54 protein-coding genes and 2 pseudogenes are annotated in these 57,212 nt (G+C 66.6%); 38 read left to right on the plus strand and 18 right to left on the minus strand.

The annotated features are described in order from the left end of the window. Positions 1-140 precede the first annotated feature (140 nt). The 4 genes from AB0B25_RS03655 to pdxH all read right to left on the minus strand — a co-directional run bounded on the left by AB0B25_RS03655 (position 141) and on the right by pdxH (position 4,110). The gene (locus AB0B25_RS03655) at positions 141-500 is read right to left on the minus strand and encodes an FKBP-type peptidyl-prolyl cis-trans isomerase (RefSeq protein WP_357070852.1); all 360 of its coding nucleotides are present in this window, start codon (positions 498-500) and stop codon (positions 141-143) included. A 39-nt stretch (positions 501-539) separates the two neighbouring features. Beyond that, positions 540-1,853 (minus strand): citrate synthase, encoded by a 1,314-nt coding sequence (locus tag AB0B25_RS03660; protein ID WP_357174181.1) that lies wholly within the window; start codon positions 1,851-1,853, stop codon positions 540-542. A 179-nt stretch (positions 1,854-2,032) separates the two neighbouring features. Next, positions 2,033-3,313, minus strand: coding sequence for an MFS transporter (locus AB0B25_RS03665; protein ID WP_357174184.1), 1,281 nt, complete (start codon positions 3,311-3,313; stop codon positions 2,033-2,035). A gap of 68 nt (positions 3,314-3,381) precedes the next feature. Continuing rightward, entirely contained in the window at positions 3,382-4,110 is a 729-nt protein-coding gene (pdxH, locus tag AB0B25_RS03670) for a pyridoxamine 5'-phosphate oxidase (RefSeq protein WP_357174187.1), read from the minus strand. Between the two features lie 121 nt (positions 4,111-4,231). Between pdxH and AB0B25_RS03675 the strand changes: the two genes are divergently transcribed. Further along, positions 4,232-5,380 carry a citrate synthase 2 gene (locus tag AB0B25_RS03675; RefSeq protein ID WP_357174190.1) on the plus strand — a complete coding sequence of 383 codons (1,149 nt, stop codon included), beginning with the start codon at positions 4,232-4,234 and terminating at the stop codon, positions 5,378-5,380. A 407-nt stretch (positions 5,381-5,787) separates the two neighbouring features. On the opposite strand, the gene AB0B25_RS03680 is transcribed toward AB0B25_RS03675, so the two are convergent. Continuing rightward, positions 5,788-6,432 carry a hypothetical protein gene (locus AB0B25_RS03680; protein ID WP_357174192.1) on the minus strand — a complete coding sequence of 215 codons (645 nt, stop codon included), beginning with the start codon at positions 6,430-6,432 and terminating at the stop codon, positions 5,788-5,790. Between the two features lie 64 nt (positions 6,433-6,496). On the opposite strand from AB0B25_RS03680, the gene serC reads away from it, so the two are divergent. The 3 genes from serC (at position 6,497) to AB0B25_RS03695 (ending at position 9,975) form a co-directional block, all read left to right on the plus strand. After that, positions 6,497-7,621: a phosphoserine transaminase gene (gene serC, locus AB0B25_RS03685; RefSeq protein ID WP_357174195.1), complete on the plus strand. Its 1,125-nt coding sequence runs from the start codon at positions 6,497-6,499 to the stop codon at positions 7,619-7,621. A gap of 189 nt (positions 7,622-7,810) precedes the next feature. Then, positions 7,811-8,905 carry a septation protein SepH gene (sepH, locus tag AB0B25_RS03690; protein ID WP_357174198.1) on the plus strand — a complete coding sequence of 365 codons (1,095 nt, stop codon included), beginning with the start codon at positions 7,811-7,813 and terminating at the stop codon, positions 8,903-8,905. A gap of 317 nt (positions 8,906-9,222) precedes the next feature. Further along, positions 9,223-9,975 (plus strand): hypothetical protein, encoded by a 753-nt coding sequence (locus tag AB0B25_RS03695; RefSeq protein WP_357174201.1) that lies wholly within the window; start codon positions 9,223-9,225, stop codon positions 9,973-9,975. On the opposite strand, the gene AB0B25_RS03700 is transcribed toward AB0B25_RS03695, so the two are convergent. Next, on the minus strand, positions 9,972-10,271 hold the full coding sequence (locus AB0B25_RS03700; protein WP_357174204.1) for a DUF2537 domain-containing protein: 300 nt from the start codon (positions 10,269-10,271) through the stop codon (positions 9,972-9,974). The two genes, AB0B25_RS03695 and AB0B25_RS03700, sit on opposite strands and share 4 nt — an antisense overlap. Continuing rightward, positions 10,268-11,071, minus strand: coding sequence for an RNA methyltransferase (locus AB0B25_RS03705; RefSeq protein WP_357174207.1), 804 nt, complete (start codon positions 11,069-11,071; stop codon positions 10,268-10,270). Before AB0B25_RS03705 ends, AB0B25_RS03700 begins: the two co-directional genes overlap by 4 nt. A 123-nt stretch (positions 11,072-11,194) precedes the next feature. Between AB0B25_RS03705 and AB0B25_RS03710 the strand changes: the two genes are divergently transcribed. The 3 genes from AB0B25_RS03710 to AB0B25_RS03720 all read left to right on the plus strand — a co-directional run bounded on the left by AB0B25_RS03710 (position 11,195) and on the right by AB0B25_RS03720 (position 13,254). Then, on the plus strand, positions 11,195-12,397 hold the full coding sequence (locus AB0B25_RS03710; protein ID WP_357174210.1) for a GNAT family N-acetyltransferase: 1,203 nt from the start codon (positions 11,195-11,197) through the stop codon (positions 12,395-12,397). 75 nt (positions 12,398-12,472) lie between these two features. Then, positions 12,473-12,880, plus strand: coding sequence for a YccF domain-containing protein (locus AB0B25_RS03715; protein WP_357174213.1), 408 nt, complete (start codon positions 12,473-12,475; stop codon positions 12,878-12,880). 128 nt (positions 12,881-13,008) lie between these two features. Continuing rightward, positions 13,009-13,254 carry a hypothetical protein gene (locus AB0B25_RS03720; protein ID WP_357174215.1) on the plus strand — a complete coding sequence of 82 codons (246 nt, stop codon included), beginning with the start codon at positions 13,009-13,011 and terminating at the stop codon, positions 13,252-13,254. A 69-nt stretch (positions 13,255-13,323) separates the two neighbouring features. On the opposite strand, the gene AB0B25_RS03725 is transcribed toward AB0B25_RS03720, so the two are convergent. Beyond that, a complete protein-coding gene (locus AB0B25_RS03725; protein ID WP_357070810.1) occupies positions 13,324-13,761 on the minus strand; it encodes a MarR family transcriptional regulator in 438 nt (145 codons plus the stop codon). 63 nt (positions 13,762-13,824) lie between these two features. On the opposite strand from AB0B25_RS03725, the gene AB0B25_RS03730 reads away from it, so the two are divergent. Beyond that, positions 13,825-14,064, plus strand: a complete 240-nt coding sequence (locus AB0B25_RS03730) for a DUF2530 domain-containing protein (RefSeq protein ID WP_357174217.1) — start codon at positions 13,825-13,827, stop codon at positions 14,062-14,064. Positions 14,065-14,076: 12 nt separating this feature from the next. Here AB0B25_RS03730 and AB0B25_RS03735 read toward each other — a convergent pair whose 3' ends face one another. Together AB0B25_RS03735 and AB0B25_RS03740 are read right to left on the minus strand one after the other, a co-directional pair. After that, entirely contained in the window at positions 14,077-14,259 is a 183-nt protein-coding gene (locus tag AB0B25_RS03735; RefSeq protein WP_357174220.1) for a hypothetical protein, read from the minus strand. Next, positions 14,238-16,127 (minus strand): neutral/alkaline non-lysosomal ceramidase N-terminal domain-containing protein, encoded by a 1,890-nt coding sequence (locus AB0B25_RS03740; RefSeq protein WP_357174223.1) that lies wholly within the window; start codon positions 16,125-16,127, stop codon positions 14,238-14,240. The genes AB0B25_RS03735 and AB0B25_RS03740 overlap by 22 nt, the downstream gene beginning before the upstream one ends. Positions 16,128-16,252: 125 nt before the next feature. Here AB0B25_RS03740 and AB0B25_RS03745 point away from each other — a divergent pair, with 125 nt between their 5' ends. Continuing rightward, positions 16,253-16,870 (plus strand): TetR/AcrR family transcriptional regulator, encoded by a 618-nt coding sequence (locus AB0B25_RS03745; RefSeq protein WP_357174227.1) that lies wholly within the window; start codon positions 16,253-16,255, stop codon positions 16,868-16,870. A gap of 7 nt (positions 16,871-16,877) precedes the next feature. Here AB0B25_RS03745 and AB0B25_RS03750 read toward each other — a convergent pair whose 3' ends face one another. Together AB0B25_RS03750 and AB0B25_RS03755 are read right to left on the minus strand one after the other, a co-directional pair. Continuing rightward, on the minus strand, positions 16,878-19,820 hold the full coding sequence (locus AB0B25_RS03750; protein ID WP_357174945.1) for an ATP-binding protein: 2,943 nt from the start codon (positions 19,818-19,820) through the stop codon (positions 16,878-16,880). A gap of 548 nt (positions 19,821-20,368) precedes the next feature. After that, positions 20,369-21,118 (minus strand): annotated as a pseudogene (locus AB0B25_RS03755) (DUF3027 domain-containing protein); the annotation flags it as partial. Positions 21,119-21,126: 8 nt separating this feature from the next. Between AB0B25_RS03755 and AB0B25_RS03760 the strand changes: the two are divergent. From AB0B25_RS03760 to AB0B25_RS03795, 8 genes are all read left to right on the plus strand, one after another. Continuing rightward, on the plus strand, positions 21,127-21,927 hold the full coding sequence (locus AB0B25_RS03760) for a glutaminyl-peptide cyclotransferase (RefSeq protein ID WP_357174230.1): 801 nt from the start codon (positions 21,127-21,129) through the stop codon (positions 21,925-21,927). Between the two features lie 34 nt (positions 21,928-21,961). Further along, positions 21,962-23,881: an MFS transporter gene (locus tag AB0B25_RS03765; RefSeq protein WP_357174233.1), complete on the plus strand. Its 1,920-nt coding sequence runs from the start codon at positions 21,962-21,964 to the stop codon at positions 23,879-23,881. Further along, on the plus strand, positions 23,878-24,459 hold the full coding sequence (locus tag AB0B25_RS03770) for a DUF2771 domain-containing protein (protein ID WP_357174235.1): 582 nt from the start codon (positions 23,878-23,880) through the stop codon (positions 24,457-24,459). Before AB0B25_RS03765 ends, AB0B25_RS03770 begins: the two co-directional genes overlap by 4 nt. A gap of 885 nt (positions 24,460-25,344) precedes the next feature. After that, entirely contained in the window at positions 25,345-26,196 is an 852-nt protein-coding gene (locus AB0B25_RS03775) for a TIGR02569 family protein (protein ID WP_357174238.1), read from the plus strand. A gap of 172 nt (positions 26,197-26,368) precedes the next feature. Next, a complete protein-coding gene (locus tag AB0B25_RS03780; RefSeq protein WP_357174241.1) occupies positions 26,369-28,261 on the plus strand; it encodes an SCO2524 family protein in 1,893 nt (630 codons plus the stop codon). A 4-nt stretch (positions 28,262-28,265) separates the two neighbouring features. Then, a complete protein-coding gene (locus tag AB0B25_RS03785; RefSeq protein ID WP_357174244.1) occupies positions 28,266-29,177 on the plus strand; it encodes an SCO2523 family variant P-loop protein in 912 nt (303 codons plus the stop codon). 56 nt (positions 29,178-29,233) lie between these two features. Beyond that, positions 29,234-30,247: an SCO2522 family protein gene (locus tag AB0B25_RS03790; protein WP_357174247.1), complete on the plus strand. Its 1,014-nt coding sequence runs from the start codon at positions 29,234-29,236 to the stop codon at positions 30,245-30,247. A gap of 1 nt (position 30,248) precedes the next feature. Beyond that, the gene (locus AB0B25_RS03795; RefSeq protein WP_357174250.1) at positions 30,249-31,391 is read left to right on the plus strand and encodes an SCO2521 family protein; all 1,143 of its coding nucleotides are present in this window, start codon (positions 30,249-30,251) and stop codon (positions 31,389-31,391) included. A gap of 12 nt (positions 31,392-31,403) precedes the next feature. Here AB0B25_RS03795 and AB0B25_RS03800 read toward each other — a convergent pair whose 3' ends face one another. Together AB0B25_RS03800 and AB0B25_RS03805 are read right to left on the minus strand one after the other, a co-directional pair. Further along, positions 31,404-32,300 carry a hypothetical protein gene (locus AB0B25_RS03800; protein WP_357174253.1) on the minus strand — a complete coding sequence of 299 codons (897 nt, stop codon included), beginning with the start codon at positions 32,298-32,300 and terminating at the stop codon, positions 31,404-31,406. Positions 32,301-32,369: 69 nt separating this feature from the next. Further along, positions 32,370-32,909: a GNAT family N-acetyltransferase gene (locus tag AB0B25_RS03805; RefSeq protein WP_357174256.1), complete on the minus strand. Its 540-nt coding sequence runs from the start codon at positions 32,907-32,909 to the stop codon at positions 32,370-32,372. 736 nt (positions 32,910-33,645) lie between these two features. Here AB0B25_RS03805 and AB0B25_RS03810 point away from each other — a divergent pair. After that, positions 33,646-34,560, plus strand: coding sequence for an SDR family NAD(P)-dependent oxidoreductase (locus AB0B25_RS03810; protein ID WP_357174258.1), 915 nt, complete (start codon positions 33,646-33,648; stop codon positions 34,558-34,560). 100 nt (positions 34,561-34,660) lie between these two features. Here the strand turns inward: AB0B25_RS03810 and AB0B25_RS03815 are convergent, their stop codons facing one another. Then, on the minus strand, positions 34,661-35,056 hold the full coding sequence (locus tag AB0B25_RS03815) for a hypothetical protein (protein ID WP_357174261.1): 396 nt from the start codon (positions 35,054-35,056) through the stop codon (positions 34,661-34,663). 1,327 nt (positions 35,057-36,383) lie between these two features. Here AB0B25_RS03815 and AB0B25_RS03820 point away from each other — a divergent pair. From AB0B25_RS03820 to AB0B25_RS03875, 12 genes and pseudogenes are all read left to right on the plus strand, one after another. Continuing rightward, complete coding sequence (locus tag AB0B25_RS03820) at positions 36,384-36,908, plus strand: DUF3558 domain-containing protein (protein WP_357174948.1); 525 nt, start codon at positions 36,384-36,386, stop codon at positions 36,906-36,908. Between the two features lie 14 nt (positions 36,909-36,922). Next, positions 36,923-37,306 carry a hypothetical protein gene (locus tag AB0B25_RS03825; protein WP_357174263.1) on the plus strand — a complete coding sequence of 128 codons (384 nt, stop codon included), beginning with the start codon at positions 36,923-36,925 and terminating at the stop codon, positions 37,304-37,306. After that, positions 37,306-38,598, plus strand: a complete 1,293-nt coding sequence (locus tag AB0B25_RS03830; RefSeq protein WP_357174265.1) for a hypothetical protein — start codon at positions 37,306-37,308, stop codon at positions 38,596-38,598. Before AB0B25_RS03825 ends, AB0B25_RS03830 begins: the two co-directional genes overlap by 1 nt. 204 nt (positions 38,599-38,802) lie before the next feature. Beyond that, positions 38,803-39,066 carry a hypothetical protein gene (locus AB0B25_RS03835; RefSeq protein ID WP_357174269.1) on the plus strand — a complete coding sequence of 88 codons (264 nt, stop codon included), beginning with the start codon at positions 38,803-38,805 and terminating at the stop codon, positions 39,064-39,066. A gap of 51 nt (positions 39,067-39,117) precedes the next feature. Then, positions 39,118-39,462 carry a hypothetical protein gene (locus AB0B25_RS03840; protein ID WP_357174271.1) on the plus strand — a complete coding sequence of 115 codons (345 nt, stop codon included), beginning with the start codon at positions 39,118-39,120 and terminating at the stop codon, positions 39,460-39,462. Then, positions 39,462-39,785, plus strand: a complete 324-nt coding sequence (locus tag AB0B25_RS03845) for a hypothetical protein (RefSeq protein WP_357174273.1) — start codon at positions 39,462-39,464, stop codon at positions 39,783-39,785. The genes AB0B25_RS03840 and AB0B25_RS03845 overlap by 1 nt, the downstream gene beginning before the upstream one ends. Then, positions 39,785-40,564, plus strand: coding sequence for a hypothetical protein (locus AB0B25_RS03850; RefSeq protein ID WP_357174274.1), 780 nt, complete (start codon positions 39,785-39,787; stop codon positions 40,562-40,564). Before AB0B25_RS03845 ends, AB0B25_RS03850 begins: the two co-directional genes overlap by 1 nt. Positions 40,565-40,855: 291 nt before the next feature. Further along, a complete protein-coding gene (locus tag AB0B25_RS03855) occupies positions 40,856-41,257 on the plus strand; it encodes a hypothetical protein (protein WP_357174276.1) in 402 nt (133 codons plus the stop codon). Between the two features lie 89 nt (positions 41,258-41,346). Further along, positions 41,347-41,475 (plus strand): hypothetical protein, encoded by a 129-nt coding sequence (locus AB0B25_RS03860; RefSeq protein WP_357174279.1) that lies wholly within the window; start codon positions 41,347-41,349, stop codon positions 41,473-41,475. Then, positions 41,465-41,878, plus strand: a pseudogene (locus AB0B25_RS03865) (ESX secretion-associated protein EspG); the annotation flags it as partial. The gene AB0B25_RS03860 and the pseudogene AB0B25_RS03865, both read left to right, overlap by 11 nt. Before the next feature lie 53 nt (positions 41,879-41,931). After that, positions 41,932-42,237, plus strand: a complete 306-nt coding sequence (locus tag AB0B25_RS03870; protein ID WP_357175029.1) for a hypothetical protein — start codon at positions 41,932-41,934, stop codon at positions 42,235-42,237. A gap of 303 nt (positions 42,238-42,540) precedes the next feature. Beyond that, positions 42,541-42,948: a hypothetical protein gene (locus AB0B25_RS03875; protein WP_357174282.1), complete on the plus strand. Its 408-nt coding sequence runs from the start codon at positions 42,541-42,543 to the stop codon at positions 42,946-42,948. Between the two features lie 364 nt (positions 42,949-43,312). Here AB0B25_RS03875 and AB0B25_RS03880 read toward each other — a convergent pair whose 3' ends face one another. After that, positions 43,313-44,023, minus strand: coding sequence for an aspartate/glutamate racemase family protein (locus tag AB0B25_RS03880; RefSeq protein WP_357174285.1), 711 nt, complete (start codon positions 44,021-44,023; stop codon positions 43,313-43,315). Positions 44,024-44,272: 249 nt separating this feature from the next. Beyond that, positions 44,273-44,944 (minus strand): FCD domain-containing protein, encoded by a 672-nt coding sequence (locus AB0B25_RS03885; protein ID WP_357174288.1) that lies wholly within the window; start codon positions 44,942-44,944, stop codon positions 44,273-44,275. Positions 44,945-45,009: 65 nt separating this feature from the next. Here AB0B25_RS03885 and AB0B25_RS03890 point away from each other — a divergent pair, with 65 nt between their 5' ends. The 8 genes from AB0B25_RS03890 to AB0B25_RS03925 all read left to right on the plus strand — a co-directional run bounded on the left by AB0B25_RS03890 (position 45,010) and on the right by AB0B25_RS03925 (position 54,732). Continuing rightward, positions 45,010-46,263: an MFS transporter gene (locus tag AB0B25_RS03890; RefSeq protein ID WP_357174291.1), complete on the plus strand. Its 1,254-nt coding sequence runs from the start codon at positions 45,010-45,012 to the stop codon at positions 46,261-46,263. Between the two features lie 156 nt (positions 46,264-46,419). Beyond that, positions 46,420-47,934, plus strand: coding sequence for a nitrate/nitrite transporter (locus AB0B25_RS03895; protein ID WP_357174951.1), 1,515 nt, complete (start codon positions 46,420-46,422; stop codon positions 47,932-47,934). 29 nt (positions 47,935-47,963) lie between these two features. Continuing rightward, positions 47,964-50,489 carry a nitrite reductase large subunit NirB gene (nirB, locus tag AB0B25_RS03900; RefSeq protein WP_357174954.1) on the plus strand — a complete coding sequence of 842 codons (2,526 nt, stop codon included), beginning with the start codon at positions 47,964-47,966 and terminating at the stop codon, positions 50,487-50,489. A gap of 64 nt (positions 50,490-50,553) precedes the next feature. Beyond that, the gene (gene nirD, locus AB0B25_RS03905) at positions 50,554-50,952 is read left to right on the plus strand and encodes a nitrite reductase small subunit NirD (RefSeq protein WP_357174294.1); all 399 of its coding nucleotides are present in this window, start codon (positions 50,554-50,556) and stop codon (positions 50,950-50,952) included. 4 nt (positions 50,953-50,956) lie between these two features. Next, positions 50,957-52,198, plus strand: a complete 1,242-nt coding sequence (locus AB0B25_RS03910; RefSeq protein WP_357174297.1) for a uroporphyrinogen-III synthase — start codon at positions 50,957-50,959, stop codon at positions 52,196-52,198. Beyond that, on the plus strand, positions 52,195-52,941 hold the full coding sequence (locus tag AB0B25_RS03915; protein WP_357174299.1) for a CbiX/SirB N-terminal domain-containing protein: 747 nt from the start codon (positions 52,195-52,197) through the stop codon (positions 52,939-52,941). Before AB0B25_RS03910 ends, AB0B25_RS03915 begins: the two co-directional genes overlap by 4 nt. 434 nt (positions 52,942-53,375) lie before the next feature. Beyond that, complete coding sequence (locus AB0B25_RS03920; protein WP_357174302.1) at positions 53,376-54,353, plus strand: alpha/beta hydrolase family protein; 978 nt, start codon at positions 53,376-53,378, stop codon at positions 54,351-54,353. A gap of 37 nt (positions 54,354-54,390) precedes the next feature. After that, positions 54,391-54,732: a TfoX/Sxy family protein gene (locus AB0B25_RS03925; protein WP_357174304.1), complete on the plus strand. Its 342-nt coding sequence runs from the start codon at positions 54,391-54,393 to the stop codon at positions 54,730-54,732. A gap of 4 nt (positions 54,733-54,736) precedes the next feature. On the opposite strand, the gene AB0B25_RS03930 is transcribed toward AB0B25_RS03925, so the two are convergent. Continuing rightward, a complete protein-coding gene (locus tag AB0B25_RS03930; RefSeq protein WP_357174957.1) occupies positions 54,737-56,440 on the minus strand; it encodes a metallophosphoesterase in 1,704 nt (567 codons plus the stop codon). Positions 56,441-57,212: the final 772 nt, after the last annotated feature.

Genomic DNA, 57,212 nt, shown 5'->3' on the forward strand with positions numbered 1-57,212 from the left:
GCGACCCCTCCCACCCCCCGGGCGCGCCCGGGCGCGCCCCCGCCCCCCCGCTGCGCCCGCGACGAAGTCGCAAGCGGCGGTCGCTCGGACGCGAACCACACAGGGGCCGCGAACACGCAGCGCCGCAGGCGCTGCCAAAACTACTGAGCGTTCAGCAGATCGATCACGAAGACCAGTGTCTTGCCCGACAGTCGGTGTCCGGAGCCCGACGGGCCGTAGGCCAGTTCCGGTGGGATGGTCAGCTGGCGGCGTCCGCCGACCTTCATGCCGGGGATACCGTCCTGCCAGCCTTGGATCAGGCCGCGCAGCGGGAAGGTGATGGATTCACCACGGTTCCACGACGAGTCGAACTCTTCGCCGGATTCGAATTCGACGCCCACGTAGTGCACCTCGACGGTGCCACCGGGCACGGCTTCCGTGCCCTCGCCTTCGATGATGTCCTTGATCACCAGTTCGGTGGGCGCGGGCCCTTCCTGGAACTCGATTTCCGGTTTGGTCATTCGGCTATCCCCTTCGATAGATGGATGGATGGAAATTCGTCAACGGTTGGTGATCTCGTGGTAGTCGCGGGCGCCGTAGCCGGTGTAGATCTGCCGAGGACGGCCGATCTTCAATGGCTCGCTGTGCATCTCACGCCAGTGCGCGATCCAGCCGGGGAGCCGGCCCATCGCGAACAGGACGGTGAACATGCGGGTCGGGAAGCCCAGCGCCTTGTAGATGACGCCGGTGTAGAAGTCGACGTTGGGGTACAGCCGCCGCTCGACGAAGTAGTCGTCGGTGAGTGCGGCCTCTTCCAGGGCCTGGGCGATCTCGAACAGCTCGTCGGCGCCGCCGAGCTTGCTCAGGATGGCGTCGGCGTGCTTCTTGGCGATGGAGGCGCGCGGGTCGTAGTTGCGGTAGACGCGGTGCCCGAAGCCCATCAGCTTCACGCCGTCTTCCTTGTTCTTGACCTTGCGGATGAACTCCTTGACGTCGCTGCCGTTGGCCTTGATGCCGTCGAGCATCTCCAGCACGGCCTGATTCGCGCCGCCGTGCAGCGGACCCCACAGGGCGTTGATGCCGCCGGACACCGAGGTGAACAGGTTGGCGTCGGATGAGCCGACCAGGCGGACGGTCGAGGTGGAGCAGTTCTGCTCGTGGTCGGCGTGCAGGATGAGCAGCATGTCCAGCGCCGCGGCCATCTCCGGGTCGACCTCGTAGGGTTCGGCGGGGAAGCCGAAGGTCATCCGCAGGAAGTTCTCCACCAGGCTCAGCGAGTTGTCCGGGTAGAGGAAGGGCTGGCCGACCGACTTCTTGTACGAGTAGGCAGCGATGGTCGGCAGCTTGGCCAATAGTCGGATGGTGGATAGCTCGACCTGCTCGGGGTCGCGCGGGTCCAGCGAGTCCTGGTAGTAGGCCGACAGCGCGTTCACCGCGGAGGACAGCACCGGCATCGGGTGCGCGTTGCGCGGGAAGCCGTCGAAGAAGCGCTTGAGGTCTTCGTGCAGCAGAGTGTGCCTGCGGATCCGGTCGGTGAAATCCTCGAGCTCGGCCTGCGTAGGCAGCTCACCGTAGATCAGCAGGTAGCTGACCTCGATGAAGGTGGACGACGCCGCGAGCTGGTCGATCGGGTAGCCGCGGTAGCGCAGGATGCCCGCTTCACCGTCGATGTAGGTGATCGCCGATTTGGTCGGGGCGGTGTTCATGAAGCCCGGGTCGTATGTCACGTACCCGGTGCTGGCCAGCAGTTTTCCCAGCTCGATCCCGTCATTGCCCTCGGCGGCCCTGGTGACCGTCATCGGGAATTCCCCGCCAGGGTAGGAAAGGACCGGCTTGGCATCGTCGTCGATGTTGATGATGTTCTCAGCGGGCACGGAAGGATCCCTCTCAGGTTAGAACCATAGGCACCGGGCGCGGTGGCGCACGATGCCCTTGCCTCAACGCTAGCCGTACGCTCATACGGCCAAATACTGAGGGGTAGTCCCGCGGCAGCTCATAATCTCCTCCTGGCCTGGTGAGGTTCGCCGGCACGCCCGGTGTCGTCGTCCTTCGCTCACGCTGGTATTTCGGCATGGGCGCGGCCGCCACGGTAACGCGCGAAAGCGGGGAAGGCGAGGGCCGCGACCAGCACGCCGACCACCACCAGCCCGCCTCCCCCGGCCGCGGCTACAGCAGTACCCAGGCTCGCCGCCGCGAAACCGTGGGCAACATCACCGATCCGTGGTCCACCCGCCACGACCACGATGAACACACCTTGCAGCCGTCCGCGCATATCGTCGGTGGCGACCGTCTGCAGCATGGTGATCCGCAGCGCCGCGGAGACCATGTCGACCGCACCGCCGAAGGCCGAGCAGGCCAACGCGATCCACAATCCGAGGCCGAGGCCGAGCGCGTGTCCGGTGTACCCGACGGCCACGCCGAACCCGACCATGGCCAGTCCCCACAGTACGATGCAGACGAGCACCGCGCGCCCCGGACGACGGATGCGCGGAATCCAGCCGGAGAACACGCCGCCGAGCACCGCGCCCACCGACATCGAAGCGAACAGCAAGCCGAGCGCGACGCCGCCGGTGGCCGGGTCGCCGAAGGTCTCATGCGCGATCTGCGGGAACAACGCGCGCGGCATACCGAACACCATGGCGATCACATCCACCGCGAAGGAGGCGAGCAGCACCCGCTGAGTCGCCAGGTAGCCGAATCCGTCCAGCACCGTTCGGATTCCGGCCTTGCGCACCGACCCGGTGGGCGGCAGCGCGGGCAGCTGCCAGACCGCCCACAGCGTGGCGAGCAGGGCTATGGCGTCGATCAGGTAGAGCGTGGCCAGGCCGATCATCGGGATGAGCGCGCCGGCGAGCACCGGCCCCGCGATCGCGCCGAATTGCATCACCGTCATGCTCAGCGAATTCGCCGCGGCCAGTTGGCCTTCGGGCAGCAGGCGCGGGATGGTCGCGCTGCGTGTCGGCTGGTTCACCGCGAAGAACGCTTGCTGCACCGCGAACAGACCGAGCACCACCCACACGTTGTCCACCCCGACGGCCGCCTGGACCCAGAAGGCGAGCGCGGTCAGCCCCGTGCCGGAGTTGGTGACGAGCATCAAGGTGCGCCGGTCCATCACATCGGCGAGCGCGCCGCCCCACAGGCCGAATACGATCAGCGGCGCGAGACCGAACAGCCCGGCCAGCCCGACATAGCCGGAGCTACCGGTGATCTGGAAGATCTGCTGTGGCACGGCGACGATGGACAACTGTGCGCCGATCATGGTGACGATTCCGGAACTCCACAGGCGGCGGAAATCCGGATGGCGTAGCGGGGTGGTGTCGGCGAGCACTTTCACCGGCCGCAGCGTATCGAGTCGCCCGCTACGACTCGACGCGATATTTCTCACCTATGGCGCGGGTGCACTCACGGCTGCAACCGCCGGACCGTCATCGATCCTTCCGTGACGGTGACCTGGATCCGGTTGTGCAGTCTGCCGCGCCGCCCCTGCCAGAACTCGACCTCGTCAGGGCGAAGCAGGAAACCGCCCCAGTGCGGTGGTACCGGGATCTCGTCCACATCGGCGAACCGCGCGGTCGCCTCGGCCAGCGTGCGATCCAGCTCCGCTCGCGACCCGATCGGCTCGGATTGCTGCGAGGCCCACGCACCCAGTTGCGAATCCCGCGGCCGCGATCGCCAGTAGACCGCTGTCGTCTCGGCAGCGACTCGCTCGACCGCGCCGCGCACGTGCACCTGTCTGCCCAGCGCGGGCCAGACGAACGTGACCGCGGCGAACGGGACGGAGGCCAGCTGGACACCCTTGGCCGAGTCGTAGTTCGTGTAAAAAGTCACACCCTCCGGCGAGAGCCCTTTACACAGCACGGTCCGCGCGACCGGGCGTGGCGTGCCGCCGACCAGCGACACGGTGGCCAGCACCATGGCGTTGGGCTCGGGGATGCCGATCGCGGTGGCCTGTTCGATCCAGTGGCGCAGGAGCGGTTCCCAGCCACCGGCCAGCCAGTTCTCGTCCAGGTCCACGTCCTCGCCGCTGCCGTACGGCACTCCGCCGTAGTCCGCGCGCATGGCGGCGAGATCGCTGGTCGGCAGGAATTCCGCCGTTTCCGGTCCGCGGGGTGAATTGTCCAGGTCACGCATGGGCCAGACGTTACTCCGGGGTAGCAACGAGCTAAGGTTTGGTGATCGGCATGTACTCGTCAAATTCGATAACTTCCCACCGACGAGAACATGCGACCCGGAGTGCAAGGAGAGTCGCACCATGACTACCAGCCGTGCGGTTTCCGGTGGTCAGGCCACCGTACCCAGCGATTTCGTCAGTGGACTCGAGGGCGTAGTGGCGTTCACCACCGACATCGCCGAACCAGACAAGGACGGCGGCGCGCTGCGCTACCGCGGCGTGGACATCGAGGACCTGGTCGAAAGCCAGGTGACCTTCGGTGACGTGTGGGCGTTGCTGGTCGATGGATCCTTCGGCAGAGGCCTTCCCCCCGCGGAGCCGTTCCCGCTGCCGGTACACACCGGCGACGTGCGCGTCGACGTGCAGGCCGGTCTGGCCATGCTCGCCCCGATCTGGGGCTACCAGCCGCTGCTGGACATCGACGACGAGACCGCACGGGAGGACCTGGCCCGCGCCTCGGTGATGGCGCTGTCCTACGTGGCGCAGTCCGCGCGTGGCATCTACCAGCCCGCGGTGCCCCAGAAGAAGATCGACGAGTGCGCCACGGTCACCGAACGCTTCATGACTCGCTGGAAGGGTGACCCGGATCCGAAGCACACCGACGCCATCGACGCCTACTGGGTTTCCGCCGCCGAGCACGGCATGAACGCCTCGACCTTCACCGCCCGGGTGATCGCCTCGACCGGAGCAGACGTCGCGGCGGCCTTGTCCGGTGCGATCGGCGCCATGTCCGGCCCGCTGCACGGCGGCGCGCCCGCGCGCGTGCTCCCGATGATCGAAGAGGTCGAGAAGACCGGCAACGCACGGGCTCTGGTCAAGGGCATCCTCGACCGCAAGGAGAAGCTGATGGGCTTCGGCCACCGGGTCTACCGGGCCGAGGACCCGCGCGCCCGCGTGTTGCGTGCCACCGCCGAGCGCCTCGCCGCCCCGCGCTACGAAGTCGCCGTCGCGTTGGAACAGGCCGCGCTCGCCGAACTGCGCGAGCGCCGTCCGGACCGCGCCATCGAGACGAACGTCGAGTTCTGGGCCGCCGTGATCCTGGACTTCGCCGAGGTGCCCGCGCACATGATGCCCGCCATGTTCACCTGTGGCCGCACCGCGGGGTGGTGTGCGCACATCATGGAGCAGAAGCGGCTGGCCAAGCTGGTCCGCCCGGCCGCGATCTACACCGGGCCCGGTCCGCGCAAGCCTGAGGAGGTCGCGGGCTGGTCCGTGGTCGCGCACGCGTAGTCGACCGCCGCAAGGTCCGGCCGCGACCTACCGCCTACCGCATCGCAGGCACGGCAGCGTGCGGCCGACTATCTGCAGCTGACCACCTCGGTGGGCAGAACATCGCGATTCTTTCTTGCGGGTACCGCGCATGACGACGACATCGCGGTGTGCGGGCACGAATCCGCTCCGGCAGCACCACTGATTTCAGCGCGACCGCGTCGGCCGCCCCGGCGCAATCCGCGATCACTGCCGCAGAGTCGGCGCCATTTCGCTCGGGGGGACGAACGAAGCGCCTGCGATCTTCACTCAGGCAAACGCACCGCCCGCAATTTCGGACCGTGCGGATATTCGCGATTCAGCGGGCCGTCCGTACTACCTTTCACCTTCGTCGTGCCGGCTCACGCGCAAATTGTTCCGTGACGGAATTATTCGTCGTCGAGCGAGGCGACCCAGTCGATAGCGACGGATTCGCCGCGGTCGACGGTGAAGAAGGCCACCTCCAGATGCTGGCCGAGATCGACAAGACCGAGCGCGGCCAGCGGAACCGGCTGGACCAGCCGAACCCGCCACGGCTTCGGCTCGTCCCAGGCACGCAGTTCGAGGTCGAGACGCAGCACCGGGTCGTCCCGGCCGCTGTAGTCGGCGGCGACCGGCGCGGCGGCGAGCACCGTGGCGTCTGCGCGACGGCCGTCGGACAGGATCTTCGCGATACCGGCCCGCCCCGACACCTCGGGATCGGGCACGTACAGCACCACGCGGTCGCGGTCGCCGGCGTCGACCCGGCAGCACACGACGTCGCCCGGCTGCATCGACTTCAGGTCGGCTTTCGTCATCCGCTGTCGCACCCTGGCCTCGTACGGGAACTCGCCGTCCAGCTGCACCCGAACCCAGAACACGTGCCCCGGCTCGGTGCGCCGCGGACGCACGCCGAGGATCGTCGCCGAACCCGATGTCCCGCGAACGAGCAACTCGCGCCGCGCCGCGTCCGAGACCGATCCGAATCGCAATCCGAAATTCCGCGCCGCCCGACCGCGCGATAACCACCCCGAGTTGGCCGACGGCATGCTCATGGACAACTACGTTAGCTGGAGTGTGGTCCGCGACACAGCATTACCACCGTCTACCCTGTACCGCATGACCACTGCGTTCCCGACCATTCCCGACGACATCAAGCCCGCCGACGGACGGTTCGGCTGTGGCCCCTCCAAGGTGCGACCGGAGCAGTTGCAGTCGCTGGTCGATGTCGGCGCCTCGGTGTTCGGAACCTCGCATCGCCAGAAGCCGGTGAAGAACGTGGTCGCACGGGTGCGCTCGGGTCTGCGCGAGCTGTTCGACCTGCCCGACGGCTACGAGGTGGTGCTCGGCAACGGCGGCACCACCGCGTTCTGGGACGCCGCGGCGTTCGGCCTGATCCGGGAGCGCTCGCTGCACCTGACCAACGGTGAGTTCAGCTCGAAGTTCGCCGCGGTGACCAAGGGCAACCCGTTCATCGGCGACCCGATCGTGGTCGCGGCCGATCCGGGCAGCGCGCCCGAGCCGGTCTCGGATCCGTCGGTGGACCTGATCGGCTGGGCACACAACGAGACCTCCACTGGCGTCGCCATCCCGGTGCAGCGTCCCGCGGGCTCGGAGAACGCGCTGATCGCCATCGACGCCACCTCCGGCGCGGGTGGTCTCCCGGTGAACATCACCGACGCCGATGTCTACTACTTCGCACCGCAGAAGTGCTTCGCGTCCGACGGCGGCCTGTGGATCGCGCTGATGAGCCCGGCCGCCCTGGCCAGGGTCGAGGAGATCAAGGCTTCCGGTCGCTGGACCCCGGAATTCCTTTCGCTGCCGATCGCTATCGACAACAGCACCAAGGACCAGACCTACAACACGCCGGCGCTGAGCACTCTGCTGCTGTTCGCCGACCAGATCGAGTGGCTCAACGGCAACGGCGGTCTGGATTGGGCGGTCAAGCGGACGCTGGACTCGTCGTCGCGGCTGTACTCCTGGGCCGAGTCGAGCGAATACGCCACGCCGTATGTCGCGGAGCCGGCGCACCGCTCGCAAGTGGTCGGCACCATCGATTTCGTGGACTCGGTCGACGCCGCCGCGGTGGCGAAGGTGCTGCGCGCCAACGGCATCGTCGACACCGAACCGTATCGCAAACTCGGCCGCAACCAACTGCGCATCGGCATGTTCCCGGCGATCGATCCGGAGGACGTCAGTCAGCTGATCCGTTCCATCGACTGGGTCGTCGAGAATCTCGGCTGACCGCCGCAACACGCCCGAATTAGACACGCCGCGACAAAAGGCGCGCCACACCGAATAGAGCAGATTAGCGGGGCACGGTAGTCTCCCCGGAGATTTCCGTGCCGCGTGTCCTGCCCCACGAATCACAGATGTGCACTACTGTTTCGAAAAGTGGGCGGTGTCGCGAGTCGACGCGATAAGGAGGTAACGGTGCGTGAGCTTCGAGTGATCGGGGTGACGCCCGACTCCACGCACATCGTGTGTATCGACACCGAGTCCGGTCAGAAGTTCCGGCTTCCCGCCGATGACAAACTACGAGCCGCTGCGCGCGGAGACCTTGCCCGATTCGGCCAGATCGAGATCGAAATGGAAGCAACTATGCGTCCCCGCGATATTCAGGCCCGTATTCGCGCCGGTGCCTCCGTCGAACAGGTCACCGCAGAATCCGGTATGCCGGCCAGCCGTGTCGACCGGTTCGCGTATCCGGTTCTCTTGGAGCGAGCTCGCGCCGCCGAACTCGCCCAGAAGGCGCACCCCGTCCGCCCCGACGGCCCCGCAGTAGACGTTCTCATCGATGTGGTCACCGCCGCCTTCACCGAGCGCGGACACAACATCGAAGGCGCGGAATGGGATGCCTGGAAGGACGAGAAAGGCTACTGGGTCGCCCAGTTGCAATGGCAGAACGGGCGTTCCGAGATCGCCGCGCACTGGCGCTACCAGCCGGACGCGCACGGCGGCTCGGTCTCCCCGCTCGACGATCCGGCCTCCGACCTGATCGATCCGGATTTCGGCCGGGCACTGCGCGGGTTGGCAACGATCATGCCGCCCGAGCCGGAACTGCCCGAGCCGCAGCCGGAACCGGTGGTGGAACCTCGTCCGGTGCCGGCCGCCCCGCCCGCTCGCCCGGCGAGCCGCCAGCAGGACCAGCCCACCCTGGACGAGTACTACGATCAGCGCGTTGTCGCGGCGGGTGGCGGCGCCGCCGCGATCACGACGAGCACCACCGCCAGTACGCCGCCCCCCGCGGCGAGCACGCCGCCCCCGCCCGTCGGTAACACCGCGCCCACGAATGTTGCCGCGTCCGCACCGACCTCCGGGGCCACCACGGACACTGCGGCTACCCCGCCCGCTCCTGCCGCGCCCGCTCCTGCCGCGCCCGCCACCGCCGCGTCGGCGACTCCCGTGGAGGAGCCCACGAAGCCCCCCGCCAAGTCTCCGGCGAAGCCGAGCCGCACCAAGCGTGGCAAAGCCCCGATGCCATCCTGGGAGGACGTGCTGCTCGGGGTACGCAGCTCGGGTCACTGATTTCGGCTGCCGCGCCACCCTTTCGCAGCCCGGTCACGACCGAATGAGCCTCGCTCCGGCGGCTATCCGAGGTCGGCCGCCGTCGAACCCGATCGGCAATGCCATCGCGGTTGTCGAGTCGGCGATCGACGATGAATTCTGGCCCTTGCTGGCGTGTTCCCGAGCAGAAGGTCCACGCCGGGCGGCACCGAGCGAGTAGATTTTCGATGTGGTCGACGACGTACGTCGGCGTCGAGCGGATCACGCACACGGTGGGTCGGTCGAAACACCGTGCGTTGCTCGAAGTTCGCGGAGATAATTCGTGCAACTATCGGGAGGTGCCGGAAGTGCTATCGAAAGCGTCAACCCTCTGGTACATCGACGCCCCCGACCCGTGGGCGGTGCTACGCGCGAACCACGACCCGGACCCCGCGGCCGCCCTGGCTCTCGCCAAGCAGTTGCACAGCGACCACGACGTGCTGCCGATCATGGTCGGCACCCTGGCGGGTTGCGCTGGCCCCGAGGTCGACGAGGTCTATATCGGGTGCTACCCCGGCGTGACCGTAGTGTGCTCGACCCAGGCCTCGCGAGTCCACCCGACCGAGATCCCGGAGTTGCTGGTACGCCCGCTGGCCTCCGAGCACACCTACTTGGTGTCGTTCGACGCAGCACATGGCTGGGGCGCGTTCGCGCATTGGGAGCGCGGGGAATTCCGTAGGGCGTTCAGCTCGACCCGGGTGAACATCCTGGAGGACGACGGCCTCCCGCTGGTGTGGGAACGGCCGTACTGGGCGGGCGAGCACCCGGTGCGCTGGCGAGCCGGCGAACTGCCCGACCCACAAACGCTGCCGTTCGATCCCCCCGATTTCGCCGATGCCGCCAACAACGAATGGCTCGGCTTCCATTACCGCGAACCGACCGCGAACGGCGCGCTCGTGCCGGGCGACGTCGCGGTGTGCGGATTCACGCTCTACCCGAAGGGCCAGGCGCCGGATTCGGCGACGCGCCCGTTACGGGCCGACGACCATCCCGCGGCCCAGCGCAAGCGCGGCCTGTTCGGCTGGCTACGCGGACACGACCACGTCTCCTAGACCGCCAGCGCGCTCAGCAGCAGCGTGATCCATCCCAGCAGCACACCGGCCGCACCGCCGCCGACCACCCACCGGGTCACCGGGGCGAAGCGCCACCGCCACGCGGTCGGCGCCGCGCCGCCGACCGCGGTCACATTCACCGCCACCGCGAGCAGCGGGTGGACCTCGGCCAGCGCGGCGCCGAAGGCGTACACCGCGACCGCGGACAACAGCGCCACCATGACCGCGACGGTGAGCCCTGCGCCCCAGGGCGTCGGGTCCTGATACGACTGGTACGGCCGATATGTGCCGGTCATGCCGTCCGCACCCGCTCGTAGAAGGCCATCGCCGCCGCTGTCGCGACGTTGAGCGAATCGGTGCCCGGCGACATGGGGATGCGCGCGAGTAGGTCGGTGGCCCGCATGGCCTCCTCGGTCAGTCCTGGTCCCTCGGCCCCGAGCAACAACGCCACGCGTTCCCCGGTCATCGCCGTGGCCAAGTTCGTCGCGGCCGGGTTCGGAGTGAGCGCGATGATCTGGAACCCCTTGCGCCGCAGCATATCCAGTCCAGCCGGCCAGTCCGGCACGGAGGTGAACGGAACCCGCAGTACGTGCCCCATCGACACCCGCACGGCACGGCGGTACAGCGGATCCGCGCACCGATCGCCGAACAAGACCGCATCGGCGCCGAGTCCGGCCGCATTGCGGAACATCGCACCGAGGTTCTCATGGTCGTTCACGCCCTCGAGCACGACGACGGTCCGCGCCGTGTCGGTGACCTCGTCCAGGCCGAGTTCCGCGGGACGTCGGGCCACGGCGAGCACCCCACGATTGAGATGAAACCCGACCACCTCGGCCATCACCTCCGCCGAGGCGCGGTAGTACGGCACGTCGACCGCAGCGAGGTCGGTGGCGAGTTCGGCGCGTCTGCGCTCCACGCCCAGCAACGCGGTCGGCGCGAACCGCGAACCCAACATGCGTTGGACCACGACGACGCCCTCCGCGATCACCAATCCCTTGCGCCCGGGGAGGTCGGGCCTACGGTCGGCGGACTTGAGGTCACGGAAGTCATCGACCTGTGGATCGGCGGGATCATCGATATCGATCACTTCGGCCACCGCTATATCCTGCCGGGCGGCCCGCCCGCGCCGCCACCGGTGGTCGCCGCAGTGTCGTGAGCGCCCCCTCGCACGGGCGAAAACCCGATGCCGACGCGAGCTCCGGCATGGGATGGTCAAGGCATGACCGTTCCGGGAATCACCATCAGGTCGGCCACCGCCGAGGACGCGACCGCGATCCGGACGCTGGTGGAGACGTCCTTCGGCACCCGCTACGACCACGCGGAACTCGGCCGAGTTCTGCGGCTGTTCCCGCTGGAGGAGGCGATCGTCGCGGTCAAGGGCGATCAGGTCGTCGGTCACGTGCAGTCCACCACGATGACGGTGACCGTGCCCGGTGGACGGGCCGTCGACGTGTGCGGCCTCGCTGGCGTCGGTGTGGCGCCGACGCATCGGCGCCGCGGGATCCTGCGCGCCATGTACGCCGAACAACATCGCCGCATCGAAGCCGCCGGACTGCCGCTGACCATGTTCACCGCCAGCGCGGGCGGCCTCTACGGCCGGTTCGGTTACGGCCCCGCGACCCGCCAGAACACGGTCGGCATCGATCGCCGGTTCGCCGAGTTCCTGCCGTCGACGCCGGACCCGGGCGGGGTCACGCTGCAGGCGCCGAGCGAGGTGCGCAGTGACGTCACGGCGATCTATGACCGCTGGCGCGCGGTGGTGCCTGGCGCCCAAGCACGGCCGGAGGCGAGCTGGGACATGCTGTTCGACGACTCACCGCGCTTCCGCGGCGGCGGAACCGACCTCTTCGCGTTGGTGCACGCCGACGGCTACGCGCTGTACCGGTACCACGACCATGGCCAGGTGAAGTCGGCCGAGGTGGTCGAATTGCGAGCGATCACCGCCGAAGCCGCCGCCGCGCTGTGGCGCGCCCTGCTCGGACTGGATCTGGTGCAGCAGGTCGCGGCCACGCTCACCGACCACGACTCGCTGCCCTACCTGCTGACCGACCCCCGGTTGGTGCGCACGACGGCCCGCTCCGACGGACTGTGGTTGCGACTCATGGACATTCCCGCCGCGCTGTCGGCACGGTCCTACTCGGGCGAGCTGGATCTGGTGCTCGCCGTGACCGACCCGTTCCGCGGCGCGGGCGGCACGTTCGCCCTGCGCGTGCGGGACGGGCAGGCGAATTGCGAACCGACGACCGGCCCGGCCGATATCGAGCTCGGCATCGATGTCCTCGGCAGCATGTATTTCGGTGCGTATCCGGCGCGGGTGTTCGCGGCGGCCAACCGGATAGCCACCAAGAACCCCGCGCACCTACGGGCGATCGATGACGCTTTCCGCACACAGCGGGATGCGATGCTCGGCTGGTTCTTCTGACGTCGTCCCGACCTCGCGCCGGTGCCGGGAAGGGAGAAATGTCCGCTTCAGCAGGGGGACTGGCATGCTGGTTACATGAAGCCGATTCAGCTGGTGCTCAATGTCCTCTGGTTGGTCTTCGCGGGATTTTGGCTCGCACTGGGCTACATCGCCGCGGGGATCGTCTGCTTCATCCTGATTGTCACGATCCCGTTCGGGATCGCGTCATTCCGGATCGCTGCGTATGTGCTGTGGCCGTTCGGCCGGACCACGGTGGACAAACCCGGCGCGGGCGCGGGTTCGCTGATCGGCAACATCATCTGGTTCATCGTGGCCGGATGGTGGCTGGCTCTCGGCCATCTGTTCACCAGTATTCCGCTGTTCCTGTCGATCATCGGCATCCCGTTCGGCTGGGCGAATCTCAAGCTCATCCCGCTCTCGCTGTTCCCGCTCGGACGCGAGATCGTGGACAGCGATCAACCGTTCGCGACTACCACCAGATAGTGATCTGCATCACATCCGTTAACGCGGCAAACCTCCCGTGCGAAAGTTAACTAAAAAGTAACTGATGTCGACGGCGTCTTCGGCGCCCCGATTCCGCAGTTAACCGACTGCACCAGGAGAACTCGTCCATGGCCCATCGCACCGTAAGACCGGCCGGCGACCCGGGCACCGCGCCCCTCGCACCGATCGCGATCACGCTCGGGCTGCTGCTACTCGCTGTCGCGGGTACCCAGCTCAACCGCTTGCCGGGATGGGCAAGCGACTACGGCGCGGTCTTGGTCTACCTGGCTTTCATCCTTTATCTGTTGCTCGTCGGCAGCCTGCTGTGGTGGGGTGTCGACACCGTCATCCGGCTCAATAGAACGCGACACTGAGCGGGAGCAGCCGTCCGACACCGGGCGCCGAATTTGCCGCGAGTCGCGAATTCCCTTGCGGCCGTGGCCCTATTCGGATTCGGTGACGATCTGCTTCATGATCGCCACGGCTCGGGTCAGCACGACCAGCTGATCGCCGGTCAGCGTAGCGAGCTGTTCGGTCATCCACTCCTCGCGCGCGCTGGTCTCGTCGGCGATGAGCGCGCGGCCCGCGGCGGACAACGAGACGATGATCTGCCGGCCGTCGGTGGGATGCGGCTTGCGCTCCACCAAGTCGAGATCGGTCAGTGAGGCGATGACCCGAGTCATCGACGGCGGCTGAACACGCTCCTTCGCGGCGAGCGCACCCGGCGTCATCGCGCCGTCGCGTGCGAGGGTGGCAAGGGCCGAGAGCTGGGTCAGCGAGATCTGCGCGTTGGCACGGCGACCGCGCAGGTGTCGCGTCAACCGAACGACCGCCAGCGAGAGCTCACCAGCAAGGGCTCGGACATCCGAGGGCGTTGTCACAGTGGCAAACGATACGGGACCGACTACCTGCCGGACGCGGGTTACCGCCGCTAGGCTGGGCCCGTGACGCCTGAAGTCCCACAGATTCCGCCGCGCCTGACCGATCCGCGCCCTGTGCTCGCGGTCGGCAGCGCGCTGTGGTCCATCGCCACAGCGGTGGTGTGGGCGGGTGACGACCGGTGGGAGTCGGCACGTCCGGTCTGCCTGATGGGACTGGTGGTCGGCGTCCTCGCACTGGGGATCTTCCTGATTCAGCGCCGAGGCGCCCGTCGGGGCGACAAGGGCGCGCAGACCGGTCTGTAGCACCGGTTGCGCTCAGGCGATCTCGAATTCGTCGGTGGTCCCGGTGAACGGAGTCAGCGTGCCATCGAGGCCGAGGCTGGTCGCGTAGCGCTGGAACCGGTAGCGGCCCGCCGCGGCGTCGGCCGGGACATCCAGGTGAACCGGGCTACCGATACGGCGGCGCCGTGCCTGCTTCAGGAGAACTTCACAGCCCATTCGCCTTCATTGGCCGCCCGCGTCCAGGCGCCCGACGCGCTTCGGCACTGCACTTCCAGGAAGGTGCGGTTGCGGCGGGTGTCGTGTTTCGGATGGGCAGAGACGAATTCGGCCGCGACTCGGGCGCCGCGCGGGTAGCACGACGCGGGCTGGAGCAGCACGTCACCGAAGCCGCGCCCGGGCGGTGTGGCGTCAGCCCCCGCACCCGGCTGAAAGTTCGGTTGCACGGTGGATACGTCACGCGGGGCCGGCCCGCGCGGCACCGGCTGACCGGCGGCGAATGCCGACGTCAGCCGGGTGAACTCCTGCTGATAAGCGCAGAGCGTGTACCGGCCGAACAGTGTCGAGGCGCCCTCGTACTGCTGCGAATCGTACTCCTCCGGCGTGGTGACGTATTCGTGGTACGCGTTCGCATACCCCTGCATGAGCACCTGCTCCAGCGGAACATTCAGCGTCGCCGCGACCGCACGGCGGATGCGCAGACCCGCGGTGATGGTGAATTCCCCACCCGCCGCCGCCAGATAGAGCTCGCCGAGGCGAACGAGCTGGATAGGCAACACATTCGGGACCCAGGCCACCGGCGGCAGCAGACCGAGCGGAACCGCGATCGCTTTGGGTGCTTGCGCGTCGGCCAGCCAGCCCGGAGCGCGCCCCGGATCGCCGAGCGAGTCGAGAAACGGGTTGCGCACGCCCTCCGGTATCGGGCCCCCCGGCAGGCCGGGACCGTCCTCGACGCTGCCCGCGATCAGGGAGACCCCGGCCGCAGCGGGCGCGGTGTGGCGCGGGCGGCCGTCCGGAGTGAACCGGCCGTCCACCGCGATATCGGCAAGGTCGATATAACAGAGCATCGCCTGCACCGGACCTTCGACCGGCTCCGCACGGGAGAGTGCTTCTTTCGAGGCCAGGTATTGACGCTCGCCGAGGATTCGAGTGTTCTCGAACTCGTCCTCGGTGGGCCCGGACCGGGGCCGCAGGTTCAGATTCGGGGACATATCGCCCGCGTTGGTCTGTGCGAAGGCGGCGACGAAATCCGGTGCGCCGTCGAGGTAGCGCACACCGTGCTCGGTGTGCTCGGCGCGGAACGACGCGTAACCTTTGTTGTCCGAGCTGATCAGGTGGTTCTCGTTGGTCATCGAGGTGTTGTGGGTGGCGAACCATGTGATCGCCCCGATTCGTCTGCCGCCCTTGAACAGGGCCAGGGCCGTGACCGCGGGGTCGATGGCGTCGGGGAAATACTGTTTGTCGGCGGGCGGATTGAGTTCCCAGGCCACTCGCGAGCGGTTCACGCTCGCGTTGTGCAGTTCGCCGCGGCCCAGCGCGAGCGTGCCGGGGCCGATGTCGTCATGCGCGGCCGCGATCGCCTCGACGATGCCGTTCACCTCCGCGTCGTACACCTGCCGCTTAAAACCGAGGATGGACAGGTTGTAGGCGTAGTCGTGACTGGATCCGCCGCAGGTCGCGTGGGAGTGCGTCGAGGTCAGCACCACGTTCTGCTCGGTGTAGCGATCACCGAAGCGGCGGGCCAGCTCGGTCAGCACGCCGCGGTGCACCGACTGGAAGATCATGCCATTCTCGGCCACCACGAAGACGATCCGCCGTCCACCGCCTCCGATGATGAAGGCGCGAGCCCGGGGACGCAGGTGGATACCCGCGGTCTGCTGCTCGAGTTGTGCGTAGCCCATCATTCCGCATTCGGCGGCGGGGCCGGTGATATCGGAGAGTCCGGCACCGATCTCGTAACCGTCGGAACCTGGTGCGGCACCTGCCGGATAACCGAGCACAGTGCTCATCCCCGGCGTCGTCGCAACGGCGAGCGTCGCGGAACCGATCACGGTCCGGGCCAGAACAGTTCTGCGCGATACCCGCATACCTGCCTCCCTTCAGTCCGATGGCAGCGGACCACATAACTGGTCACTTGTCCAGTCAAGATTTTCGGACCAGTGAATTGACTGCACGCGCCGCGGGCGCTTAACTCCCTTGAGTGTCCTCCCGATTGAGCGTTGAAGAACGACGGGCTCACCTTATCGAGGCCGCGATCGGCCTTGCCGAGAAAAAGGGCGTTGCGGGCGTGACCACGCGCGATGTCGCCCAAGCGGCCGGTGTCTCGCTTGGTGTGGTGCATTACTGTTTCGAAAACAAGGACGCGCTGATGACCGAGCTGGTCAAAGCGCTATCGATGGAATTGCGCGATTCCGTGGACGCAAACGAAACGGTGTGGCAAGACGTCGGAAGTGGAAAAGAAGCCCTTCAAAAATTGATCCGCGCCGGATTGGAACTCATGTGGCTCAACATCGAAGCCACTCCGGAACGGCAGCTGCTCACTTACGAAACGACCACTTACGCACTACGCGAAGGGGAACAAACCCCCGCAAAACTCGCGATCGCGCGCGAGCAGTACAACTTCAACGACTCCACCGTCGCCGATATCCTGGAACACGCTCGCGACGCGACCGGGAATCGGTGGTCGGTCCCGGTGCAGACGCTGAGCCGGTTCACGCTCAACGTGATCGATGGCGTCGTACTGCGCTGGCTGGTGGACGACGACAGCGAAAGCGTGCGCGAGCAGCTCGATCTGCTGGGCGAAATACTCACGGGATACGCGGCCGAGTAAACCCGGTTCAGTCTTGCGTGCGCGGCGCGCGGACATGGACCGTCGAGCCGTCCCGCCACCAGGACACGGCGACGGTGCTCTCGATCGCGCCACCGAGACGCACCAGCAGATCGTCGTGCACGACCAGTTCGCCCTCCTGCGGGGGCAAGGTGAACAGTTGGCGCAGAACAACTCCCAGCGGTTGCGTCGTCCAGCTCGTGCGCCGTCCTTCGCCGACCACCTCGGCGGTGACCGAATCGGACACCAGCGGAAGATCGAGCAGCGTGGCCAGGTCCGACGCGGTGTCGACGGCGCCCGCCACCAAACGGTCCGGCGGCACCGCCAGGCCGAACCAGGGCTGGTCGAGAACGAAAGCGTCACCGGGATCCACCACGGCGCCCGACAACACGCGGACCCGGTCGGGCGGATCGAGGTCGGTCAGGTCGAGGCGATCCGCGGCGACGGCGGCCGCCAAGCGGGCGTGCGTGCGCGACACCACGTCCACCGCGGGCGTCTTCGCCGGATCGGCGAGCGCAGCCAGCAACGCGGCCGCGAGGTCCGCGGTGATCGTTTCCGGGTCGGCGAGCACGGCGCGGAAGGCCTCGGCGTCGAGATCGGCTACGGCGAACGTGGGCAGCAAACCAACGAATTCGGTGTCGGCGGGGCGACGGAGCAGCCCGAGCGCGGTGCCGTCGATCCGCGCGTATCTGCGCAGCCACCACGCGGTATAACCGTCGGCGTCCGCGAGCAACCGGTAGGTGCGCGGCGCGGCGGCCAACTGCCGTAACGCTTCCGGCCATGCCGCATCGGCAACCAGTTCGAGGTCGCGGACCGCCGCCAACTCCGGCGGATCGTCCCGCAGGGTCGACCACCAGTGGTCCTCGTCGTCCAGATCGTGGTCCGGGCCGGTCGGATCGGCCTCGACGACCACGCTGAAGTCCCAGCCGACGCCGACGGCACGCAACGCGGCCGCGCCGTAGCGATCGACCAGAGCGGGGTCCACCGTGCCGAACGGCGCATCCTCGACCAACAGATCACGCAACGGAGCACCCGGCAACAGCAGTTCGTCGGCGGGTAGGTATTCGCCTCCGGTGTCGCGCAGTTCGAGCGCACTGAGCCAGGACGGCAACGCGTCCGGATCGGCATGGGCGGCAAGCCGGAGAACGGCGTCGGCGGTATCCGGATCGCCGGGGCGATCCTCCAGGTCGGCGCGTAATCCAGGGTCGCTCAACAGGTCCTCGGCGGTGGCCGAACGCGCACCGAGTCGGGCCAGCAGCGAATGCGCCGCCGCCGGATGCGCGAGCCTGGCCCAGTGCACCGGGATCGCGACCTCGAGTTGATCGTCCAGCACCACTGTCCGCGGGCCGGTAACCACTCGGCCGTCGGCCAGCGGAACCGCCAGCGCGCCCAACTCCTCCGCCGCGAGCGGATCCACGACGAACGGCTCCAGCGCCGCGTACAACGACGACCACCACGACGGCGGTCGCTCCAGGCCACCGGACAGCTCCGCGAGGCGCGCCAACCCGAGCCGGTGGGCATCCAGCACGTTCATCGCCTCGCTGTGTACCCGGCCGGAGAGTTCCGGGATCACCAAGGGGCCGACCACGTCAGCGAGCAGGGCAGCCAGTTCAGGTGTGAGGCCGGTGAAGACCTGCGCGCGGGTGGGCGCCGCGATGTCCGACGACGTGGGCAGATTCGCGGTGAACGGCGAACCGCCGAAAGCCTGGTCCGACACGCCGACGTACACCTGCGCGTCATCCAGCGCGTAGGCCGGTTCGCTCTGCGACCTGTCACGCGATTCACCGCCCGACGCGTCACCCGCCGAATACGGCTCGCCGCCGACGACGTGCTCGGACACGAGGCGCGGGGGTACCACGACAGGCAACCATGGTCGGGTCTGGAGTTCGCGGACCAGAGCTTCGCGCAGCAGGCCGTCGGCCTCGCTTCGCGCGAAACCGGGCGCCGGAACGAGCACGAGGCGGTCGCGGGGCGGGAGCACCCGGGCGAAATCCGCGTAGCCCTCGGCCAACTCGGCGAGCCGGGCGCCGGGCAACAACCTGCGGCGATCCGGCTGCATGGGAATGTCCGCGATGACCAGGGCCGGCAGGGAGAGCTCTTCGTCGGATCTGGTCGGCGCACGCAGCACATCCGGCGCCGCGGCGACCGGCCTGCCGTCGCGCACCGGCAGCAGCCAACGGGCGCGCGGCGCGCGATACTGCCACCATGTCCGCTGCTCGTCGCCCGGACCGTCGACGTACACCTCGTGCAGTCCGTCGCCCATGTCTTCGGCACTGCTCACGAATTCCTCGGAGCCGATGCGGATACGCTGCAAGGCGGGCAGTTCCAACAGCAGATCGACGGCTTCGGCGCGCATTCCGGCGAGCAGTGCGCCGGCGTCCACGTCATCGCGCAGGCGGAGCACGACTTCGGTGTCGAAGCCTGGTGCCGGTCTCGACTCGATCGACCAGGCCAACCTCAGCGTCGGCGGGACGAACTCACCGAGGTCGGCGCCCGGGAGCGGGATACCGCTGCGACACAGGGCATCCCGAGTCTGATCTCGGGAGAATCGTAGCGATCCGGAAGTCGAGCGCAGTTCGATGTCCTCGCTCACCGCGAGCACCGCGGTGAAGCCGACACCGAACCGGCCGACCGTACCGGTATCGGACTTCCCCGACGCACGCAGCGCGGTAAGCGCGTGTACACCGGACAGATCCAGCGGCGCACCGGTATTACCGATGTGCAGGTCGCTACCGTCGAGCCGGACGACGAGCCGACCGGCGACGCCCGCCTTGCCCGCGGCATCGGCGGCGTTCTGCGCCAACTCGGTCAGCAACCGGTCGCGATATCCGGCGCGCACCAGATCTGCTTCGGTGGCGGCGTCCTCCCGCAGCCGAGTCGGCGAATCACGCCATGCGGCAAGAACTGCCGCGCGCAGTACCGATGTGCCGAACGGATCGGCGGTCTCGGTCAGCTCCGCGGCGATGACGGGAACTCCGGCCGCGTCGCGGATTCCGACTCGTCATCGACTACCTGCTCGCCTGCCGAACCAGCCTCTTCCGATCCGCCCGGTTCAGCGGGTTCGGCGTCCGCGGCCTCGTCGGCCGCCGACTGCGGGCCGGGGGTATGCGCGGCGTCACCGGGTGTCTCCGAGGCGGCCTCCGCGTCGGGGCCCTCGATGTCCAGCCCTGCGGTGTTCGACCGACCGGTGCCGGACTCGCCGATAGCTGACTCGGTCACCGCGGAGTGCGCGCCGACCGGCGTCGATTCCGCACTCTCCGCAACCGGTTCACGGTCATCGCCCATCACGGCGTCGAAGCGCTGCGGCGCGCCCGAAGCCGGAGCGGATTTCGCGGTCGGCTCGGCAACACCGGTTGCGATATCAGCCGCCGTCGACGTATCGCCAGCGTTCGCGTCGGCCGTGATCTGCTCGGAATCGTCGCCCGCTGGCGTCGACGCGGTGGTCGAAATCTCGGAGGGGGACGTGGAATCCTCGGGGACGGGCAGGACCCGGTCCGACTCGCGCGCGATCATCTCGACGGCGTCATCGTCGTACGCCTGGTAGATCGGGGAACCGCCGCCGCCGGGAAGGATGGTGTCGGAATGAGCGCCGCAGCCGTAGGCGACATGAACCACGAGTCCATCGGCGCCCATGGCGTTGCCGCAGACGCCGAAGGCGGCGCGTAGCGACCCAGCCAGTGGCAGGTAGAAACCGCACAGGCCACAGGTGGACGGCGCGGCTTTGGCCATCTCGGAATCGGGACCGCGCTCGGCGTACCAGCGCTCGGCGGCCTCCGCGCGACCTTCTCGGCTCATCACCTTGGCCCGGCCGAGGCCGACCGCGTAGGCGACCTCGTCGACTACCGGGTCACCGGTCGCGACGTAGCCGGGCAGCAGGCGGGGATCGTCGGCGGGCGGGGCGAGCAGATCGCCCGGCGCGAGATCGCCGGGCCTGATCCGCTGTTCCCAGGGCACGAAGGCGGGCGCGACCAGAGCATCAGGCCCCGGCAGCAGCGCCGACTCGCTGACCGTCGCGTACTCGGCCTCCGGTGGGGCCGCCACCACGACCGCCCACTGCCACCCGCGATACCCGGGCAACGTCGCCTCGAACCGATGCGTCGCCGCGCTCTCGCCCTCGGCGGCCACACCCAGATGTGCACCGACGCCCGCTGGCTCCAACTCCAGGAGCGCACGGCGGGCCAGGTCAACGGCATCAGCCAGAATCGGCCGTACGCCGGACTCCGATACAGAAACTGCGCTCACGGCATACATTTTGCCGTATGGAACGCAATCGTCGTTCGTTGGCTGTCAGTGTGCTGGTAGGGGTGCTCCTGGTGAGCGGATGCCAGGACCCCGATGACAGGGCAACCAGGATGAATATCGAGGTGGTCGGCACCAGGCCACACGACCGGACGGCGTTCACCCAGGGGTTGGAAATCGCCGGAGACACCCTCTACGAAAGCACCGGTCTGCCGGTCGCGTCGAGCGTGCGCGCGTCCAACCTCACGACCGGCGCTGTCCTTGCCGTGGCGCCACTGCCGGTCCCCTACTTCGGCGAAGGCATCACCCTCGCCGAGGGCACGCTCTGGCAACTCACCTGGAAGGACCAGGTGGCCATCGCCAGGGACCCGAATACGCTGGCCGAGCGCGGCAGGGTGTCCTATCAGGGCGAAGGCTGGGGCCTGTGCACGAGATCGGACCGGTTGGTGATGAGCGACGGCACCGACCAGCTGACCTTCCGTGATCCAGTGACCTTCGCGCCGACCGGCTCGGTACGGCTGACCAGTCACCACACCGCACGCCTCAACGAACTCGATTGCGCGGCGGACGGCTCGATCTACGCCAACGACTGGCCCACCGACACCATCCTGCGCATCGACCCGGACTCCGGTCATGTGCTCGCGACCATCGATGCCGCCGATCTGCTCCCCGCGAACGCCCGGGTGGGCACCGACGTACTCAACGGCATCGCCCAACTCCCCGGCACCGACCGATTCCTCGTCACCGGCAAGAACTGGCCGACGATGTTCGAAGTCCGCTTCACTGCGGTCACGGGCTCCGGCAGCACCGAGCGCGAGTGAACGCTCAGCACGGAAGTACGACAGAATTGGGGGCGTGACTACTCCCCGCGAACCTTCCGGTCCCGACCGTGATCGGTGGGACAGCGAGGAGTATCCGCCGATCGAACGTCACCCCGGCTTCGTCCGATATCCGCCACCCAATGCGCCGCGGCGCCGCAGGCCACTGCCACCGCTCGGACCGGAGCCGGACCCTGTCTCGCCTGCCTACGACGACCGGAGGGCGAATCAGGAAGCGGACGCCCGGCGCCACGACACGCCGCACGGTCCCGAGTATCCGGAGACGCGGCGCCTACCGACCGGTCGGCAGGACACCGAACACACTCCCGCGTCGCACCGTGTCTTCGGGCACCACCCGACACAGCCGCCGGGCGAGCCGGAGCCCGCCGAACCCATCCGCGACCGGCGAGCGAGCGAATCGGAACGCGGCGAAGCCCCCGCTCCGCCCGGTACACAGCGCATCCCACGCAAGCTCACGGTCACCCGGGTCGCCGCCATGCGCGGCAGGCAGCTGACCGAGAAGGGCATCGCGACCTTCCAGCGCGCGGCCAAGGCAGACGGCGCGGACAAGTCGGGTCTCACCGCACTCACTTACGCGACCATGGCGAACTTCGCCCTCGACGCGGCCATCGCGGTGGCACTGGCCAACACGCTGTTCTTCGCCAGCGCCACCGCCGAGAGCAAGACGAAGGTCGCGCTGTATCTCCTGATCACGATCGCGCCTTTCGCCGTGATCGCCCCCCTGATCGGCCCGATGCTCGATCGCCTGCAGCGCGGCCGACGGTTGGCGCTGGCGACCTCGTTCGCACTGCGCGCGGTGGTCGCGGTGGTGCTGATCCTCCAGTTCGACACCTGGGCGCTGTATCCGCTGGCACTGTGCATGATGATCGGCAGCAAATCATTCTCCGTGCTGAAGAGCGCGGTGACGCCGCGGGTTCTGCCGCCCGACATCGATCTGGTCCGTACCAACTCCCGACTGACGGTGTTCGGCCTGGTCGGCGGCACCATCGGCGCTGGAGGGCTCGCCGCGCTCACCGCCTCCCTCGCCGGTTCGCACGGCGCGCTGGTCTTCGCCATGCTGATTGCGTGCGCGGGAACGTATCTGAGTGTGCGCATTCCGTCCTGGGTCGAGGTCACCGAGGGCGAAGTGCCCGCGACGCTGAGCTATCACGGCCCGGACGCAACCACCCAGATACTGGCGGCCGACGAGGATTCGGCATCGGCGGTGCCGCCCCGGAAGCGCAGGCAGCCACTCGGCCGCGCGGTGGTGACCGGCCTGTGGGGTAACAGCGCCATCCGTGTACTGACCGGGTTCCTCACCTTCTATGTCGCATTCGTTGCCAAGGCGACCGAGCATCGGCCGGTGCAGCAGGCCGCCATGCTCGGCGTGGTCGGCGCGTCCGCGGCGATCGGCAACTTCACGGGCAACGCGACCGGCGCCCGACTCAAGCTCGGCAAACCCGCGCTGATCGTGCTCGGCTGCACCGCTGCCTGCGCGCTGGTCGCGCTGTTCGCCACGTTCGCGAACAATCTGCTCGGCGCGGCGCTGGCCACCCTGGTCGCGGCCGGGACGAGCGCGCTGGCCAAAGTGTCGCTGGACGCCGCGATCCAGGACGACCTTCCCCCGGAATCGATCGCCTCCGGCTTCGGCCGCTCCGAGACGGTTCTGCAGCTCAGTTGGGTGGTCGGCGGTGCGGCGGGCGTTCTGCTGCCGACCGATTACTGGAAGGGATTCGCGGTGATCAGCGCGGTGGTCGTCATCGGGCTCGTGCAGACCTTCGTCAGTTTCCGCGGGCACTCGCTGCTGCCCGGCCTCGGCGGCAACCGTCCGCAGCACGCGGACCAGGAGGTCCCGGCGGCACAGTCCGCGAGCGCGGGCCGCCGGTACGGCCCCGGCGGGCCTCGGCGCGAGGACACCACACCCATCCGACAAGGGCAAGGAGATCCCCTCTGGTGAGCAAGCTCAACGCACGCACGATCGTCGCGCTGGTCGCGGCCGCCTTGCTGGTGCTCACCGTCGCCTTTGTCGGCGTTCTAGCGGTACTGGTCCGTAACGCCGAGGAACCCGACGTCACGATCAGCGCCTACGCGCACGGCAAGACGGTCACCGTCCGGCCATTCAGCTATTGCGCGGTGACCATGCAGCACTGCAGCATCCTGCCCGAAGGCAAGGTGGACGGCACCGTGTTCGCCACGCTGACCTGTGAACCGGAGACGCCGGATTGCCATCGCGGCCGAACCGCTGAACTCGAGGTCCCCGCCGGCTACCCGTTGCAACTGTCGCTGCCGAAGCAGATCGCCGACGCCCCCTGGATCGCACAACTGGTCTACGCGTTGCCATCCGGCGAACAGGTGGATCGGGTGATCAGCCGCAACGACTACCCGGACCGTGCCCTCGCACTCACCATCGATTCGACTCCGGAGCCCGACCTACGCCTGATCGGCGTCGAACTGCAGTTGCCGATTCTGGCCCGCGACGAGACCGGCAACGAGTTCTACCTCCCGCACGCCGCCTGGTCGATCAGCACCGCGTAGACCAACCCAGCACCACTGGACCGGAAACCGAACCCGAACCCGACGAACACACCGCGCCCCCGGCTGCCGTAGAACCGTTCACACCAATCGGACCGGTCACCAGCCATACCGAAACCACCGGATCAGCGCGCCAACGACGCCATCGAATGTGCCGAGGCCGCTCACCCCTACCCGGAGATCGACAGCTGGCTGTTCAGGACGCCGCGCGCTCTGGCTGGCTGCGTGATCGCGAATCATGGCTGGTCATCGTAGGGGCGTCTCGGTCGACCCCGATGTCTCCGTGTTACCGGTCACGACAAAGGCGAGTCGTCGCCACACGACGCCACCCACCTACCCTCGCCTCGAATTCCGTATCAGCAAGACCGAGCACCCCACCCGGCCCAACTCGAACCGAACGACCGACCCCGCGACAAAGTCATAAGCAGCAAATCACCGACTGCAAGCCGCACCCTCGTCCAGCCGGATGCCCAGCGATCACTCGTCACACCACGATCGTTCCGAACACGTGAAACCTACCCGGCTTCACAAATGAGCGCTGGACCGCACAAACCGCACACCGAGTACGGCAACTACGCAATACCACCTTCGCCGCCCCCGCAACCACCTCGGCTAAACCCCCACTTCCGAGCGAAGCGAGACCGAGCATTCCCCGTTCGCGGCCCGGCTCGCGTCCGAGCGACCGCTGCGCCCGCGACGAAGTCGCAAGCAGCGGTCGCTCGGACGCGAGCCACACAGGGGCCGCGAACGGGCAGCGCCGCAGGCGCTGCCAAACAAACACAACCGCGAACACGCAGCGCCGCAGGCGCTGCCAAACCAACACAGCCGTGAACACACCCCCGGCGTGCCGAAGGCGCGCCTGATGAGATGGAGCGTTACGGTACGGCCGTGACTTCTGTGGAACCCCCCGAGCATGTGCGTGCCACGTTCGGACTGCGCGAAGTGACCCCGGTTTCGCTCGGTGACTGGGAGGGCGGCTGGCGTTGCGGGGACGTGGTGCTCAGTCCGGTCGCCGATCATGCGCGTGCGGCGTGGTCGGCGCGGGTGCGTGAGTCGCTGAAGGTGGACGGGTTGCGGGTGGCTCGTCCGGTGCGGGCTACCGATGGCCGCTACGTGGTGTCGGGCTGGCGTGCGGATACCTATGTGGAGGGTACGCCCGAACCTCGGCACGACGAGGTCGTTTCGGTGTCGCTTCGCCTGCACGAAGCCACGGCGACGTTGGAGCGGCCGCGGTTTCTGGTGCAGCCACCGGCCGCGCCGTGGGTGGATGTGGATGTGTTCGTCGCGGCGGACCGCGCGGCGTGGGAGGCGATGCCTTTGCACAGTCTCGATGCGGGCGGCGTGCCGCTGTCGACCTCGCCGGACGGCCGGCGCAGCATCGAACTGATCGGTCAACTCGCCACGCTGCGCAAGCCGTTGCGGACGCCGTCGCAACTGGTGCACGGCGACCTGTTCGGCACGGTCTTGTTCGCGGGTACGAACACTCCCGGCCTCACCGACATCACGCCGTACTGGCGGCCTGCGCCGTGGGCGGCGGGCGTGATTGTGGTGGATGCGCTGGCTTGGGGCGGTGCGGACGACGGTTTGCTGGATCGGTGGGCGGATCTGCCGGAGTGGCCGCAGATGTTGTTGCGGGCGGTCATGTTCCGGCTCGCGGTGCACGCGCTGCATCCACGTTCCATGCCGGAGGCGTTTCCCGGTTTGGCGCGTACTGCCGACATGGTGCGACTGACGCTCTGAATTCGGAATATCCGCCGTTCGGAATGGCTGTGCGCGCAGTGCGATATCGAATTGCGCGGAGCCCGACGCCGCGGTCGGGGACCGTGCTAGTTTTGCCCAGTATCGCCGTCGGGGGTCTCTGCTGGGCTGGAGGCCGGTGCGGCTCGCGACGAGGGGTGAGGGATAGGGGCAGGTGAGAATTCAACCGAGGCAACAGATTCTGGATCTGTGGCGATCGGTGCTGTCCGCGTCGTGGGATGGCGGCCAATGGCGCTGGGGTGGTCGTGGACCCGCGAACTCGATCAGTGATTCCGAGCAGTTGCTGTGTCTGCTCTATCCCGCGACCGAGATCGAAAGTCTCGCACTGGATCGTCCCGACGGTATGGCCGATGACGTCAGCTCGGTGCTTTCGCCGTTCGGCGGTCAGACGAGGATCGGCACCGTCGTTGTCCTCTTGCTGGAGGAGTACATCTTCCGCAACACCCAGCGCGTGGGTCCGGATGGCGCGCCCGACAGTTCCGGCGAACCGGACGGCAAGCCCCTTTTCGGCGCGGGCAGCTACCTACGCTCCGCCGATGAGCGTGAACCCACTGCGGCGCAGCAGGATATCGAGGTCGTCGACGCGTATTCCATGTCGTTGACGCTGTGTCTCGCGGGGATGCGTTTTCTCCGGGTCTACGAGGGGTGGGTGCGCGCCGAGGCGCGGACCAACCTGGCTGATCGGATCGAGCGGCTCACCGAGCGGCTCAGCGTTCGGCTCACCGCCGCGATGACCGGGCTGGTCCGCAGTTTCGTGGTCAAGACGGTCGCGCCGAAATCCGATGCGGGACAGATCATGCTCGGCATGCTCAATCAGGGCGACTTGCCGGAGCGGGCGGTGGTCGAGGGCGTCACCCGCAGTCTGGAGCGGGTCCGGGCGCGGTTGCGCAACGACATCACGTTGGGCCAGACTCCGGACACCGAGCTCGACGATGAGGATCTGCTGTTCGAATGCGGCTGGAGCTGGGGTCTGGTTCGGGAGGCGGCTCCGGTCGAATTCGTGGACAGCGATATCGCTACCGAGCCGGGTATCGCCGATCCGCGCCCCTACCTGTATTTCACCGTGATCGCGCTGGACGGCATCAACGACCTGATCTCGCAGCGCACCAGGGAACTGGACCTGCTCGACGAGCAGCAGTATCGGCTGGCCGAGGCACTGCGCATCCGCTGGGATCTGACCCAGCGTTATTGGTCGACGGTCGCCCGATTCGGGTCCGGCTCGTGGCCGTTGGAGGACATCCCCTGGCGCACGTCCGATGGCGAGGAATCGGACTATTTCAGTCTTATCGTGTCGGCGGTGCTGATCCAGGATCTGGTCAACCGCACCGCCTCGGACGACGACTTGACCAGGGCCGTGGCTATTTTCGACGAGCTCGCCAGACGCGGCCGGATCATCCGCCGGACCACGCGCGACGATCCCGCGGTGGAAATGCACGCGCCCGGTGTTCGGTTGGGCTTGCGCGGCAGTGAGACCGTGGACGACGGACCGCTGCTGCAGTGGGAGGTGTCGGATTTCGCGCCGGTGCTGTTGAAGCGCCTCTTGCAGGCCGCCCGTCTTTCTCGCAACATCACCGCCCGCGACCGGCTGATGGATCTGGCCAAGTCGACGATGGATCATCTGGAAGCGCGAATGATCAGCACCGGCGGTGCGTCCGGGCTCTGGGACGATCCCGCCGGCGCCTTCGGTAACGGGACGCCACGCGAAACCGAGCCGTCCTGGTATATGACAGAGCGGGTGATCGAATGCCTGGTCACCGCGGACCGGACTTTCCGTGAGCCACCGCTGACCTCCCCCGCGATGGTGGTGCGCGCGGTCGAATTGCTCAACGAGGCCGAGCATCTGCTCAACCAGGAAATGCTCGGCGTCAGTATCGACGATTTCTCGGAGCACCGGATCACCCTCGACCGGGTGGAGGAACACCTCGAACAGGCCAGGCAGCTGGTGGTGCGCAGACAGGCGGGCACCGCGTTCGTGCTGGCCGCCGACGCGCTGCGCGAACTGCATCGTCTGGCCTATGCCCGAATGGACGCGACAAGGAGCACGTGACCGCATGATCGTGTTCGCGACCTCGGACAAAGGCGGCACCGGGCGTTCGGTGACCAGCTGTAATCTCGCCTACCGGCTGTGTCTCAGCGGCATGAGCGTGGCATACCTCGATTTCGACTTCGGTTCGCCGACCGCGGGCGCGCTGTTCGAGATCGGCGCCATGGAGCGGGGAACGCCGGATCGGGACGGACTGCACGAGTATCTGCTCGGGAAGAACGGGATCGCCCGGCAGATCGATGTGCGTGCCAAAACCGATCGCGGCGGCCTGCGCAAGATGCGGACCAGGACCGGACGGCTCGTGCTTTTTCCTGGTGATGAAGGTGGCGCCGAGTTCGACAGCCTCAACGACGACGTGGTCAAGCGTTGCGCGGAACTGCTCGTCGGTCTCGAACAGGAATTCAAGGTCTGTTTCGTGGATCTGAGCGCGGGCCGCTCGCTGGCGATGGAGCTGGCGCTGCGCGCGACCGCGGCGCCCCAGCTGGCCTCGAAGACGGTGCGCTGGCTGGTCTTCCACCGCTGGACTCGCCAGCACATCTTGGCGGCGAGCGGATTGGTGCACGGGCCGCACGGGCTATTGGAGACGGGCAGCGAGTGGAAACACGATCCGAAAAAGCTTCTCGCGAACATCCGCTACGTGCGCACCGCGGTGCCACAATTGAACGAAATGACCGGCGGTCCAGGCGCCGCGCAGGTCAAGTGGTTGCAGGAACAGAATGGAGCATTGGTCACGTTGGCCGGGAAGAATCGGCTCGGCGCGACATCCTTGCTCGGCAAGACCCCGGTGGAACCGGTGCTGCAATGGCGCGAGCAGATCATTCTCGATGCCGATGTAGCCAACAGTATTGCCAACGAGGACACCGCCGCGGCGTTCAACCAGCTTGCCGGTCGCCTCGTGCACGCCGCGACCTGGGAATAGATCCGCACTCGCCGACGCTGTGCGAAAGCGCATCCTGGAAGGGTTTTCGATCACCAGTGGATCACGTAGCAGGGTATAGCGAGGCGGCCGAGCAGACGCGGGTCGCCAAGGTTCCGTTGTCCCACCTGTCCATCGAGGTCGGACATTTCTACATGAACGATCTCTGCAACGGCGCGGATCGTATCCGCGCGCAGTTCCGCAAGATCGCTCCGCTGGTCACCGCCTTCACCGTGGCGGCGCAAGCCGAGTTCGGGCCGCGTGCGCGGGTGAGCACCTGCTTCCTGATCGACGACTATTTCCGGCATGACACCGATCCCGCCGAGATCCTCGGCACACTGCTCGCCGCCGCCGCGGAATGTGGCGTGCGGATCGACTATCTGGCTCGCGAGGCGGGCTGTTGGGAGACGCCGTCGGGCGCGGCCGGTGAGCACCGCATCCAGTTGGCCGAAATGGTCGCCGCACGTATCGTCGCCGAGCCGCCGGAGGGCTCGACGGGGCGCCGTCCGCCCACCGCGGAGTCGGGCTGGCTGTGTAACGGCCGTCGAGCCTCCGACGACGAGCCGGGCCAGGCCATGCATCGCTCGCCCTACGAGCCGCCGGAGGAGTTCGGCCGGCGCGAGCATTCGATCTTCCTCGATGTGCAGATGTGGGCCAAGCAGACCAAGAAGGTGAATGGGCGGGCGGAGGTGCACACCAAATGGTCCTGTCCGTTCCTGGCGTCGATTTGGCAGTTGCTGCGGCTCGGGATGCTGCGCTACGACGGCGAACCCATCGTGAATCCGCAGCTGTGGCGCCCGGAGGAGGGCTGGCCGCAGCAGTGGTGGGAGATGCCCGCCGTGGTGAAACTCAACCCGCGGGCCACTCCGTTCGCCGCCTATCGCTCACTGTCGTTGCTGCCGCAGCGGTACCTGGGTATCGAACATGCGGTGCGGGTGATCCTGGATCACATCGATCTCGAAGAAGAAGTGGTCGACCAGATCATCGAGCGGGGCAAGAGCGAGGACATCGCGATGACGGTGCCGCGCAAGGTGACCGAGCGGATGAGCCACGTGCTGTTGGATGGTTCCTGATATGGACGCAGCAACGGACTCCTGTTCCGACGCCCACCGGCCCTCGCATGGCGAGCGGCTGCGCCGGTTGGCGGCAGTGGCCCGCGCCAGGCGCGACCATCGGTCGGTTCGGCAGCCACCGCTGGCGGGAAGGTCGGCTCACCCTGGCGGCGAAAAGCCGACGGCGCCAGCATCTTCCGGCACCGCGCCGCTGATCCTGCTCGGCGAGGTCCGCACCTGTCTGGTACCGGACTCGACAGCGCTCGGCCGTGACATGCTGGAGGAACTGCTCGCACTGATCCCGGGCCGACGGATGCGGTGGCGGGAGCGGCCGACCACGCTCGCCACCTCGCCGACCACCGCTGTCGGGGTGGATTGTCAGCTGGCAACTCGACCCGGCGGCGGTGTCCGCGGGGTCGGGACGGTGGCGACCAACGCGCTGGTCGTCGGTGGACGAGTACTGCAGAGTTCGGTGCACACCACCGTCGTCGCGGCCGAGGCGAGTAGTCGGCAGACCTGGTCGCACTATCTGACCCGGGTGGGGGTGATGGAGGTGATCTCGCGGATCACCGACACGACCGGCGCCGAGCTGGCCAGTTGTTTTCTCGCCACGGGAGAGCCACCGGAGGGCACGCTGGATCTGGCCTCGATCAGCCAGCGGCTGCTCGCCAGGATCCGGATGGACATGCGACTCGATCAGCACCCGCCGATGCAGACGCGGACGGCGCGCCTGCGCTGGGCCGCGCGGATCGCCGATGTGCCGCAGCCGATCCTGACCTTCCAGCTGCAGGACGAGCTGGTGCGCACGGTGCTGGTGACTGTGCGCGACGAGTCGGAACTCGCTGTGGCGCACCGCTTCTGCGAGGAGCTCGCGTTGCACGATTGGCTGCTCACGGTCGCCGACTCGGTGGTCGAGGAGGCCGATCTCTACCCGCCGTCCAGCCCGGAGTCCGCCGAACTCATCGCGCCGCTGATCACCCATCTGGCGCACCTCTGGATGCCCGGCGCACATGCGCCCGCGCCGTTGCGTGGGCTATGGAAGCAGCTGGATCACGAACCCGGCTTCACCCGGGAATGGCAGGCCCGGGTGGGTCAACTGCGCGACCGGATGTCGGTGGCGATACTGGCCGCCATGCGACCCTCCACGATCAACACCCCGGATTGATCTCCGGCCTGGCTACAGTCGAAACCATCGACGGACCAGCAGTGCGAAAAAGACCGAGGTGGAGACGATCCCGGCGTACGCCTCGAGGATGAGCAGGGGGCGGCCGACGCGGCCGACCTCTTCGAGGTCGCCGAGACCCAGTGGATTGAGAAAGTTGATCAGGCACATGTGCAGCGATGTGGTGATCGGAATGGGCGTGGCGAGCCACAGTGCGACGGTGAACACGAGCAACTGCGCGGCGATCCAGCCGAGTAGCTGGAAGGGACGATAGCCATAGCCGCACAACAGATCCGAGGCCCAGCCCGCACCCCGGCGCCAGGCCGGGTAGGTCGCCGCGCGGCGCGCTCTGGCCAGCGCCAGGCCGCAGCGGTCCTGCGCGTCGATATCTTCATTGAGCGCATGCAGACCGGAAGCGCGCAGAAAGGCCATGGCCGCGTGTCCTGGGAGAAAGCTCTTGACTCGCTGACCGGTCCGTTCGGCCGCGAGGAGATGGCGACCGAGCTTCTCGTAGGTGTCGGCCAATCGCATGTGCTGGGTGCGGCTCAGACGCAGCGGGCCGCGCAGTTCGACCTCCGCGGCCAGCAGCGCCATCAGTAACTCTATGTGCGCCCGCTGCAGGACCTCGTCCATCGCGGTGGTGGCGTCCTCGGCGGCGGCGTAGATATCGGAGAAGAGCAGGCTGTCACCGCGGTGCTTGATCTTCGAGTGGTCGAACGCGGTGACCACTTTCTCGACGTGATTGTTGAACGAGTCGAGCAGCGGCTTCTCGTCCGGCTTTCTGGTCTCGGCGCTCAACTCGTCGAGGTAATCCGCGACTTCTTGGGCGTAGCCCGTGGCGTGTTGATCGATCCAGATGTCGGGCGAATTCCCGAATTGCACGTGGGTGACCGCATCCTCATGTTCGGTCATGGGCGTTCCTCCCCCGGGGCTGGCGCATCAGTGCACCGTGATACCCACCATAGCAACGGATTTCGTCGTCTAGTCGGGCCGTGGGCCGCGCTTGCGCCAGATGTTCGAGGTCGGATCGCTGATCGAGCGGGTGCCGGGACGGTACTGGATGCGACATACCATGACGTCGCGCGGCTCACCCGCGCCGAAGTAGCGCTCCTCGTGCCCGGTCCAGACGAACCCGGACTTCTGGTACAGGTTCGACGCAGATTGATCGGTGGGCCGGACAGTGAGGAACACATCCTCCACGTGGGCGACCCGGCACCGGGCCAGCGCTCCGTCCAGGAGCGCACGTCCGTAACCGCGGCCCCGGCATTGCGGTGCGACGGCGAGCCCGATCACCCAGGCATGCTGTGGCGAGCCGAGCGCCACCATCACATAGCCGCAGATCGATCCGTCGAGATCGGCGACCACCCATTGTGTTCCGTGCAGATCGAACAGTTGGCGCAGCGCGAAGTACGGGTACGCCAGGTCGGCGAATTCGGTCTGCTCGAGCGTGGCGATATTCGGAAGATCACCCAGCGTCGCAGTCCGGAATGCCGGCGCCGCGGCCTCGTTCGCGATTGTCACATGCTCACCTCTGTCACCCCGTTGTGAGTTCGGCTTCCAGAGTAGAACGCCGATGTGGCGCACGGGTGCAGACACCGAAAGCCATGTTCGGCGAAATTGATTCGGCGAGTGCCGCTTTCAAGCGCGATGGCGTCACGGCGCGCGCCGCTCGCGGGTGTGTGTAGGCAGGGGCGGTCGCGGTCTTCGGCGCTCCGGGATTCGTGGCGCACCCAGCCCAGCCGCCGCCCCCTCGACAGTTGCAGGACCGGTGAGTTCGAGCCCGGATAAACTACGCCCGTCGTTCAGCGCACGTAGACCGTCGAGTTGATGAAGGCGCTCACGGTCGAAACGAATAGGTTGGCACTGGAGACTGCTAGAAGAAGGGGCGGAACTGTCGCACCGAGCAAACCATCGGCGGCTGACCGAGATGTCGGAGTCCGCGATCGAATGCCACAAGTTCGGCGGTGCGGCGCGACGGACTCCGAAGCGCGAGATTTCTGAGCGGTTGCCGACGGCGCTCCAACACAACTCCGATCATGGCGACGTGCTGGCCAAGTCCGGCACGTCGTCGCCGCCGACTGCCGCGCGAACCGCAGCTTGCGCGTGCCTCTGGAGGAGGTGCCGCCGCCGTCCGGCGATCAAGCGGGCGCGCCGCCTTGCACAACTGCTCTGCGAACGCAACGGTGTGAGTATCAGTCTCACCCCCGCCGGGCTCGTCGGATGAGCCGACGGACCGACGACATCCTTGGGAGGAAATGTGGCGACCAGGTGGACGGAGCAAGACATACCGGATCAGAAGGGCCGGGTGGCGATTGTCACCGGCGCCAACAGCGGACTCGGGTTCGAGGCCGCTCGGGCACTCGCGGCGCACGGCGCTTCCGTGGTGTTGGCGGTGCGGGATGTGGACAAGGGTAAGCATGCCGCCGCCGATATCGCCGATGCTGTCCCCAGCGCGGACACCACCATCCAACAGCTCGATCTCACCTCGCTGGAATCCGTGCGTAATGCCGCCGAACAGCTCAGGTCCGCGTATGCCACCATCGATCTGTTGATCAACAACGCCGGGGTGATGTACCCGCCGAGGCAGATCACCACCGACGGGTTCGAACTGCAATTCGGGACGAATCATCTGGGGCATTTCGCGCTCACCGGGCTGCTGCTCGACAAAATGTTGCCGGTACCGGGCTCTCGGGTGGTGACCGTCAGCAGCGTCGGCCATCGTATCCGCGCGCGGATCGATTTCGACGATCTGCAGGGGGAACGGTCCTACAACCGGGTGGCGGCGTACGGCCAGTCCAAGCTGGCGAATCTGATGTTCACCTACGAGCTGCAACGTCGGCTGTCCGACACCGGCGACACGATCGCGGTCGCGGCGCACCCGGGTGCCGCGAACACCGACTTGATGCGCAACTCGCCGGCGGCGCTGCGTGCCTTCGTGCCTGTTCTCGCACCCATCGTCACGCAGAGCGCGGCGATGGGCGCCTTGCCGATACTCCGTGCGGCCACCGACCCCGACGCGCGCGGAGGTCAGTACTACGGACCTGGCGGATTCTTGGAAACCCGCGGCTACCCGAAAGTTGTCGAATCGAGTCGACAATCGCATGACACGGCGATTCAGCGACGATTGTGGACGGTGTCGGAGGAATTGACCGGAGTCACCTTTCCGGTCTGATCGCGTTGACGGCGTTGCTCCGCGGCAGCAGCGCCGTCGCCGTAGGAACGATGGCGGTGCGTTCGGCGCGCGGAATCGACCGACTCCGCGTCGCCGGTGCTCAGGTGAGCGGGTAGCCACGTAGCCGGGCTATGGCGGCGTGGTTGCGGACGGGGTCCAGTGTTATCGCCGCCGCCCACGCATGCGCCGCGACGGCACGCCGATCGAACAGGTCGACCCAGGTGTCGATAGACGTCCGCGTGTCGTTCACCGAGGTGGGAGTCGGCCCGAGTTCGGGCACGTGGGCGTACGTCAGTGCGGTGTACAGGCATCCTCGGGCATCGAATATCGTCGCCGCGCGGAATTCGTCGGAAGTGGCGCGCTCGGTCAGCCGGCCCGCTGTCGCCGCCTGTATCGCGTCCCGGGGAACCCCGTCGGCGCCACGGACAATCTCGCCGACCGTCTGGTAAGCGAGCCCGAACCCCCAGAGGCGGCCGGGAAATCTGCGGATCACCATTCGGCCGAATCCAGGATGGGTGAACGCTCGGCGGCGGGGTCGAGGACGATCGCGGTGTGGGCGGCGTCCTGTGCGGTGTGGCCGTCCGTGCTGGCGAACCCCAGAAATGAACGGTATCGACTACGGACTGTTCTCGACCTCGAAATCGCCTGCCAAGACTTGTGAGCCGGCGGATCCGGCTCACAACGGGTTGATACGCGATCAAATACCGACCCTCGTTCGACTCGTTGTCGGGTCTGCTTTCTGCGGGCACCGGTCGCGGAGAGTTCCATACCTGCGCCGTCGGCGAGCAGGCAACGTCAGCGCTATCGCTCCCGCGCACCGACTACACCATCCCAGTGTCCGCACCAGCCGATCGCGGAGACCGCCTCGCTACTTGGCGAGTGTGCCGATGGTGGGTGGAGTCGTTGACGGTAGTCGAAGGGTGGTTGACGGTGTTTGGGTGGGCGCCTTATTACTCAGTTCGCTGAGGGAGTCGGTGGGTGGGCTTGCGTTCTGTCCGTGCTGGTCGATCGCGGAGACCGCCTTGCTACTTGGCGAGTGTGTCGAGGGTGGGTGGGGGTCGTTGACGGTAGTCGAAGGGTGGTTGACGGTGTTTGGGTGGGCGCCTTATTACTCAGTTCGCTGAGGGAGTCGGTGGGTGGGCCTGCGTTGAACGGGTATGTGCCGTCGACTGGCTGAGTGCGTGGCGGGCGGACCGAGCGCCGGACTTGGCGGGGGTGGGTCGCGGCGTCAGGGCGGACGCAGCGAGCGTGGCAGATTCGCTGTCGCATTCGGCAGCGGTGTGCCCCTCGATTGCGCACCAATGTATCTCGGACCTTATATACATGTGTGTGGCCGTTTGGATAGGGCGCTGAGGACCATGCGGGAACTGACGTCGAACCCTTACTAGTTAGTCAATCGTCGTTGGTATCGGACACTCCTGGGGAAATATCTGTTGCTGCGGGAGCGCACTTCAATGTGAGGCCGTGAGCCTCCAGGCGGAATCAGAGGACCAGCCGACACCGACAGCAACGCCACCATATTCCATGCGGATGATTGGTCCTGTGCCCGCGTGGATTGCACGGGCAGTGTCGTCGTGAATTTCTCTGTGGCTCAGAATAATTCACCGATGTCGGGTGTCGCTGATCGGTCCGGCCTCGTCTGGGACGTGACCGAGCCGTTATTGCCCCGGCCTGTCATTCTCTGGGAGTCTTCATCACCGAACGGCTCCTACCCTCCGTCCGTGGAAGGTACGCGATTCCAGCTGGGTCGAGGGCCGGTCAGCGCATCGAGTCGTCTGCTAGGGTGGGCGCAACCTGAGTCGTCGCTGGTCGAGAGGGTGGGGATGGGCCGTCGAATCACGTTGGTACTGCTCAGCTTTCTGCTCGCCTCCGGCGCAGCTGCGTGTAAGGAAGCGCCGAGCGTGTCGTCCACCACAAGCACTACTGTGGCCAACGTTCTGTTCAACCCATGCGTGGGGATTCCTGATGATGCAGTCCGGGCCGCAGGGGTCGATCCGGAAACTGAGGAGTCCGGTATCGGTGGAGTGCACCAGTCCGGCTGGGAGATCTGTAGCTGGGATGGACCCAAGTACTCGATTACGGTGTACTCCACCGGCCGCACAGTTGCTGAGTTCGAGAGCAAGCCCGGGAATGTTGAGTTTCGGGACGTTACGGTCGCGGATCGAAAAGGCCGGCAATTCAAGGTTGAGGGTGCGTCGAAAAATCTCGATTGCAACATGCTGGTCCCAGCATCCCAGGGGGTCGTGCAATTGGCCGTGATGAACCTGGCTGGCCAGGACAATCTCGAGGACCCGTGCGTGATCCTGTACCGAGTCAGCGAGTCGATTGTTCCTGCACTGCCGCGTTGATCGGGAGGGACCCTATGGGTGACGACAATGAAGGGTTGTGGCGGCGACTTGCCGACCAGGCGCGGGGTGGGGAACTATACCTCGATGACGAGAACGCAGCATTCCACTGTGCGAAGGCATGTGACCAGCGTATCGCCGATCTGGAATCACTGCGTAGGTTGACTGCCAGAACCCAGAACGTATCCGGCTTCGGCGAATTCAAGATGGCCCATGATCTGGAACGGAAGTTCCTGAAACAGGCTGCTGGCGAGGACAACTCGATCGACAAAGTAATCCTCGAACACATCGAGACCGTGAAGAACATGCGTGAGGTCATGGCGATCTCGTTCAAGCGCATCACCGGTCAAGACATCGAGAGCGCAACCCGGATCGCGAATACCACCGAGCAGGCGGGCTGATGGCTGACCCGTTCAGTAATCCGGCGGTCGGGGACCTGGGTTTGCGAGTGCTGCGCACCGTGACGGACTGGGTCTTCCACGTGCAGCCCGATGCCGACCCGTATCCGGTGCAGGACAGGTACAACCGGCAGCGGGACGATGTGCGTAGTCAGGTTGCTGGCTTCGGCTTCCAGGGCGAATTCCGGCCGAGGGAAGTGCTCGATGCGGACGAGTTCGAACGGTACGACGTCGCCACGTTGCGCAGTAAGGTCGACCAGATCGATCTGCAGGCGGTCACCGATTTGGTGGGCGCGTGGAACACCATCGCCGAGCGGCACAAGAACTCGCTGGAGACCTTCACTGATGCGATGGCCAGGGCCACCGATGAGGGGGTGTGGCGGGGGGAAGCGCGCGATGCGGCGGCGAGCGCGGTGCGGGACTACGCCGCGCAGGGTGGGCAGGTCTCGAATGCGGCCCGACTGACCAGCAGCAAACTGGCAGAATTGCTGACGGGGTTGGAGCCGACCAAACAGTTGGTCCCGCATGCACCGGAGCATCGCAGCGGCGTGCAGAACGCCGTGGGGCTGCTGGCCGGGCGTAGCTGGCGCAACGATGATGTGGCCGAGCACAATTCGAAGGTCGAGGCGCTGCGGGTGCTGCGCACCGTGTATGCCCCGGTCGTGATGGAGTCCGATACCAACGTGCCTGTGATACCTCGTCCGGCGCCTGCTACTAACCCGGGCGGTGCCGGTAACGGCGGCCATAACACCGGTGGCACGAATACCGGCAGCACAACGCCGTCGGGCACACCAACGCCAGGTTCGGCCCCGCCGGGCGCGGACTCTGCCGTCGACTCGACCGCTCACGCCGCCGAGCCGACCACGGACGATTCCGCCGAGACATCGCAGTCGGCCAGCAGCGATGCCGCGTCCACAGCGCCGGCCTCGACCACACCAGCTTCGGCTGTTCCCGTCCCGGCCACTTCGCCCAGCACCCCAGGTAGCCCATATCACGGCACGCCGGGTAGCCCCGGAAGCCCGCCCGGTCCCGGCGCGCCAGGTGTCTCGATCCCACCCCGGGGCGCACCGAACGCCCCAGTGGCATCCCAGGTTGCCGCGCGGTCGGGAACCGCTCCCGGCCGCCCCGGCATGGGCGGCATACCTGGCGGGATGGGGTCTGGTGTGCGTAGCGGCCAATCCGATGAGGAGTCCAGCAAAGGCATTCCGGACTACCTGATCACTCAGGAACACGGCGATGAGCTCACCGGGTTGGATTCCATGCCCAAGGCAGTGCCACCGGTCATCGGCGAATAGCGCTGCGCGATACGGACATCGGACATGCCCGCGGAGTGGACTCGGCGGTTCGTCGCGCTCGACATCAGACCGCGGCAGGAGGTCACCGGCCACGACATTCGCCGCTCTACGTCGCGCGACCGGAACACCGGCCGCCGATCCATCAACACAGCCGGCATTCGATGTACTCGGTGGCCGTCTCGAGTACATCGGAAGGGAGTACGTATGGCCTCGAATCACTACCTCTATGGCGACGATCCGGAAGATACGGATCGTTACCCGGCGCCGGAGGAGACCTCCGGCGAAGCCTCCTTCTCGCCGCCACAGAAATCTTCTCTGGTGGATGTAGCAGTCGGTGATGATCGTCTTCCCACGAAAATCGTGGTGAACCGTCGATGGAAAGATGCTTTCGATCCGGCGCAATATGGTGAGTCGATCATGGACGCCTATCACTTTGCCTGCTACGAGCTGGCGGTTCGACTTGTCTAGTCCGGGTCACGGCCGCGCTCGACTCGACCGTCGATACGTGAAGTCGTACCGTTGCTCCTGCAGAAGCGCACCTATGACGAATTCCGTGCGGCATGGAACAGCCTGTACATCGAGACCGCGTTCACCGTGCACGGCCCTGGATACAACCAGTACGACGAGCCCGGTCTCACGGTTACTGCGACGTGGTCGGCCCTGCTTTCGATCGCCATCGACAGAAGCTGGGCCGCGACAGTGGACGGGACCGTCATTGCGCAAGACATCGTGGAGTGCTGCGATCGGATCCGTGCGAAGAAGCCCGAGCTGGTCCGGGATACATCTCTCGACCGAGAGTCCGACCAAGAATTGGTGGATCGGCTGGTTCGGCATGAACAACAATTGATTCGGAATGAACTCTGATGGCTGAACTGAAAGTAGAACTCGACCTTCTCGAGCGCGCGTCCAAAGCGTGGACCACCGAGGTTGCGGCAGGCTTGCGAAATGCGGACTTCTCGATCGACGAATTGAAATACTCCGCGATTCAGTTCGGGCTCTTCGCTGGTGCGTGGAGCTCGTATTCCGTGGCGGCCGCCTACATACAAGAGCGTCTCAGAGAAGGGACTGACGCGGCTGATCAGGTCGGTAACGCCCTGCACGTCGTGGCAAGCGCCTACGAGCAACAGCAGGACGAACAGGCCCATGGCACCGACAAGCTCGCCGGAGAAATGGATTTCACAATATAATGGGCGAACCCACGAAAGAGGAGCTGGACGGAATCGTCGAAGACTTCAGAACCAAGTTCGATGAAGTCAAGAAACAACCAGCCGAGCTGAACGACCAGTTCGACAACCTGAAATGGGTTTGGCCGCAGGCTTATTGGGCCTACACCGACGTCCGAGACGAGGCGCAGGCAAATCTGAAAAAGCTGATCAAGAAACTCGAAGAGGTGGCCGAAGGGATCGCAGCTCCATTCTTGTTCATCGACTACGCGGCCAAGTGGCAAGTGGTTGGAAGTGCTGTATCCCGGGTCAACGGCATTCAAAGCAGGCCTGCGCTGAGTATGGAAGGGCATTGGGAAGGAACCGCTTACACGAAGTTCAAGGAATCGCGAACCTATCAGTCGACCGCCATGACCAATATCACGGAGATGTGCCAAAAAGTTCATACGGAACTTCTGGCGCTGGCGGCTGAGGGTCGGAGCTTCTACAAGCAGATCATCGACAAGTTGGCGACCCTGCTCGCCCAGTTGGCGCTCGCTTTGGGGGAGATCGCATCCATCGCCGGAGCGCCCTGGGGAATAGATAAGTTCAACGACGCCATCGTTACCGCGGTCGAACTTGTCGCCGGGACCGTCACCAGCTTCTTCGAGCTGCAGTCGAAAGTTTTTATATCTTCGAACGAACTCAAGAACATCGTCAACCGTCCGGCCGGGTTCCCGACCGGAACGGATGGCAAGGATCACTGGCCCGAATCGGTAGCCGATGGCTTCGACGATAAAAAAGAATGGAAATTGGCGGAATGAATTCGGTCAGCATGTCCTAATTCTTCCTGCCAGGTGATTCGTGTTGTTCGATGCGTATATGTGAATTAAGAAAGAAGGGCAAGTTCAGTGCGCCGTGTAAGTCATGTCAGTCTGGTGCCCCGAATGTCATTTGCTGCATTCCCCAGCAGTAGCCTGCGGAGGGCCTGTTCGATTGCCGTGATTGCCTGTGCCGCAGTCGTGCCCTTGGGATGTGGTTCGGAAGGTGGCACGAGCCCGGCGAGAGAAACGAGTTCAGCGACCCCCGCGGCAGCACCCGCCAAATGTGTCGTCATGGAAGCTGCGGACTATCAGAATCCGGATGAGAAGCAGTTCACGGCGGTGATGCTGAAACTGCAATTTCCCGCTGGTACATGCTTTTTCGCAGTCGACATAGTCGACGCGTACGACCAACCCGGGAAGGTCGTCGTATACGTCGACCTCACAGTGCCCGACTCCACTGGTCCTGATGATCTTCGCCCGGCTGCTACCGATGTCGCTCATGCGCTGAAAAGCACCGAACTCGGGCTGCGCGCGGCCGAGTTGTCGGTCACCAATTGGGGCGCCAACCATCCGCCTTACCGGGCCTTCCTCAGCGACAAGAAATTCCAAAGCCATCCATGGAACGGCAGCCCCTCTCGGCAGTCCGAGTTGGCACTGTGGGAAGTCGACTCGTGCGCCACATGCGCGCGGTGAGCGACACTCGCGGGTCGGCGCCAGCTCGACCGCGACAGCCGATATCGCCTTCCAAGGCCGATTCCGGCCGAGGGAGGTTCTCGATGTGGATGAGTTCGGAAAGCGTGGATGAGTTCGGAAAGCGCGATGTCGTGGCGGGCTGGATGATCCGCCCAGACAGTGCCATTGGTCATCAGCGAATGGCCCCGCATGATAAGGACATCGCCTATGCCCGCTGAACAGAGTTGGCGGTTCACCGCGCTCGAATTCCGGACGCTGTGGGAGTCCACCGGCCGTGACGTGCTGCCTTATCCGTTGCGGCACCAGTACACGACGGAGTTCCGTTCGGAGAGTCTGCGATTGCGGCAAGCGGCGGCGCGTTCGCTGCGGCCGCACATCGGTGATGAGCTACTGCGTGCGGTCGAAGTGCTGCTCGCGCCGGAGGCTCGGGTGGAACTCGCCGGGTTCGTCGGTGTGCGCCGCGACCGCAGGCTGCGTGCGCATGCCGGGGTGCACGACCTGCACGGAGTGGTGGCAGTGCAGGAGCCGGGGCGGGATGACGAACACGGCGGCGATGTGGTGTTGACGCTGCTGCCGCCGGGCGAGGTGGCGCGCTCGGTGGTCGACGTGCTCCCCGTGTGCGCCGCGGGGCGGGGTAAACCGCTGCAGGCTTCGGTCGAGGAGTTGGGGCGGCCATGGCCACCGGTGCGCGATGCTGGCGACCGACGCCGAGGGAAGAATTCGAACAGTTCTTCTCCCGTGCGATGGCCTCGATCTCGCATGTCGGGGTGTACGCGATGGGCAGCGTGGACAACCGGCATACGCACGGTCGCAAGGATTTCCAGGTCAACGACGTGGAAAACGACGGCCGTTACGTCACCTTCGGCACCCAGACGGTGACTGTCAAACCCACCACTGCCGAGCGGATCACCGCCACCTTGCAGCAGATGATCACCCGGACCGTCACCGAAGTACGCGACGGCGTCCATCTGCCGTACTGACCCTCGCCGCCGGGCCGTACCACGTGCCCGGTCTGTGGCGTGGCCACACCCGTCCTGGGTCGCATTGTGTACTCGACGTAGTTCGGGGGTGCGGATGCTGGATGCCGAGGCCGATTGTTGCGTAATCGGCTGCTATAGAAGGCTTCTCGGCCGGACCAACTCCGGGTGTTGCCGGGTCGTCGACTCGCTCTGCGCATCGGTGTACTCGGGATGTCCATACGGGTGGCGCTTTCACCTCCGGCCTGGTCGACGCACGGAATCTCTGGTGCCGTAACCCTTCAGGGCGCTGGAGCGACAGACAGTATGCAGACGAACACGATCACCCGCGGCATCATCCGGCTGGCTGTGACCACCAGCATCGCGTGCACAGCGCTGATCGGTGGGGCGGGCATCGCGGCGGCCGACGAATGGCCGCCGGTGCCGACGCAGCCGAGCCCCACCGCTCCCTACGAGACCAAGAACTTCCTCACCCCGACCGACCCGGCATATTGGAACCCGCTCGACACCAGGAACCGGCTCACCTCGCCGTACGGCACGAGCACCCGCATCGTGTGCACCGCCTTCCACGGCGTCACTCTCGGCTGCTGGCAGGCCGACCGTGACGGCAACCCGCACAAGTTGATCGCGCTGCCGTTCAACTTCCCTGCCATTACCGGCTCCGCCCAACCGGGTGGCGGTGCGTCCCATTACGTCTACCCGGGTCTCTTCTGAGTCCAGGAACGGGGAGTCGTAACACTCTCGGCCCCCTCCGCGGTTCGGTCGCTCCACTCGCTGTCGCCGACCACATCCACCAAGCAATGCGGCGGCCACGCTATGAACCTCCCCGATGAGCTCAGCGCTAGGTATGGCATGGCTAGGAGATGAGGAATCCGCCGTCGACGGGAGTTGCGACCCATGACGACGCCGGTGTTGTCGCAGTGGGGGGCTATTGTCCCGTGGCAGTCGATATGATTGTGCTGCAAGGCATTCCGAGTTCGAGTTCAGCGGTTTGAGTCATCGGCAGTAAGGCCATGGACATCGTTGGAAGGCTGGTGGGGCCATTGGGTAGACATCCATGAGGGGGGCTACTCTGGGTTCAGCCTCTGACGGCAGCGTCAACTGCCGCTTCGACGTGCAATTTGGTAGTCGGGAAAAGCGGAACCGGACTGTCGGCCGGGCCTACGAGTAGTTCTATCTCGGTGCAGCCGAGGACGATCCCCTCGGCTCCCCGTGCGACGAGATCCTTGATCACCTGCTGGTAGGCGATGCGGGACTCGGTGCGGATGATGCCCTGACACAGTTCGTCGTAGATGACGCGATGCACCAGCTGACGACCGGCGTCGTCGGGGACCAGAACCTCTAGTCCGTGACCGGCGAGTCGGCCACGGTAGAAGTCCTGCTCCATCGTGAACGCCGTGCCGAGCAACCCCACTCTCGACAGGCCAGCCGCCAGGACGGCGTTCGCTGTGGTGTCCGCGAGATGCAGTAGCGGCACCGGTGTTGCGGCGGCTACCTGATCCGCGACCTTGTGCATGGTGTTGGTGCAGATCAGCAGGAGCTCCGCACCAGCTGCCGTCAACGCTCGCGCGGCGTCGGCCAATACGTCACCTGCCTCCCTCCAGGCCCCGGTAACCTGCAGCTGTTCGATCTCGGCAAAATCGACCGAGTACAGGATGCATTTCGCCGAGTGCAACGCACCCAAACGTTCCCGGATCAGTTCGTTGAGCAAGCGGTAATACTGGGCGGTGGATTCCCAGCTCATGCCGCCAATCAGACCGACGACTTTCACTCCGCTACCTTGGCACATCCGAACCCGCCGTGCTCGACGGAGACGGCCGTTGGTCACCGTACGCCATCGGGCTAGCGGGCTGAAGTTGTGCTCCGCCGAGCAGGTACACCGGGGCGCCGACGTCTGCGGTGGTCCGCGTCGATGCCCGCCGCGCCTGTTTCGAAACAACGCAATTGATTTCATCCGGCGCAGTGGGCGATCCTCGGACTACTGCTGACCCAGTTCCCAGACGCTCACTTAGGCGTTCCTGCCCAGGATGGTGCGCAGCTACCGCGCGTCGGGGTATTCCGCGATCAACGATTTGAGAAAGCACTGGGTAGCCGAGGCGGCCAGCTCGGAGTCGCCATCGATCACCGCATGCACCAATTCCGCGTGCTCCTGGGTGTAGGAGTCGTCGGACTTCGAAGTCCGTGCGCGGATGACCTGCTCGATAATCGGTAGCAGTGAGTCGTAGAACTCGAGGTACACCGCGTTGTGACTCGCGACGACGATCGCGCGGTGCAACTCGACGTCCGCGGTGACCGCGGCGGCCGGGTCGTCTTCCCATCGCTTGTCGCGTTCGCCGAGCAGGCGGAGCAGGTTCGCGATGTCGGTGTCGTCGCGGCGGCGCGCCGCCAGTGCGGCCGCGGTGGTATCGAGGGCCAACCGCAGTTCCAGCACATCGCGTTCCTCGGCGTCGGCGAAGTATTTCGCCAAGGTGCCGCCGAGGTCGGAGGCCGCGATCACGTAGGTTCCCGAGCCTTGCCGCCGCTCCAGCATGCCGGCGTGCACGAGGGCTTGGACGGCTTCGCGTACGGTATTTCTGCCGGTACCGGTGAGCTCGGTGAGCTCCGGTTCGGTGGGGATGCGGGAGCCGATCGGCCAACGACCGGAACGAATTTCGGCACGCAGCTGTTCGGTGACCTGAGCGATGAGGCTGGTACGCCGGACGTGTTGCACACCGACAGAGTACCGCCCATCACAAACCGTTGCCCTCCATCATCCGGTCATCCTATGATTTCGCGGTGACTGCGACCCTCCCCGAAACTTCCGCTGGTCAGGAATCTGTCCTGGTCGAGCGCCGTCGACGCGCATTGACGGAGGGTCGCCTGCTGGTCCTCGCCGCCATTGTGATGTCCGCGCTCACTCTGCGTGTCGCCGTCACCGCGTTCAGCCCTCTTGCCGAGCAGATCGGCGCCGAGATCGGTTACGGCGCCGTCGTTGTCGGGGTCTTCGGGATGATCCCGACCGCGATGTTCGCCCTGTCCGGACTGCTCACCCCGATTCTGGCGCGCCGACTCGGATTGGAGCGGACCGCGCTGACCGCCATGCTGCTGGCCGGCGCGGGCATGCTGATTCGAGTGCTGCTGTCGGGCACCGTGGAATTGCTCACCTTCTCCGCGCTCGCGCTCGCCGGGATGGGCATCGGCAACGTGGTGGTTCCGCCGTTGGTCAAGCGGTACTTCCCGGACCGCCTCGCGGTGGTGAGTTCGCTCTACATCGTGATGGTGCAGATCGGCAGCATCGTGCCCGCGTTCGCCGCGATCCCGGTCGCCGACGCGTATGGCTGGCGGGTTTCGCTCGGGATGTGGGCGCTGGTCGGCTTCGCAGCGGCGCTGCCGTGGATCGGGGTTCTGCTGGGCAGGCGCGGTCGTGACCGTGTGGACGCGACGGCCGTGCCGGCGCAGACCCCGCGCGCCGGACGGGTCTGGCGTTCGCCGATCGCCTGGGGAATGGCCGGTATGTTCGGCATGACCTCGTTGACCACTTACGCGATGTTCACCTGGCTGCCGAAAATTCTGCGCGAGGCGGGCGCGAGCGCAGGGTTCGGCGGCGCCATGGTCGGACTGTTCTCCGTAGTCGGTCTGGTCGCGGCGCTCACCGCGCCAACGGTGGTGTCCCGGTTCCGCAACCCGTTCCCGCTCGTGGTGGTCTGCGCGGTGTTCTTCTACGCCGCGTTCGCGGGGCTGCTGATTGCCCCGATGGGCGCGCCGATCCTGTGGGTTGTGCTGCTCGGCCTCGGCCCGAGCACCTTCCCGATGGCGCTGACGCTGATCAATCTGCGCACTCGCACGCCAGGCGGGTCGGCCGCGCTATCCGGGTTCACCCAGGGCGTCGGGTATGCGGTGGCCTGCGTCGGTCCGCTGCTGTTCGGCATGCTGCGCACGGCGACCGACGGATGGCTCGCCCCGTTCACGATGCTCGGCGTGGCGGTGCTCGTTCTGCTGGCGGGCGCCTGGCAGGCGTGCAAGCCGCGCATGCTCGAAGACACCTGGTGAGTGGTTGCCGGGCGGGCGCGGGCGCCGCGGCCGGCCTCACCCGCGACGGTGCGCAGTCGTGAGCAACCTTTGATTCAACGGTCATTTCGCGCAGCATTTCGGCAATACCCGTTACCTATCGTTGGGCCAACCTGATTGTGGGAGGCCCTGATGAGCATGCTGACGCGTCACCGCCCGGGAGCGCCTGGACGAACGAAGATCCGGCGGCCGCCGATCGAGCAGTGGGATGCCGAGGATGTCGCGGCCTGGGAAACGGGCGGCAAGGACATCGCCAAGCGCAACCTGATCTGGTCGGTCGTCGCCGAACACATGGGATTCTCGATCTGGTCGATCTGGTCGGTGATGGTGCTGTTCATGCCCACCGACAAGTTCGGTATCGACGCGGCAGGCAAGTTCTTCCTGGTCGCGATGCCGACGCTGGTGGGCGCGTTGCTTCGGATTCCCTACACCGTCGCGACCGCGCGGTTCGGCGGACGCAACTGGACGGTGTTCAGCGCGCTGCTGCTGCTGGTCCCGACACTGCTCACGCTGTACTTCATCAACCAGCCAAATACCTCGTACGCCACGTTTCTCGTGGTCGCGGCGTTCGCGGGCGTCGGTGGCGGCAATTTCGCCTCCTCGATGACCAATATCAACGCCTTCTACCCGCAGCGGCTCAAGGGTTGGGCGCTCGGCCTGAACGCGGGCGGCGGCAATATCGGTGTTCCGGTGATCCAGCTGATCGGTCTGTTGGTCATCGCGCTGCTCGGCAACGGTTACGCCTCGCTGGTCTGTGCGGTCTACTTGGTTTTCATCGCGCTCGCCGGGCTCGGCGCCGCGCTGTACATGGACAACCTGCCCAACCAGCATGCCGATCTGTCCGCGCTGGTCACCGCGCTGAAGGTACCGCAGTCCTGGGCGATCGCGTTTCTCTATATCGGCACCTTCGGCTCGTTCATCGGCTACAGCTTCGCCTTCGGCCAGGTGCTGCAGATCAGTTTCAAGGCCGGTGGTGACACTGTCGCGCAGGCCACTCTGCACGCCGCGCAGATCGCCTTCCTCGGTCCGTTGCTCGGTTCGCTGGCCAGGCCCTACGGCGGCAAATGGGCCGATCGGATCGGCGGTAGCCGGGTCACTCTGTTCGTGTTCGGCGCCATGACGGCGGCCGCGGTGCTGGTCGCGGTGGCCGCCACGATGGCCGACCAGCACGGCGGCGTGGCGAGCGGAATCGTGCTGACCGCCCTCGTCGTCGGCTTCATCGCGTTGTTCGTGCTGTCGGGCATCGGCAACGGATCGGTCACCAAGATCATTCCGTCGGTCTTCGAAGCGAAGTCCCACAGCCTGAACGCCACTGCCGCGGCGCGGGCCGAGTGGTCGCAACACACCTCCGGCGCGGTGATCGGCTTCGTCGGCGCCGTCGGCGCGCTCGGGGGTGTCGCGATCAACCTCGTGCTGCGCTCCTCGTACTCCTCGACAGCCTCGGCCACCACAGCGTTCTGGGTGTTCACGGCGTTCTACGTCGTTTGTGCCGTGGCGGTCTGGGCGGTATTCCTGCGCCGTCCCGCCGTGCGCGGCGGGTCCGCCGACCCCGAGGTCGTCGCGGCGGCCGAGACAGTGGTGTTCGCTGCCGAAGCCGCCTGTTGCGGGCCGGGCGGCGCCCGGTCCGAGTCCGCCGCGTCGGTCCGCGCTTGACATTCGATCCAGTCCAGGAGAACTACCAGATGCACCCCACAGTCGATCGCAAGACCGCGGTGGTGGTCGGCCACGGCATGGTCGGGCACCGGTTCGTCGAGGCGCTGCGCTCGCGCGACAGCGACGGCCGCTGGCGGGTCGTCATCCTCGGCGAGGAGCGACTACCCGCTTATGACCGGGTCGGCCTCTCGTCCTACGTCGGCGCTTGGGACGCGAGCTCGCTCGCGCTGCCGGGCAACGAGTACGTCGGTGACGGCCTGGTCGAGCTGCGGCTCGGTGAGCGCGCCGAGTCGATCGACCGTACGGCACGCACGGTGATCACTTCGGCGGGGCACACCGTTGCCTATGACGCGCTGGTGCTGGCCACCGGCTCCTACCCGTTCGTGCCGCCGGTGCCCGGGCACGATCACCCGGCGTGCTTCGTCTACCGGACCATCGACGACTTGGACGGCATCCGCGCGGCCGCGGAAGCCGCGGGCCCCGGCGCGTCGGGCGTGGTGGTCGGCGGAGGCCTGCTCGGTCTGGAGGCGGCCAACGCGCTGCGGCTGCTCGGGCTCACCCCGCACGTGGTCGAGTTCAACGCCAGGTTGATGCCTGCCCAGGTGGATGCGGGCGGCGGCGCGATCCTGGAGCGGCTGGTCACCGATCTCGGCCTGCAGGTGCACACCGGTGTCGGTACCGCGTCGATCGAAACGGGCGACCAAGGTGTGCGGGTCACGCTGTCGGACGGATCGGTCATCGAGGCCGGGCTGGTGGTGTTCTCCGCCGGCGTCCGCCCGCGCGACCAGATCGCCCGCGACGCGGACCTCGAGGTCGGGCCGCGCGGTGGCATCGTCACCGACCTCGGGATGCAGACCAGCGACCCGAACATCTGGGCCATCGGGGAATGCGCCGCCGTGCAGGGCGTGTGCTACGGGCTGGTCGCGCCCGGTTACAGCACCGCCGAGATCGTCGCGGACCGACTACTCGGCGGCGCAGGCGAATTCCCCGGCGCGGACATGTCGACCAAGCTCAAACTGCTCGGCGTGGACGTGGCCAGCTTCGGTGACGCGCACGGCAGCACCGACGGCGCGCTGTCGGTCGTGCTGCACGACGCGGCCAAGGGCACCTACGCGAAGCTCGTCGTCTCCGATGACGCGAAGATCCTGCTCGGCGGCATCCTGGTCGGCGACGCCACCGCCTACTCGGCGCTGCGCCCACTGGTCGGCCGTCCGCTGCCCGCGGAACCCGCCGCGCTGATCTCGCCGGCGGGCGCGGAACTCGGCGCGGACGCGCTGCCCGATGACGCGCAGATCTGCTCCTGCAACAACGTGACGAAGGGCGCGATCTGCGGTGCGATCGCCGACGGCGCGTGCGACATCCCCGGCATCAAGACGTGTACCACCGCCGGAACCTCGTGCGGCGGTTGCGTTCCCATGCTCAAGAAGCTGCTCGAGCAGTCCGGTGTGCCGCTGTCCAAGGCGCTGTGCGAACACTTCGAGCAGTCCCGCGCCGAGCTGTTCCAGATCGTCCAGGTGACCGGCATCCGTACCTTCTCCGGCCTGATCACCAAGTACGGCAAGGGCGCCGGTTGCGATATCTGCAAGCCGACCGTCGCCTCCATCCTCGCCTCCACCTCGAGCGAGCACATCCTCGACGGTGAGCAGGCCGGCTTGCAGGACACCAACGACCACTTCCTGGCCAACCTGCAGAAGAACGGCACCTACTCGGTGGTGCCCCGGATGCCGGGCGGTGAAGTCACCGCCGAGCAGTTGATCACCATCGGCGAGGTGGCCAAAGAATTCGGCCTGTATGTGAAGGTCACCGGGGGCCAGCGCATCGACCTGTTCGGCGCCCGCGTCGAACAGCTTCCGGTAATCTGGCGGCGGCTGGTCGACGCGGGCATGGAATCCGGTCACGCGTACGGCAAGTCGCTGCGCACCGTGAAGAGTTGCGTCGGTTCTGCCTGGTGCCGTTACGGCCAGCAGGATTCGGTCGGCATGGCCGTGCTGCTGGAGAAGCGCTACCGAGGTCTGCGCTCGCCGCACAAGTTGAAGCTGGCCGTGTCCGGTTGCGCCCGCGAATGCGCCGAAGCGCGCGGCAAGGACGTCGGTGTGATCGCCACCGAAAACGGCTGGAATCTGTATGTCGGTGGCAACGGTGGCCTCACCCCCCGGCATGCCGTGCTGCTCGCGGGCGATCTCGATGATGAGACGCTGATCAAATACATCGACCGCTATCTGATGTTCTACATCCGCACCGCCGATCGGTTGCAGCGCACCGCGTCGTGGCAAGCGGCGCTGGAGGGCGGCCTGGCTCAGCTTCGACAGGTGATCTGCGAGGACAGCCTCGGTCTGGCCGACGATCTGGAGGCGGCGATGGCCCAGCATGTCGCCGGCTACCGCGACGAGTGGGCCGCGGTGCTGGACGACGAAGCGAAGCTGTCGCGCTTTGTCTCGTTCGTCAATGCCCCTGAGGAAGCCGATCCGACGATTTCCTTCGACGAAACCGGCGAGCGGAAGGTGCCTGTGCTGCTCGGACTGCCGGAAGTACCGGTTGCCACGCAGGGGAAATGATCGCTTAACCGCACAGAAACAGGACGCCGGTACGAATGATCAAGGCGTTTGGAGGATGACACCGATGACTGTGATCGATACTCCCGGCATCACCGCAGCTACCGCCACGGGGTGGACGCAGGCATGCCGGCTCGACTACCTGATTCCCGGCCGCGGCGTCGCGGTGTTGTTGAAAGGCGGCCGACAGGCCGCTCTGTTCCGGCTAGCCGACGGCATGCTCTATGCCGTCGGCAATATCGACCCGATCGGCCGGGCCGCGGTCATGTCACGCGGGATCGTCGGCGATCGCGGCGGCGTGCCCGTCGTGGCGTCCCCCCTGCTGAAGCAGGCCTTCTCGCTGCTCGACGGCCGCTGCCTGGACGACGAATCGGCGATGCTGCCGGTGTACGCGGTGCGTGTGGGCGAGGGCATCGTCTCGGTCTCCAACGAGCCGGTGGTCCCCGGGCTCGGCTCGGAGGAATGACGGCATGACCACCCTCGAGGCGGATGCCTGCCTGGCCGGGTTCACCATCGGCATCACCGCATCCAGGCGGGCCGAGGAGTTCGCCACGCTGCTGCGCAGACGAGGCGCGGACCTCGTGTTCGCACCGGCCATCCGGATCATTCCGCTCGCCGACGACACCGAGCTGGAGCGGGTCACCCGGCAGTTGGTCGCCGAGCCACCCCAGATCACCGTGGCTACCACCGGCATCGGCTTCCGCGGGTGGATGGAGGCGGCGGAAGGGTGGGGACTGGCCGACGATCTGCGTGGCACCCTCGGCGCGACTCGGATGCTCGCGCGCGGTCCGAAGGCCAAGGGCGCCATCCGCGCCGCGGAACTGCGCGAGGAATGGTCGCCCGGCTCCGAGTCTTCCGCCGAAGTGCTCGACCATCTGCTCGCCGAAGGTGTGTCGGGTGTGCGGATCGCGGTGCAGTTACACGGCGCCACCACCGAGTGGGAACCGGTACCCGACTTCTGCGAGGTATTGCGGTGCGCCGGTGCGGATGTCGTTCCGGTTCCGGTGTACCGATGGGTTCCCCCGGACGACCAGGGCCCGATGGATCAGCTGATCGAGGCCGTCGTCACCTCCGGTCTGGACTGCGTCACCTTCACCAGCGCGCCCGCGGTCGCGTCGATGTTGATGCGTGCCAAGGGAACCGGCCTCCTCGAACGACTGGTGTACGCACTGCGCGGTCGGGTGCTCGCGGCGTGCGTCGGCCCGATCACGGCGGCGCCGCTGGAAGAGCTCGGGGTGCCCACCTCGATGCCGGGCCGGGCGCGGCTCGGCGCGCTGGCCCGGCACGTCGCCGAGGAACTGCCACGGCGCGCCAACCGGATCCACGCCGCGGGGCACCACCTCAGTGTGCGCGGCGCCGGTGTGGTGGTCGACGGCCAGGTGCGCCAGCTGGCGCCGGCGCCGATGGCGTTGATGCGTGCGCTGGCCGGGCAGCCCGGTCGGGTCGTCTCCCGCGAGGATCTGCTTGCCGCGCTGCCCGGCGGCGGTGACGACACACACGCGGTAGAGTCCGCCATCGCTCGCCTCCGTGCCGGACTCGGGACACCGAAAGCGATTCAGACCGTGGTCAAACGCGGCTATCGGCTCGCGCTGGACCCAGCGGAATACGCCGACGACAACCCACCGCATCAGCCGGCCGGAGGCCGGCAGGTGCCCGGTGTCGACCGTCCGACCCGGGGCCCGCGGTATGTCCAGCCTGCGGGAAGCTGGTGACCGCGCCGGTCCTGGTGCTGGTGGCGCACGGGACCCGCAGCAGCAAGGGCGTGCAGATGATCGCGGCGCTCGCCGAGGCCGTGTCGACGGAACTCGATACCGGGATTTCGGGGCCTGACGCCACGCCGAGAGTACGTACAGCCTTCATCGACGTGCTGGGTCCTTCGCCCGCCGAAGTGCTGCGCGGTCTGGTGACTCCGTCCAGGGAATCCGCGTCCGCCGTGCTGGTTCCGGCGTTCTTGGCCTCGGGGTATCACGTCTACCAGGATGTGCCGCGCGAGGTGGCCGACAGTGCCCATCCGGCGGTGGTGGTCACCACCGCCATGGGTCCCGATCACGCGCTGGCGCGGATCATGGCCGTGCGCCTGCGCGCCGCGGGCTGGGGGCCGGGTGATGCGGTGGTTTTTGCCGCGGCGGGCTCCTCGGACGCCCGCGCCCGCGCGGATATCCGGCGTGCGGCCGCGCTGCTGGCCGAATGTCTCGGCGCCGCGGTCCACATCGGTTATGTCGCGACCGGCGCGCCGCGGATTCCGGAGGTGGTCGCCGATCTACGTGCCGCCGGCGCGCGGCGGGTACTCATCGCCTCGTATCTGTTGGCGCACGGTCTGTTCCACCAGCGTTTGTCCGAGGCGGGCGCAGACGGCGTCGCCGAACCCATCGGGGTTCATCCGGCAGTGGTCCGGCTGATCGCCGGCCGATACCGGACCGCCGCGCGCGAGATGGTCCGGGTGCGGGCCCGCTGAGTATTCGGCACTCTTTGTGGGAATCGGGCGTCGCGCCGGGCGCGTTCCGCAGCCTGCGTAACCGATTGTCCTACACCCGGATCGAGGGCACCGACGACGGGTTCCACCGCGCGTTGCGTCCATGCCCACGCGGCAGTGGGTTTGTGCTGCTGTGCGGTGTACTCGACAGATCGCGTGCGCCGGATTCGCACGGTCATGCGGGAGTCGTTCAACCTGAATGCGTATCACCCGGACAGCCAGCGGTCGGCGCGGCGGCGGTAAGCATTCGCGCGGCGTCGGCCGCACCGCCGATTAATCGCTGACAAATAGCTATCCAGCGGTAATATTCCCGAGCTCATTAAATATATCACTGCCGAACTGCGCTTTTGCTCCGATTGGATAACGTGCTCAAAGGATGCTGTATGGGTTCGGCTGGCGTGATAGAAACTCGATCCATGTACCGGCCCATGCGATGCCTGGTTTCCCTCCTCGCGGTCTGCGCCGCACTCGTTCCGGCCGCGAAGGCCGCCGCCGACCCTGGCTCACAGATTCTCGACGTTCGGCCGCTGGGCGGGCGGCAGTTCGAAGTCGTCGTGCATTCGGCCGCGATGGACCGTCCCATCACCCTGTGGATGTCGCATCCCGGGGCCGGCGCCCCCGCGCTGTACCTACTGAACGCGGTGGACGGTGGCGAGGACGGTGGACCGTGGATGCGGCGCACCGACGTCGCGGAGTTCTTCGCCGACAAGCCGGTCAACGTGATCGTGCCGATGGGCGGGCGCGCCAGCTACTACACCGACTGGCTGCACGACGATCCGGTCCTCGGCCGCAATCGGTGGACCACCTTCCTGACCAAGGAACTGCCGCCGTTGCTGGAATCCAGGTTCGGGATGAACGGACGCAACGCTGTTGCCGGCACGTCCATGTCGGCGACGTCCGCGTTGAACCTGGCGATCGGTTCGCCGGGCATGTACCGAGCGGTCGGCGCTTACAGCGGATGCCCGCGCATCAGCGACCCGGTATCGCAGGCGTACGTCAGCTCGCAGCTCGCGGTGTTCGGCGCGAACGCGAACAACATGTGGGGTGGGCCGGAGGATCCGGCCTGGGCCGAGCACGATCCGATGGTGCAGGCGGAGCGGCTGCGCGGCGTGGCGCTGTATATCTCGTCGGGTTCCGGCGTCGCGGGCGAGCATGAGACGCTCGATGACACGGGCATCGACGGCAATCCGATCCGGCTGCTGGATCGGATACTGGTCGGCGGTCTCATGGAGACGGTGGTCAACGGATGCGCGCGTCCGCTGGTGGGCCGACTGGAGTCCCTCGGTATCCCGGTCACCGCCAATTTCCGATCGGCGGGCACGCACGCCTGGTCGTATTGGCAGGACGATGTGCACCAGTCCTGGCCGCTGTTCGCCGCGGCGCTCGGCGTATAGCCGCGAACCTGTCGTACCCGCGGCGGACAATCGCGCCATGGCATACGACGAGGAACTGGCCGAGCGAATCCGTGAGCTGATCCTGCCGGGGCCGGAGCTCACCGAGCAGCGAATGTTCGGTGGCCTGGCGTTCCTGATCGGCGGAAACATGGCGGTGGCGGCCAGTGGCCGAGGCGGCCTGCTGGTTCGGGTCGACCCGGAGGAGGGGGAGCGATTGCTCGGCGACGCGGTCGAGCCCATGATCATGGGCGGACGTGAGATGGTCGGCTGGCTCCGGGTCGACCCGGCGGCGGCCGACGACGACGAAGTACTGCGGGAATGGGTCGGGCGCGGCATCGCCTACGCCCGGACCCTCCCACCGAAAAAGGCGAAGAAATAGCGCGTCAGGGCCGGACCTGGCGGCGGAAGGTCACCTGGTCGAACTCGCGGCCGTACTCGTCGACCGCGACCACGTCCATCTCGCTGGCGAAGACGCCGGGGCGCACGTCGACGCGGAGGAACGAGTAGTTCCGGAACCGGACCCGCGACCATGGTGCGGCCTCATCCTGTTTGCCGCCGCCGGGTGTCCAGACATAGCTGTTGGGCACCGTGGTGTCGGGCAATTCATTGCCACGGAAGGACTCCAGCGAACCGGGCTGGAAGTCGTAGCGCGGGCGTCCGCCGCCGCCGACGGTGTAGTAGACGGTCCCCTCGGTCTCGGGGTAGACGATCGAGTGGTCGCCCGCGACCTTCGTCGCACTCCCGCCGCGGATCGGATCGGTGCGCTCGTAGACGTGGTTGTGGCCCTGCAGCACCAGATCCACCTGGTACCGGTCGAACAGTCCGACCCAGGCGTCGCGCACCCCGCCGTCGCTGGCGTGCGCCTCGGTGGTCGAGTAGGCACAGTGGTGGAAGAAGCAGACGATGAAATCGATGTCGCGATCGGCGCGGTAGGCCGCGAGCGTGCGCTCCACCCAACTCGTCTGCGCGCCACCGGAATAACCGGTGTTGGCTCGAATCTCGTAGGTGACGTCGTTGGCATCGAGTGAGAGCACCGCGACATTGCCGTAGGTGAACGAATACGCCGAGGGGCAGCCCGCCGGACCGTTGCCCGGCGAGTCGAGTCGCGCGAGATGTCCGCCGTAGCCGTGGTTTCCGTACGTCGCTTCCATGTCGTGGTTGCCGGTGGCGAACATCCACGGCGTCTGCGCGGCGCTGACCTCGATAGCGCCGAAGTAGACATCCCACACAAAGGGGTTGTACTTGTCGAACCCGCTCACCGGTTGTGCTTCGTGGCCGACGAATTGACCGGGTTTGCCCGCGCCGGAGGGGTCGGCGTAGGCGATGTCGCCCGCCAGGATGTGGAAATCCGGCCGGGCGGCCGCGATCTGGCGCAGCACGTTGTCCGCGTGTGAAACGGTCGGATCGTTGTCGGCTTTGTAGTACTTGTCGTCGTAGTCGCCCGCGGCGACACCGTCCGGCAGCCCAGGAGTCGCGTCGGTCCCCTGGTCGCCCATCATGGTGAAGCGGAACGGCAGGATTGCGGCCCGTCCGGTCGGCATCGCCGGTGCGGCGGAGCGGATGTCGCCGACGAATCCGTCGGAGGTCCGCCAGCGGTAGAAATGCGGCACTCGGCCGGGTAGCCCGTCTACCGGGGCGTGGACGTAGAACTGTTCGGCTGCGAGGACTCCGCCATCGGCCGTGGGCACCTGAGTGAGCAAATTGCGCACCTCGGCCTCGACGGTCGCTCCCAGTGTCGGGGTGGGGCCATGATCGAGATACACCGTGGCGCCCGCCGGTCGCCGGGACAGTTGGCCGGCGAAGCGCAGCTGGCTCGCGGCGTCCTGCCCGAATCCGACATGTCGTCCGCCTACCGCGAGCTGGGCTTCCTCGGCGTAGGCGCGCCTGCCGAACGGTGAAACACCGACCGTGGCGACGGCGGCGGCCGCGGCGGCGCCCCGCAGGATGTTGCGCCGCGACACCGGATGGCGACGCAGATAGGCGCGGTGCCACTCGTGTTGTTCCGTCATGGTCATATCGGCGGCGAGACGGCCAGGGATTCCGGTGTCCGGAAATTCGCCTGCTGGATTCAGCGGAGTGGACGGCATACCACCGATGCTGTACAGGCTGGGCGCATTCAGCAACTTGACCAGCACCGTGTGCGGGAATAACGGATCATCCGCGTTCGTCTGTGATCGTTACCACCGGATAGCTCCAGGCAAACCACGCAAACATAGCGAATACGCTATTCCGGACCGATTCTCGCTCGGATAACGGCGGCGCACTGCCGCGGTCGCCGGCGCCTCGTCTATGTCGGTAGCCGGTAGCCGGTAGCCGGTAGCCGGTAGCCGGTAGCCGGTAGCCGGGTGTCGGTAGTCGGGTGTCGGGTGTCGGGTGTCGGGTGTCGGGTTGATCCTGGACTCGTTGCCGGCGATGCCGCCGGTGGAGAGCGGGTGCCCGTCGACAGATACGAAAGTGCGTGCGTGAGCGCTGACTTCGGAGGAGGGGCGCCGGTTGCCGAGATCACCGAGACGAGCAAACAACCCATCAGGACGCGACGAGCGATCGTGACGATGGCCGGTGCTCAGCGGCAACCGATCCCCGCGATCGCGCGCAGGTCAGCGAAGCTCACGTGCCGCAGATGAGCCACGAGTTCAACGAACGGGCGCCTACCTCCGCTGGGCCAATCAGCGCGCCGCCCAACCCGAACGCGAGTTCGCCGTCAACTCTCACGAGGCGACCCGATCACCTACCCAAGGTTGCTTGACGAGGCACTACGCGGGCGGTGGAACCGCCCGGGCCGTCCTGCGGACACCTGCACCGCCGCTGCTACCGCATCCACCTGCACTAGTTTTCGGCACCCGGTCACGAGCTCTTCCT

This window comes from Nocardia sp. NPDC049190, from assembly GCF_040648115.1.
Classification (GTDB): domain Bacteria; phylum Actinomycetota; class Actinomycetes; order Mycobacteriales; family Mycobacteriaceae; genus Nocardia.

Excerpts from the sequence above, each read along its gene's own strand:
- AB0B25_RS03680 (WP_357174192.1), bottom strand. The coding sequence starts at position 6,432 with ATGAGCATGCCGTCGGCCAACTCGGGGTGGTTATCGCGCGGTCGGGCG.
- AB0B25_RS03720 (WP_357174215.1), top strand. The coding sequence starts at position 13,009 with ATGGCCCATCGCACCGTAAGACCGGCCGGCGACCCGGGCACCGCGCCC.
- AB0B25_RS03760 (WP_357174230.1), top strand. The coding sequence starts at position 21,127 with ATGGAACGCAATCGTCGTTCGTTGGCTGTCAGTGTGCTGGTAGGGGTG.
- AB0B25_RS03845 (WP_357174273.1), top strand. The coding sequence starts at position 39,462 with ATGGCTGAACTGAAAGTAGAACTCGACCTTCTCGAGCGCGCGTCCAAA.
- AB0B25_RS03925 (WP_357174304.1), top strand. The coding sequence starts at position 54,391 with ATGGCATACGACGAGGAACTGGCCGAGCGAATCCGTGAGCTGATCCTG.
- AB0B25_RS03830 (WP_357174265.1), top strand. The coding sequence starts at position 37,306 with ATGGCTGACCCGTTCAGTAATCCGGCGGTCGGGGACCTGGGTTTGCGA.
- AB0B25_RS03855 (WP_357174276.1), top strand. The coding sequence starts at position 40,856 with ATGGAAGCTGCGGACTATCAGAATCCGGATGAGAAGCAGTTCACGGCG.
- pdxH (WP_357174187.1), bottom strand. The coding sequence starts at position 4,110 with ATGCGTGACCTGGACAATTCACCCCGCGGACCGGAAACGGCGGAATTC.
- AB0B25_RS03740 (WP_357174223.1), bottom strand. The coding sequence starts at position 16,127 with ATGCGGGTATCGCGCAGAACTGTTCTGGCCCGGACCGTGATCGGTTCC.
- AB0B25_RS03860 (WP_357174279.1), top strand. The coding sequence starts at position 41,347 with ATGAGTTCGGAAAGCGTGGATGAGTTCGGAAAGCGCGATGTCGTGGCG.
- AB0B25_RS03910 (WP_357174297.1), top strand. The coding sequence starts at position 50,957 with ATGACCACCCTCGAGGCGGATGCCTGCCTGGCCGGGTTCACCATCGGC.
- AB0B25_RS03675 (WP_357174190.1), top strand. The coding sequence starts at position 4,232 with ATGACTACCAGCCGTGCGGTTTCCGGTGGTCAGGCCACCGTACCCAGC.
- AB0B25_RS03835 (WP_357174269.1), top strand. The coding sequence starts at position 38,803 with ATGGCCTCGAATCACTACCTCTATGGCGACGATCCGGAAGATACGGAT.
- AB0B25_RS03700 (WP_357174204.1), bottom strand. The coding sequence starts at position 10,271 with ATGACCGGCACATATCGGCCGTACCAGTCGTATCAGGACCCGACGCCC.
- AB0B25_RS03800 (WP_357174253.1), bottom strand. The coding sequence starts at position 32,300 with ATGACCGAACATGAGGATGCGGTCACCCACGTGCAATTCGGGAATTCG.
- AB0B25_RS03710 (WP_357174210.1), top strand. The coding sequence starts at position 11,195 with ATGACCGTTCCGGGAATCACCATCAGGTCGGCCACCGCCGAGGACGCG.
- AB0B25_RS03825 (WP_357174263.1), top strand. The coding sequence starts at position 36,923 with ATGGGTGACGACAATGAAGGGTTGTGGCGGCGACTTGCCGACCAGGCG.
- AB0B25_RS03875 (WP_357174282.1), top strand. The coding sequence starts at position 42,541 with ATGCAGACGAACACGATCACCCGCGGCATCATCCGGCTGGCTGTGACC.
- nirD (WP_357174294.1), top strand. The coding sequence starts at position 50,554 with ATGACTGTGATCGATACTCCCGGCATCACCGCAGCTACCGCCACGGGG.
- AB0B25_RS03920 (WP_357174302.1), top strand. The coding sequence starts at position 53,376 with ATGTACCGGCCCATGCGATGCCTGGTTTCCCTCCTCGCGGTCTGCGCC.
- AB0B25_RS03820 (WP_357174948.1), top strand. The coding sequence starts at position 36,384 with ATGGGCCGTCGAATCACGTTGGTACTGCTCAGCTTTCTGCTCGCCTCC.
- AB0B25_RS03785 (WP_357174244.1), top strand. The coding sequence starts at position 28,266 with ATGATCGTGTTCGCGACCTCGGACAAAGGCGGCACCGGGCGTTCGGTG.
- AB0B25_RS03930 (WP_357174957.1), bottom strand. The coding sequence starts at position 56,440 with ATGCCGTCCACTCCGCTGAATCCAGCAGGCGAATTTCCGGACACCGGA.
- AB0B25_RS03715 (WP_357174213.1), top strand. The coding sequence starts at position 12,473 with ATGAAGCCGATTCAGCTGGTGCTCAATGTCCTCTGGTTGGTCTTCGCG.
- nirB (WP_357174954.1), top strand. The coding sequence starts at position 47,964 with ATGCACCCCACAGTCGATCGCAAGACCGCGGTGGTGGTCGGCCACGGC.
- AB0B25_RS03870 (WP_357175029.1), top strand. The coding sequence starts at position 41,932 with ATGGCCACCGGTGCGCGATGCTGGCGACCGACGCCGAGGGAAGAATTC.
- serC (WP_357174195.1), top strand. The coding sequence starts at position 6,497 with ATGACCACTGCGTTCCCGACCATTCCCGACGACATCAAGCCCGCCGAC.
- AB0B25_RS03735 (WP_357174220.1), bottom strand. The coding sequence starts at position 14,259 with ATGGGCTGTGAAGTTCTCCTGAAGCAGGCACGGCGCCGCCGTATCGGT.
- AB0B25_RS03655 (WP_357070852.1), bottom strand. The coding sequence starts at position 500 with ATGACCAAACCGGAAATCGAGTTCCAGGAAGGGCCCGCGCCCACCGAA.
- AB0B25_RS03880 (WP_357174285.1), bottom strand. The coding sequence starts at position 44,023 with ATGTGCCAAGGTAGCGGAGTGAAAGTCGTCGGTCTGATTGGCGGCATG.
- AB0B25_RS03795 (WP_357174250.1), top strand. The coding sequence starts at position 30,249 with ATGGACGCAGCAACGGACTCCTGTTCCGACGCCCACCGGCCCTCGCAT.
- AB0B25_RS03815 (WP_357174261.1), bottom strand. The coding sequence starts at position 35,056 with ATGGTGATCCGCAGATTTCCCGGCCGCCTCTGGGGGTTCGGGCTCGCT.
- AB0B25_RS03850 (WP_357174274.1), top strand. The coding sequence starts at position 39,785 with ATGGGCGAACCCACGAAAGAGGAGCTGGACGGAATCGTCGAAGACTTC.
- AB0B25_RS03895 (WP_357174951.1), top strand. The coding sequence starts at position 46,420 with ATGCTGACGCGTCACCGCCCGGGAGCGCCTGGACGAACGAAGATCCGG.